Origin of the sequence: Acinetobacter sp. YH12076 (genome assembly GCF_013419525.1) — a bacterium.
GTDB lineage: Bacteria > Pseudomonadota > Gammaproteobacteria > Pseudomonadales > Moraxellaceae > Acinetobacter > Acinetobacter amyesii.
This window is the reverse complement of the sequence record NZ_VOZY01000008.1, coordinates 115,343-173,013: the sequence shown is the minus strand read 5'-3', so window position 1 is coordinate 173,013 and position 57,671 is coordinate 115,343. Positions and strand designations below refer to the sequence as shown.

Genomic DNA, 57,671 nt, shown 5'->3' with positions numbered 1-57,671 from the left:
AAAACCCACAGTTCGTGGGTTTTTAAATTCACAGACATCTTATGTTTGTCACAATATACAATCACTTTGACATCTATTATTTAAAATATAAACGTTGAATTTGTCGTGCCCGCCGGTTTAAACCCAATATTTCTTTTCTTTGCAAAATATCTTCTTCACAAAATCCCAAGCGCTGGATTAACTCAGGCATTGCTAAGTCTGCATGTTCGATCAACTCGGCATCTTGTTCAGTTGACCAAATAACTTTTGAAGCTGTTAATTTTTGCTGACGTTTTGACCTTCTCATTTGCATAGTATAAAAGACTTTTGGCTAATTCACAAAAAAGCCCACCCGATGTGAGCTTTTTGCAAAGACTGTGTATTCATCATCTATTGGATTGAAAAATAGATTTACTGAACGATGATGTTAAAGATTTTCATCCTTCGTGATCATCACTGAGGTTAAAATTGGAACGGCAAAACAAGGTAGTAAGAGTAAGATCCAATATTCCACCATCGGTTTAGCCACAACAAGGTTAATAACGATTGCCCCCAATACCATAACTAACGCAATCAAACCCAAGAAACGACTGAAAAATTTAGCTGGCATAATAATCCCCTTAAAAAATTATGGATTTCAGCTAGTATATACCTTCATTTTTTATAATCTGTTGAAAATGATATTGGAATATTCATCTATTTAGCTCAAAAAGCATTCTTTTTCCAATCATCATGACAGAACTGCTTGTTTTTACACGCGTAGATCTCCATAAATAGATTGACAGTCCCCTATGAGGCATATACATATTTATTCATTACTTATGTATTTTGCATAGTATACTGCTCCTGCTTTGTCGCCCCCATATGGCTGAGTTTATTGGAAAATATGAACAAAACTTTTTCGACCACATTATGCTTTAAATCCCTTTCTGTACTGGCTTTATCCATTGGCTTGGCTGCTTGTGGTAATGGTTCATGGTGGAGCAAAGATGAACCCACTATGGAAGCAGAACAGATTAAAAAAGCCATTCCACCTCGCGTGAATGAACGTCTGTCATGGGCCAATGATATCTACGACATTAGTGATCAGCTCGGTATTCCGACCACGAAAGAAAATGTCTGTACGATTGTTGCTGTGGTCGATCAAGAGTCCAATTTTGTTGCTGACCCACATGTGCCGGGACTCGGTGAAAAAGCCGTCAAAGAAGTTCAAGATCGTCTTGAAGAAAAGTTTAAAGATAAATTGGGTGATGGCATCGGTGGTACAGTCGCTGGCTATTTCCAAGATGTGTTAAAAAATCAACCGAGTCCAGAAGATAACTATCTCAGCCAAATGCGCCGTGTTCAAACTGAACGTGAGCTAGACGAGCTATATCGTGAAATTTTTGACTATATGTCTAAACACTATCACGTGAGTGCGTTAACAGGCGCGGCGAAATTGGTTGGACAAGATATTGGTGAAAAGCTCAACCCCATTACCACTTTAGGTTCGATGCAGGTCCATATAGGCTATGCTAAAGACCATAAGCGCCAAGGTGGAAATATTGCGGCACTACGTACAGATATGTATAGCCAATATGGCGGTTTGTATTATGGCATTCACCGTTTAATGATGTACCCGGCTGAATATGACAAACCGATTTATCGTTTTGCAGATTATAACTCTGGTCGTTATTCGAGTCGTAATGCAGCATTCCAGAGCATGTTGAATGACTTAACCCCTGCTGAGCTCGGCTTAGATGGTGACCTCTTACTTTATAATAAAGATGGTTCTCCACGTTCAGTAAAAAGTCAGTCTGAAACCGCGCTGATTGCAGTTTTTGCAGAAAACAATGTGATCGCGACGCCACGTCAAATTCGTTCAGATCTTAAAAAAGAAAAAGATCAGGACTTTGAAGATACTTTGACGTATAAAGCGGTCAAAAAGTTGTACCAAGAAAAGACCGGAAAAGAACCATTTTATGCCATGATGCCTGAAGTCGTAATTTCTGGGCCGAAATTAAGCCGTGATTACAATACCAATTGGTTTGCCACACGAGTCGATGGACGTTATCAAACATGCATGCGCCGCATCAAAAACCTAAAACTCTAGCCTTATTTGATTTTGACGGAACCCTGTGTAACAAAGACAGTTTTACAGGGTTCATCTTCTATTCCCTGCCTAAAAGGCATATCGTGCGCCAAGGGATTAAAATTCTCCCTTGGATTCAAGGCTATTATCTCAAGCTATATCCTGCACATGCAATGCGTCCTCGCCTATATGCCGCAATGTTTAGCCAAGCCAATCATGAGCAGGTTTTAAATCAAGCAGCGCAATATGCTGAACATTTGATGGCAGAACTCAATCCTTCACTGTATGAACAATTACAGCAACACCAAAAACGCGGTCATGAAGTCGTATTGGTTTCTGCATCCGTCGATTTATATCTTAAACCTGTGGCCAAAAAGCTTGGGGTCAAACTGATTTGTACCGAAACAGCAGCCAATGACCAAATACTAACTGGTTTGTATCAAACCTTAGACTGTAGTGGCGAGCAAAAGAAAATTCGCGTTTTGGAGCAATTTAACCTTCAAGACTATGAGCATGTTTATGCCTATGGAAATAGCGATGAAGACCTCGCTATGTTTGAATTGGCCACCCACCATTTCATGAATGGAAAGGATAAACGCCTACCTGAACTCGACTAAAGTCGAGTGATTTAGTTTGGTTTATTAATCAAAGTTAACAATCACAAACTTAAATTTAAGTCGCTCTAATATATGATTAAATTTTGAAAATTCTGCTTTTATTTTGACTTTATAGTGTGCTATTTTTCTCATTAATTAGAAATAATGCGGTCAAATATTAAAAGCGGGAAAAGAATATGAATCAATTCAATCCACCGAAATATGTCAAAGGCCTCCATATTAAATTTGGCGAAAATCCATTTGTACTCCTTGCTCAATTTGCCTTCTCAGCCACTCGCCAGATGTGGACGAAAGAAGAAATTGAATTGGTCATTCGTATGGCTAAAAAAGGAAATTATATGAATTTGATTAAGATCCTCAAATTACATATCAAAAATTGAAATAAATATTTTCCCCAAAGTTAATATAAAAAAGCCATGCAATTGCATGGCTTTTTTTCCCGTAAATTTAGTGTAGCGTTTATTACTTTTTAAATGGAAACGCATATTTCACAATACGTTTTAGTACACTGCCGTACTGTTTCACTAAACTTGCGTTGTTATAGTTCAAACCATATTTTTCACAGACCGCCTGCACTTTTGGCGCCATTTTACGATAACGACGTGCAGGAACGTCAGGGTATAAATGGTGTTCGATCTGATGGCTTAAATGCCCTGTCAAAATGTGAAATGCTTCTGAACCAGTAAGGTTTGAAGAACCACGAATTTGACGCATGTACCAATGTCCACGGCTTTCATTTTCAAGTACTTTTTTCGGGAAAACTTCAACATCTTTGGTGAAGTGACCACAGAAAATAATGCTAAACGTCCAAATATTACGAAGACCATTCGCAACGAGGTTCCCTGTGAGCACAGGTAATGCTGCAGGCCCTGCAATAAGCGGGAAAAACACATAGTCTTTAAATAATTGCTTGCCGATTTTGGCTTGCATTGGCTTCCATTCTTCTTTGGTCTGCTGTTTTGTTTTGCGACCTTTAAAGTATTTACCCAATTCAAGGTTTTGAATGGCAACACCCCATTGGAACAATAAGCAAAATGGAATGCTATAAATCGGTTGTAATAGATAGCCCGGCTTCCAACGCTGTTCTGGGAATAAACGAACGAGACCATAACCAATATCATCATCCATACCTTTAATGTTGGTATAGGTATGATGTTTAAAATTGTGAGTTTGGCGCCAGTTATCTGCAGTACCCACGATATCCCATTCATAAGTCTGACCATTGAATTTAGGATCATTCATCCAGTCATATTGACCATGCATGACATTATGACCTAATTCCATGTTTTCCATGATTTTGGCAAAACCTAAAAGACCTGTGCCTAAAATCCACGCTGGCGGAAACCAACCTGCAAACAATAATGCACGACCTGCCATAGATGAATATCGAATAGTCGAATACACACGACGAATGTATTTCGCATCCTTTTCACCTAAGTCATCTAAAACTTCTTGCTTAATCGCGTCAAGCTCACGCGCAAGTTCATCTAATTGCGATTGGGTTAACTCACGGTTTTTAGGATTTTTAAAATATTCAATTTTTACAGGCATGTTCATATTTTTTCTACCTTATAAATCAATAACGAGATCTGACTGTGCTGAGTTCACACAAATTTTGAGTAAATTACCCGGTTCTGTATTTTGGCTACCATTGACCATATTTTTAGTCGTACCTTCAACTTTGTTGCAGGCACATTTATTACAAATGCCCATACGGCAACCGTGATTTGGTTTGATATTTTGCTGTTCAAGACTGGCTAAAATTGATTGGCCTTTTGGAATACTGACGGTTTTATTGGATTGCGTAAGCGTGACATTCACAAAGCCAATGTCATCCGTTGCAATTGGACTCATGCTAAATGCTTCACTCATAAAGCATTGTGCATGATCAAATAACGCTTCGGCCTGAGTGACGAAACCCGATGGACCACATGCAAACACAGTACTGTGCTCAATGTCGTCAATTTGAGCAGCGTGAGCGGCATTTAATCGTGGATCAGCAACTTCTTCTTGGGTAAAGAAAATTTGAAATTTAAAGTTTGGATATTCATTTGCCAAAGCTTCGAAGCGTAATTTGAATGCGGCGTCATCGTGATACTTAACCCAATACATTAACTGAATTGGTTGCTCCGCAATTTGCTTGGTTTTGCTCATCGCTTTCAACAAACTCAACATTGGCGTAATACCACTACCCGCAGCCAATAGTAGCAACGGCGCAGAATTTGACACCAAAGTCATATCACCAAAAGGCTGACCAAATTCTAAGATGTCACCCACTTGCGCTTGTTCTACGAGCCAAGTACTCACGATACCCGTATTCACTTTTTTTACGCTAAGTAATACGTGTTGATCATCCAACTGAGTCAAACTATAAGTACGTTCGTAACGGATACCATTTACGCAAGCAAAAACAGGATGATGCTGACCAGCTTCGCCAATTTTAAATAAACGGTTCACCTGTATGGTTAGGCTGACCATCTCATTTGCTGCATTTTCTTTTTGTACAATTTTGCCGAGAGCCTGATTACCAGACCATAACGGATTAAATTTCTGCAACCAGAAATTCACCGCATTGACTTCTACAACACTGTCTTTGAGTGCGTTTAAAGGCTTTTTCGCTTTTTCGAGTACATGCATAATCAAATACAACTCATGGGAGGTTTTTAATTATTATACACATGTATATATATTTGTATATACGATTGTACATTTAATCGACATTTTCACAAAAGCTATTAGCAGACGCTATAATATGTTAATGTTTTTAATCTATTAAAAAATATGACTCAGTCTGCACAGACGAATATGGTTAACATGTACCAGGAAGAATTACATTCTGAAGCTGAAACTCCACTTGCAGTTCGCACTGTAGGTCGTAAAGCAACGATTACCAAGGAAGAACTGTTTCAGGCAGCGCTTAATTTAATTGGTCCACAAAAAAGTATTTCATCACTGAGTTTGCGTGAAGTTGCACGTGAAGCTGGCATTGCTCCAAATAGTTTTTATCGTCACTTCAAAGATATTGATGAATTAGCCATTGAGTTGATTGATCGAGCTGGCGGTGTGTTACGTCAAATTCTGCATGAAGCACGCCTTCAGGCATCACGCCAAAGCAGTATTATTCGTAGTTCAGTTGAAGTATTTATTCAGCAGCTAGATGCCGATGAAGGCAACTTAAGCCTTTTACTTCGTGAAGGCTATACTGGTTCGCATTCCTATAAAAATGCAGTTGAGCGTCAACTTAACTATTTCCAACAAGAATTAAGAGAAGATTTAATCGTGCTTGAACGTTTAAATCAAAGTAAATTGGCTCATCCTGACATCGTGGCACGTGGTATTACCCAATTGGTGTTTAACATGGGTGCGAAAGTCATTGATCTACCGACAGAACAACGCAAAGAAGTTGCCGAACAAACCATGATTATGATTCGCATGATTTTGGAAGGTGCTCGCCATTTAGACGAAGCCCAGATTCGCTAAAAGTTAACGGTCAAAAAAAAGGAGACGTTCAGGTCTCCTTTTTTATGAGCAAAATTTATTTTTCTAATGCTGTAAGTACTGCATGACGTGTAGCGCTGTCTGTTTCGGCTGCTCAAGTGGAAACATGTGCCCACCTTCAACTACACTATAATCTATACCATAGGTTTTCTTCATTCCGTCAGGCAAACCTTGTTTATAAAAATGGCTGTTATCTGCGGTGATAAGGTGTACAGGCATTTGAGGGGCTTTTCGTGGAGTACGCCACCACCATGCAGGTACTGTACGGAAAATTTGCGCTTCCACGGCTTTTGGAATGCTGAGGGTCACGCCACCGCGTTTTTCATCAGTGCGAACACCTTGTGCAAAATAATCCTCAAAACATTGCGGATCAAAACTTTTAAATAAACGATTATTCCGTAGTGCCGTATAGGCTTCATCCAAATTTGGCCAATGGTCATTACGCTTCAATGTAATTGCCGCTGGGGTAATTTTATCGACAGCTTTGAGCTTTAATTTTTGCATACCTTCAAAAATGGCAGACTTAGGACCGATTACGAAAGGTGGATCCATAATAATCAGTTGTGAAAACAAATCTGGACGTTTATAAGCCGCCATAAGAGTGACTAAAGAGCCAAAAGAATGCCCAAGCCCAATCACTTGTTGTTTTGGAAATTGGTGCTCGATATCTGCTATGACTTGATCGACCAAATATCGCCAATCTTTGGTGATCGGATAGCGCTCATCCATACCAATAAGCGGAATCGCCTTCACATCAAATTGCGGTGTAAAGTAAGATAAAAACTTTCGATAACTTGCAGCAGGAATACCATTGGCATGGGTAAAATGGATCGCGCTTTTCATCTAAAACTCATCTAATCAGCTGATGATGACCCATCATAAAGAGATCTATACGATTTAAACAGGACTCAATGAGTTTATCTATATGACCCCAAAGTCAGTTTGCAGATTATTTTTGTGAACCGACCATTGATTGATTCGGTAAAAATGTTGCGCCACAAGTGGTTTTATCTCCAGCAACCACAACACCTCGCCCCTTTACCGTTGTACTTTGATCTGCCGCGATCGCAGCCACAGTCGAATTACATTTCGGACAATAATGTTTCATGCCGTTTAAATGCACCGCAATACCATTAATCACAAATGAAGGTTCACATTCTGAAACCACACCACCGTGTGACGTTTTACTACCTAAGGTAATTAAGGATTTCATATTTTTATTTTCTTCTAACGAACTGCTGAAATTTGAAGCATTTTAACGGAACTACCCACAACTCGCTAGCATCGACGTATAAATTTAACCAAGCCAAAACTTTACTTAACTAAAGCATTAAAACACGACCTTAAGGCAGTTCGTGAACAATCATTTGATTATGATGCTATCGCTATATGTCCGAATACATTTAATCATTTCACTTTCATAATTCAATCGACATCAATAACGACAACTTATGTCGCGATGCCGATTCTTTTATTAATCAAATCTTGTATATTGGGTATAGCAATGAGCATGAAGCGTAGCGCCCTATATTAACAATTTCAGTATTTAACTGAACTTCGAATCAGAACAAGGTGTGTTTCTACGACATGATTAACCTTAGAACGTTCTTAGACTAAACACATTATTCAAAACCATTTTTAGTAAATATTTAGACTCAATACGTAGCACAACTTCATATAAATAGCGCAGATAAATAAAGCATAACCATTCTATTTTCAGGAGGTTTTATGATTTTAATAAATGACTTTGATTTAACCCAACCGCAAAAAGTCATCGTGTTAGACCATACACTTGATGACTCAACCCTATTAACAGAAATACTGGCCTTGTGTAAGACTGCAGACCTAGAGCTCATCGTGGCGGAAAACAAAGAGGCTGATTTAGTCTTACGTTTATTACCTGAAATACATGCTTATTGTGGTGCCATTGCCTTAAAACAGCCGCTATGCATTGGCATTAACTTTGATTTACTTACAGCTCATTATGCAACACGCAGCCAAGCAGAACGAAGTACGATCCAAATTCAGTTAGCAAAAAATCATCCTGACTATACAAAGCTTGATGGCATATTTTATATGTTGGATGAAAATGAAGATTTTAATCAAGCTGTAGAATTGCTGAAGAATAGTTACTTTTTTTATGCCGATTTCGACAATTTAGATTAAAAATAAACAATACAAAACTTTGATTTAGCGTAAATCTGTCGTGATTAATTTTACAGTTATAATTTTAGCCATAAAAAAAAGCACCCTAAGGTGCTTTTTTAAGATTCTTAACTTATGGCTTAACCACTACCATAATTTGAATCGCTTCTGGTGTAACCGCTAGACCATCAAGCAGTGTTAAACCTTCTTTTTGCAGTTTTTGTAAACGTGCAATTTCGTCTTCACGAATACTTGGGTTGAACTGCTTCAAATAAGTTAAACGGTCAATTTCATATTGCCATTTGCTACCGTAGATTTCTTTGGCTTGTTGTTTAAAGCCCGGTAATGCACCACGAGCAATTTCAAGCGCTTGCGTATAACGCTGTTCAATGACATCACGACGCGCCTTAACCACTTGGCGGCAACTGTTGCCATCAAGATGATGTAAATAAGGACGTAAAATTTCAGGTGCAATTTTTTGCGATAAATCCTGACCTTTTTCGCTCAGTAATACACGAACCAACTGTTGTGGCAAACTTGACGGCAAATTCAATGCTTTCGGTGCAACGACATCGACTTTAAACCACACTTCCATTAACACAGAACCTTGCGGTAAAGCGGCCGATTTCAATACAGCAACGTTGGTACTACCAAAGCCTTGCGTATTAATCATTTCCATCACACTTTCAGTGAATGGATGCTCAAGTGTTAAATATTGAGCATCTTCACGGATCTGTGCTTGGTCACGATAGAACGTCGCCGTCATACCTTCTTCGTCCAAAGTCAGACCTTGAACTTGCATTTGATCCGTTGGCTTGATGATCACGGTACCATTACTTTGCTCATCAAAATCAATGTTTGTAGACGCCATGAAGCGCTTCATGAACATTGGTAACGTAGTATTGTCGTCGTAGTCTTCAAGTGCAGTCACAATTTCTTGTGCCACGATTGGACGGCAAGAGTTGTATTCAAGTAAACGGTCACGACCTTCTTGAAGTTCAGCTTCAAGTGCTTCACGTTGTACACTCACCGCTTCGAGCAAATCTTCAAACTCTTGGCCTTTATCTGCCAACAAACAATCTTTCAGATTGACGATAAAGTTTTCTTGTAAGGTTTGCGCAGTCGGCGAGATATTACAGAAAATATTTAATGCTTCGTTATACCAACGGAACATACGCTCTTGAGCAGTACCAACCAGATAAGGCACATGAATTTGAATACGATTTTCTTGACCAATACGGTCTAAACGACCAATACGTTGTTCAAGTACATCTGGGTTGGCTGGTAAGTCGAATAACACTAGGTCAGATGCAAACTGGAAGTTACGACCTTCAGAACCAATTTCTGAACATAGTAAAATTTGCGCACCGTATGACTCTTCAGCAAAGTAAGCTGCTGCTTGATCACGCTCTAATAAGCTCATGCCTTCATGGAACATCGCTGTACGAATACCCGCATGCAAACGAAGTACATTTTCTAAAGACTCAACCACTGGACCACTACGTGCAATCAATAACACTTTTTTGTGTTTCAGGTCTGTACGCAGACGTTCCATCAACCACATCACACGTGGGTCTGTTTCCATCCACGAGCCATCAAGCTGCGCTTCTTCAGGCCACATTTGTTCACGTAGCTTGCCATCTTTAGACCAGTTTTCTGGTGCAGGTAATGGCGCAGGCTGACAGTCACGCCCCGGGAAGCCTTGAATCGCTTCACGAGTATTACGGAATAAAATACGACCAGTACCATGACGGTCTAGTAACTCATGAATAGCACGGAAGCGTTGTTCTGGCTCGTCAGTAATTCGATGACCTAATAGGCTTTCAATCGCTGCCAAATGCCCTTCTTCGAGTGGCAGATCAGACATCAACACTTCAGCAATTTTAGCTGTTTGGTGATACTGCTCTTCTTCATCCAAGAAACGATCAAGCGAACTAAAACGTTGTGGATCGAGCAGACGTAAACGTGCAAAGTGACTTTCCACACCTAATTGTTCAGGCGTTGCGGTTAATAACAAGACACCCGGCGTTTTTTCAGCAAGTTCTTCAACAAGGTCATAACGGTCATTGCCGCCTTCTTCTTCTGACCACATTAAATGATGGGCTTCATCGACTACGAGCAAATCAAAACCAGCTTCAAGGGCTTGTTCACGCAAGTCATCATGGTCGATCATCAAATCGACACTCGCAATGATGCATTGTTCTGTTAAGAATGGGTTTAGATCTGGATCGTGTTCTTTAATTGATGCTGTACGTGTCAGATCAAATAATGAGAACTCAAGATTGAAACGACGACGCATTTCAATCATCCATTGATATTGCAATGAATCAGGTACTAAGACCAAGATACGTTCTGAACGACCCGTTTTGAGTTGCTGATGAATAATCAGACCTGCTTCGATGGTTTTACCTAGACCCACTTCATCAGCAAGTAATACACGTGGAGCAAAACGTTTACCCACTTCATGCGCAATATACAGTTGGTGTGGAATGAGACCCACACGTGAACCTACCAAGCCACGTAGAGGGCTAGACTTCATATTGGCTTGAAGAAGCAGTGCTTCGATACGCAGGTCATACCATTCTTTATAGTCCACTTGGCTTGCAAGCAAACGATCTAATGGTTTTGCTAACTGAATACTTGCACCAATACGTGTTTCATTCAGTGCTTTACGCTCTTCTGTGCCATCGGCAAGTTTACGTACCGCGTTATAACGAACCACACCACCACGGTCTTCAAGAGATTCAACAATCCAAATTTGACCTTCTTGATCTTGGACTTCGTCATTTACATTGAAAACAATACGAGATAAAGGTGCATTGTGACGGGCATAGACACGAGTTTCATCACTTTTAGGGAATAAAATGCTGACCGATCGCTCATCAACATCAATAAGAACACCTAAACCCAGTTCCGTTTCTGTATCTGATAACCAACGTTGACCAATAGCAAACTGCTGCAATTTTTCCACCTTTTTCTCAAGTTCGGTCTGAAAATATTATGCTCAAACTGTGAATGTTATTTGAGCAAAAATCTAGACCATAAAGCAATACATTTTGACATAAAGCCCACTAAATAGTGAGCAGAATTCTTAGGGATTTAAATGATTTTCCTAAAATGGTACAGGACAGTGAAATTCCACTGTTTGCTCAGTTTCAGGATTGTTAAAACTCAAGCGCTCAGCATGTAAACATAAGCGCGGCATCAGCTGCTGTTGCTCAGGTGTTGCATACAAAGTATCACCAACAATAGGATGACCTAAATATTGCATATGAACACGAAGCTGATGTGATCGACCAGTAATAGGAGTTAATACTACGCGTGTTACGGATTGACCCTGAATCTCAAAATGTTCAGTGGCTTTCCAATGCGTAAGTGCAGGCTTATTATGTGCAGGATCGGCAATATGCAGTGGCGGATGTTTTGGGTCATACACGACGGGTACATCGACAGTACCTTCACCTTCAAGCGTACCCGCAACCAATGCCTGATATGTTTTTGAAGTTTGACGTTCTTGGAACTGGCGTGAAATTCGATTTTGCCCTTGACGAGTTAATGCAAAAACCAAAATACCTGAGGTATCACGATCCAAACGATGAATGAGCAAAGTATTCGGCTCAATTTGTAATAATCGATTGATAACACAGTCTTGTAAATCTGCTGTTTTTCCCGGAACTGTGAGTAAACCTGCTGGTTTATGGATCACCATAAAGTCAGTGTCACGATGTATCAGGTGTTCGGTTAGAAAATTACTCAAAGTTCAATCCAGTTCTGATCTCGAAAAACAAGGCGGCAATAATAAAAAGCTTAGCCAACAATTACAATGCACAAAGCCATATTTCCCGACGTATTTTCCGATTTAGAACAAAAATAATTCCAATTGGCTTTGTTTAGTCTGTACTGAGCAATTTTTCTAGCAATGCTTTTAAACTTGCATCATCTAAAAAGTCTTCATAACGGATGTTTGCACCATTGGCACGCCACAAACCAATTAAGCTGACCATGGCAACGGAATCAAGCCCATAACTGCGTAAATCGGTTAAGGGATCTATTTCCAATGCCTCCATATCTAGCTGCTCTGCAATAGCCAATAAAATACCTTTGGTTGACAAAACGAATTCCGTTGGTGCTGACAGATTCCAAAGCCGCATCAAATTATAACTACTCATATGATGTATACCTTGGCCTGACATGGAGTCCACCCACTGAATATGCTGTTCCTGATTACTCAGCACAATTGCGTCATCAACGATACAGATTTGCTCTGTTACACTATATAGATGCGGCAAGATCTGTTTCAGCATAGGCGTGATTTGCCCTGCAAAGATCAGCTGCGGGTGTGTTGTTGCATATTCACCAAGTTGCTGCATGCCTTGAAGTAAATCATCACCATATAAATCGACAATTGGAATCTCTAAAGCTTTGGCTTTATTGGTCAGTTGGATCAAATTTTCCATCAACTGCGTATCTTGTATACCCTGCTGCATGCGTAAATTTTGTAAGCCAACCAGTACCAATACTGACTGTGTTGATGACAGCTGCCATTTTGCTTGAGATGGTGCAAATTGGATTTTTTTAGGCATGGGATAAAGCATACAGACTCAGTACATAACTCAAGTTGGAACAATTGATATGCTAACGCAGAATCATATCTGAAAGTGACTTTCGGCTACTGATAATTTACTTTTTGGTCAACTTTAAACTTATAGATTTTTTTAATTCTATTAAGTTTATTAGATAAACCTAAGTTTTGGTTTTATTCAAATTCGGATAAAAAATAATCTTGTAAATATTCAAGTGATTTACCCTCATACAGCAAAGAAAAATCACCATCGTGCTCTTCTAAACTTGAGCTGCCATCAATAACACCTAATACATTACTAATTGAATCAATCATTACTTGTCGTAAGATTGAGAAAAAAATTCTCTTATGTTCGTCTGGCAAAGTATTAAAAAAACTTATTGCTTCAATAAAATAAGGATCTTTTATTTCTGATGGTGAGCAGTCTGTGAACAATCCTTTATAAATTTCTAGGTTTTCGTTAATAATTCCTTTTTTGAGCAGATGAGCTAATTCTTTTGAGTCCATACCTTCCCCTTTATTTTAATTTGTATAACGTCCATTCTTTTTTAAATGAGCATAAAAAATTTTCAAATATAGATATTTTTCTTCAAATATCATTTTTTTATTTTATGATAATTTCTTTAATATTCTTTTCATCCCCAAACAATATTCGAGATACATCAATACTCATAATTGTAAAATATATGTATCGCTGCAGCTCATCCCTAATATACGCATCAAGAATTACATTATTTAATGTAATTCCTAAATCAGTATATTACATAGCATATAAAACTAGCACTGATAGTACCCTAATAAACCCTGATACTTCAAACGACAAGATTTGCTGGACAAGTTTCTTAAATGTTAATGCTGACAAGAGCAGTACTCCTGTCAGCTTATCGTGTTTATTTCTGAGGTTCGACATTCAGTGCAGTCAAAGGTGGTGACATCGGATGTACCGAAGGTTCACCGCCTGCAACACGAGACAGAGGCAGCCACTGTGCAAGTATTGGATTGGTTCGATCAAATAGTGGAGTTAACTTTAATTCAGAAGGTAACAATTCACTCAAAGAGCTCATGCTTTCAAGTTTAGCCAAAGCCTTGATGCTATCTTCAGCCGCATTACCTGTATCCACTTTGGCAGCCACAGTCACAATACTGACTTGCTTTTCATCTTGATTAAACATCAGCCAAGCACTGGACAAACCTAGCGCCTGCGCTTGCTCTCGCAAAGTCGGCCAAACCTCTTTTAGTAGCTGATCTAACTGATCATGCTGTGTAGAAAACCGTTCAAAACGCACAACATGATGTGATGTTGCTAAGGGTTTAAAATCATGAGCACCAGCAACACGCCAAATATATCGCTGTACATTCAAGAAAAATGGACGGCTCCAAAACTTTACATTCGGCTCAAATTCCAATTCTTCACTGGTGAAACGCTCATAATCTTTTACATTTTCCCAAGTATCAAATAAGTAGCGTCCACCAGTCCAAAGCGCACCACTAAAACGGTCAAAACCAAGTGGCATATATTTGTGGCGCATGCCCGGACGCACATCCATGCTGCGACGTTCAATTTCCTGCATATTCACTAAATCATGCATCTTGATTTCACTTGCAACCGGGAAGTCTGAAGTAAACGCTGCTTCTGCCTGAATCGGGCCTGTTTCGTAGTTGAGAATCGCCATGTGTATCTCCTATATTCGTTGTGGAGTTGTATAAATAATTGCTCTCAGCAAGTGCTGAATCAGCTGTTAAACCCACTTTATCGAAAATAAATTCTTGAAAAAGATCTTCAAATTTAATTTACTTATTACATCATGTAATTAATAAGCAGAAATATTATGTTGCGTCACTATGATGATCTGCAAATCGGCAGTCTTGAATTATTCTGTTTAACCGTGGAAAAGAAAAGTTTCTCTGCTGCAGCAATTGCAGCAGGCATTTCTCCTGCCGCAGTCAGTAGAGCGATATCACGTTTAGAAGCAAAATTTGGGGTAAAGCTATTTGTCCGCACTACACGCCAACTTAAAATTACCGATGCTGGGCAGCATTATTATTATTTTTGTAAACAAGCCCTTAACAGCCTACTCGAAGGTGAAATGCAAATCAGCGGTGAACAGGAACACCCCATCGGCTTACTGAAAATTAGCGTGCCCACAGCTTATGCACATTATCGTCTGCTGCCTAAAATGGCTAAGTTTACCGAACTGTTTCCACATATTAAGCTCGAGATTCATGTCAGCAACCATAATGTAAATTTAGTGACTGATGATTATGACATTGCGATTCGCGGTAATGAGTTAACCGACTCTGGCTTAATTGCACGTAAACTTGAAGATGCTGCATTATGCATTGTTGCTACACCTGAATATTTGAAAAGGCACCCTGCACCTATAAACATCGAAGACTTACAGCATCACGAATGTATTTTGTTTGAATTGCCGAGTTCAGGTAAGTCTGGACCGTGGTCACTCATGGATGCAGGCAAAAAAATTATGGTTGATGTGCAAGGAAAAATTACCTGTAAAGATGATTATCTCTCGACCTTAATCTTAGCTAAATCAGGTGCGGGACTGATGCAGGTCTACCGCTTTTCAGTGGAGCAAGAATTACAAAGCGGCGCGTTGGTGGAAGTTCTCAAATCTTATAGCCAAACAACTCGGCCTTTTTATTTACTCTATCCAAAGTCTAACTATCAGTCTTCTAAACTCAAAGCATTTATCAATTTCATGCTAAATGCTTCGGCTCAATCTTAGAAAATTTCGATTTAATGCTATGGGCGAAGTTCCTAGACATTTAAATCAAAATAAAAAAAAGCCCAACATATCGATTGGGCTGAATTATCTATTTCACTCAAGATCATGCTTAGTTTTGCTGCGCGAAAAACTTCTCAATCGCCACTTGTGCAATTTCTGCATCTTGAAATGACTTTACCCCAGACACGCCCATTGCACCCACCAATTGCCCTTCATACAAAATCGGCTCACCACCTTCCAGCATGCCATTAAACGTCTGCATGGTTAAGAAACCCATCTGCCCACCTTTTATCAAATCTTCAAACAATTTAGATGGGCGCTTACTGATGGCTGAACATTTGGCTTTTTCTAAGCATAGATTTGCTGTCATTGGCGCTGCACCATCCATTCGTTTCATCGCCAATAAATTGCCTGTATCATCCATTACCGCAATGCTGACATTAAAACCTTGTTCAACGGCATAAGCATGTGCTGTGTTTAGTAAAAATTCTGCATCTGCCAAAGTTAAATAATGCTTGGTTTTCATTTAAAAATCCTTTTCTTAAAAAGCCGAATTTAAAACAACAAAAAAGCCCACAGCAGGCTGCGGGCTTTATTCTAAAGCAGAATTTACCGATTTAAATGACAATTACTTCATTTCGGCAAAAACTTCTTTCGCCATTTCAATGGTAAATGCAATATCTTCATCGCTATGCGCGCTTGAGAAGAAACCGGCTTCAAATGCTGAAGGCGCTAAGTTTACACCGCGCTGTAACATGCCGTGGAAGAAGGTACGGAAAGCATCTACATCACATTTCAAAATTGAATCAAAACCTGTGATTTCAGTTTGATCTGTAAAGTAAATACCAAACATACCACCTACTTGCTGAGTAAAGAACGGAATGCCCGCTTCGTCTGCAGCAGCTTGTAAGCCTGCAAGCAAACCTGATAATTTTTCAGTCAAAGTTTCATAGAAGCCTGGCTGACGCAAATGTTTAAACATCTCAATACCGGCACGCATAGCCAATGGGTTACCAGACAATGTACCTGCTTGATAAACTTTGCCAAGAGGTGCAATGCATTCCATCACTTCACGCTTGCCGCCAAATGCACCCACAGGCAGGCCAGCACCAATGATCTTGCCTAAAGTAGTCAAGTCAGGCGTTACGCCATAATGCGCTTGCGCACCGCCAAGACCGACACGGAAACCTGTCATTACTTCGTCAATGATGAAGACAGAACCATGTTCATCACATACATCGCGAATGGCTTGCAAGAAACCGTCAATTGGTTTCACCAAATTCATGTTGCCTGCAACTGGCTCGACAATTACACCAGCAATTTCTGAACCGAACTTTGCAAAGCATTCTTTCAGCATGGGAATATCGTTATATGGCAGGGTTAAAGTGTGTTTGGCAAAATCAGCAGGTACACCGGCCGAAGTTGCTTCGCCTTCACCTTTAGTTAAAAGACCAGAACCTGCTTTCACTAAAAGTGAGTCTGAGTGACCATGGTAGCAGCCTTCAAATTTTACAATCTTGTCACGGCCGGTGTAGCCACGAGCAAGACGAATGGCGGTCATGGTTGCTTCAGTCCCTGAGTTGGTCATACGAACCAATTCAATAGACGGCATAATTTCGCAAATGATGTCCGCCAAAGTGGTTTCATGTACAGTTGGCGCACCAAAACTTAAACCATCTACAGCTGCTTCTTGAACTGCTTTAATAATATCTGGCTGAGCATGGCCTAAAATCATTGGCCCCCAAGAACCGACATAGTCGACATAGCGCTTGCCGTCTACGTCATAGAGATATGCGCCTTGCGCTTTTTCAATAAATACCGGAGTTCCACCTACACCATTAAATGCACGTACAGGAGAGTTTACGCCGCCAGGAATATGCTTGCTGGCTTGTTTAAATAATTGTTCTTGCTTAGCAGATAAGCTCATAAAAATTCTCTACTTATTCAATCTAAAAAATAAAATTAAGCTTGTTCAGCAAAAAGCTCAGACCATTCATAAACACGACTGCTGACAGCAGACATTGAACGACCTAATACATCACTAATAACAGCACAAAGATCAGCACCTGCTTCAATGACTTCTGCTGAATTTTCTACAGTTAAACCACCAATTGCACAAATAGGTACATTTAGTTTCGCTTTGGCTTGTTTTAGCGTTTCTAAGCCAATATTGCCTGCTTCAGGCTTAGTTTCAGTTGCAAAAATGGCACCAAAAGCCACATAGTTTGCACCGTCTGCAATTGCCTGCTCAGCCAGTTCTAAAGAGTTATTGCAGCTTCGACCGATCAAAACATTTTTAGGTAAGCGTGCTACAGCTTCAGCAATTGAACCGTCATCTTGCCCTAAATGGACACCCACACCATATTGAACTGCAGTTTCGAGATCATCATTAATGACAAAAGGCACTTTGTACTGATTACACATATTTTTCATGTATTCAATTTCATAAGCCTGATCTTCCTTTGCCACTTTTTTACGACGATATTGCAAAACAGCAACTTCATAAGTTGCCATCGCGCCTTCAAGCTTGGCTAAAAGCAATTCGATAGGATCATCATTGGTAATGAGGTATAAACCACGCATAGTTCAATCACAACTTAAAACTTTTGAATATTATAACGATTAGGTCTGTGAAATGTTGCTTGGGACATAAAATTTTAATGCTTTGCTGCTGAGAAAGTTATATTCCTTTTCACAGGACTACTTATATAAATGTTTAATTAAATTTTCTGTAGAAAATGGCAAAAAATACCTATTTTCAGGTATAGAACAAAACTGATACAAATTATTTAATAGTGCACCAGAAGAACTCAAAACGCAGCGCATAAAAACACAACACTTTTATAAAAATAAAAATTTGTAACCTATTAGACTTTTTGGTGCTTGGTAAGAAACGTTTTGGGGAGCGTTCAGAGCATCAAAAAGTCTAGCCTATTTTATAAAAGTTTTTATTGTTATATATTTCAAACAATAGACTTTTCTAAGGCCATAAAAAAAGCCTAGAGAAGGTCACTCTAGGCTCGGAAAACTGGGGTTTATCGACTATTCATGTTTTAGATAAGAATTAAATAAACAATATGAACATTATTAGACTAATCACTCTAATTTTGCAAGTCATTTACTCAAAAAAATCACACCCATATCCATAAAAATTAAGCGTTTGATTAATAAACAATTAACTATCAATCTTATCTAAATTGCGGTCTTTTAAGCTTAAGTTCCCCTTCACAATATCAGACAGCATGCGCCAATCGGAAATAAAACTGTACAAAGGTTGCTTGAAACTAGCTGGCTTATTTTTTTCAAAGAAAAAATGTCCGACCCATGCACAGGCATAGCCTGAAACCAGGCCATAAGCAAAATACTTCGGTTGTCTTTTTAAAATTGCTTTTGCAAAGAAATAGAGTCCAATACTGCTGCCTGTGGCATGTAAACGTCGGCTCATGATATTTCGATGTTCAGTCAAATAAAATCGATAAAATTGCGAGTAGTCACGAATAGGTAACTGAAATTCGGGCTTTAAATCTCGATTAAACTCGGGTTGTACTTGTGAATTCATTTTGTGCTCATCCTGAACTTATTTTTAATCAACATAGCTCAAAACTCGCCCACTTTAAAGGCGTAAAATTTTATTTTGTCCCAATGTAACTCAAGCAATAGTGAATTATACAATTGATGGAATATCCATCTTTTAAAACTTTTCTTAGTCCAAAAGCAGAGTTTTCAAATCCGTCAAGTCTTACTTCTCAACTGTTTTTCGCTACAATCGACACGCGTTTAGCTGATAGAAAATTTACGCACATTTTAGTTTTTCATTTTTATAAAAATTTAAAGATCGCTTTATGCCAGATCATGAAGTTGTAACATCAGGACAGAAAACCATGGTTGAAGTTGAATTAAAGTTCCAGATTCCAGAAGCACGTCGAACTGCATTATTAAAGGTACTCGATCCAAAAAAATCGGAACAAATTCAACTTAAAGCTAAATATTTTGATACCCCAGATCGAAAAATGGCACAGCAGCATGCAGCTTTGCGTCAACGTTTAGAAGGAACGCGCTGGATTCAAACCCTGAAAGCTGCAGGTAAAAGTCACATTGAACGGTTTGAACATAACTTAGATTTGGGCGAGCATGAACAAGCCCCTGCCCTAGATTTATCGGTCTATGCCAATGAAGCTGAAGTTCAGTCAGTTTTAAAAACCACTTTAGGCGATCAGCAGGATTCGTTACAACTTCAGTTTGAAACAGATATTCTCAGAACTTATCGCGTCATAGAGTTTGAAGATGCCAAGATCGAAGTTTGCTTAGATGTCGGCTGTATCCGCAGCAACAGCACAGAAACAGAAGTTCATGAAGTTGAATTTGAGCTTAAAAGTGGCTCTATTCAATCACTCCTTGCCTTTAGTTTCGAATGGGTTAAAAAGTATCATTTATGGTTAGATGTTCGCAGTAAAGCGGAAATCGGGAATTTGCTGGCGTTTAATCAAACTGTGAGTCCAGCAGTTGAGGCTAAAGAATTTCAACTCAGTAAAAAAGATACTGCCGCAAAAAACTTACGACTTTTAATTGCACAGGAAATGCAGCACCTTCTGCCTAATATTGCCGCAATTTCTGCAGGCGTTGCTCAGGCAGAGCACATTATACAAGCTCAGAAAGCACTCCATCATCTACAATTAACCATTTCGCTGTTTAAAGATTGGAACAGTGATATCGTTGAAAAATGGGCATTGCAATTAGGCGCATTTAAACAGCAGTTTGAACAATTACATCATTTTGAGCACATGCAAAATACTTTGGGAGGCTTTTTACAAAACCCAACGACTTCAGAAAATTTAACTAAAGATATTTTGTATTGCAAAGAGAAGTTAGGCAATTTGGTTAAATCGACTCAAAATGTACATCATTATCTTGAGCTTTTAATGTTTAGTTTGAAAGTCGATGATGCGCCGCAGCAACATGATTTTAAATGGTATGCTCAAACAACCCTGCAAAACCAATATAAAGCCCTTCAAGAGGCTTTAAATGATGCCGACATTAACAATTTTGAAAGCTTAGATGTGCTTTCTCAGCGCATACAAGAGCTTAAATTTAGCTTCCCAATTTTGACGTCTATTTATGATGTAAAAAACTTGCAGAAATATAGTAAAGCGCTCAATGATGCACAAGTCGCGGCTCAGGAATATCAAGTCCTTTCCTCTTCTGCACAATATATTCAGCAAACAGAGCTGGAAGCTAGTGATTGGTTTGTTCTCGGTTGGTTGACGGCAAAACTAGAGGTTTATGCAGATAAACTTTTAGAAGCGACAGAACAATTCCTTGTCAGCCGAAAACTCATTAAGTAAAATCAAAAAGGGAGATTCAATGAGTCTCCCTTTTTATTTGCATCCCACATTGTCATATAGATATTCATTTGTTGAACATTCAGATTCAAAGTCGGCTAATTTCAATTCATCATTTCTTTAGTTTGACTCAGTTACATTGAAATATTTTGAGAAGCTATTATTTTTGTTTTCTGGATAAAAACTTTTAAAATAAGCTATCTGAAAAATTAGATTCAGGGTGGTTTTATGTTTAATAGTCACATACCTGTAATTCATCCCCTATTTTCATTTTCACTTATATTTATCATTTTCCCATTACTGAGTGCTTGTAGTGAACAACATAAGCCTGTGCAAAGCACCGAATTAAGGCGCACGGCATCCTTACAAGTAGAAAAGCCGCTTTCTCCAACTCAAAATTTTGATCAGATACGACGAACCTTTAAAGTCCTGCGCAATAATAATGAGGACTATGGTGATGAGTCTTACCAAATCAAAACCGATGCTGGCATACTAAGTATTTACAGTATGAACTTGAATCCGCAACAAGGTCAGTTACTATCCAGCGTCAAGTCTGGAGAATGTCTAACTCTATCGAGTCAAAGTGACAATTTAATTGCGGTTGATGGTTATATCAGTGTGATGGAATTGGGTGACATTAAAATTCATCCCTGCAAATAAACATCAAAATAGTATTTGCATAACAGTCATTCAAAAAAACTAAGAAAAGTACGTTAAGACTACGCTGCTATTGGGAGTTTAATTCATGATCCATACTGATTGGACCTTGTGCTAACACCCCCCATGATTTCATCGCATTACTCACCATGCGCTGTAATTGCATCAAGGCCATACCATCACGTGCTTGTATGGTCATCCCTTGTAATAAGGTCATATAAAAATCCGTCAATTGCTCTGCATGAGCCAAACTTTCAATTTCCGCATTGTGTACACCTATAGCGAGCCGATCCATAATTTTAGTTTTGGTATAGGCACGACGTTGTTTGAGCTGTTCTTGTACGGTTTGGTTTTGCTGTGAACAATTCATTGTTGCCACCACCACCATGCAACCTTTAGGTTTATTGGCTTGTACCAAATGCTGAATACTGTCATATAGGTACAATTCCATCGCAATTTTAGCCGTTTGACCTGCTTGTAGAATTTTTTCTGCTGGCTGAACTTCGTGTTCACTATAGTATTCAATACATTTTTCAAAAAGCGCGGCTTTATCGCCAAACGTGCCGTATAGGCTAGGTGCGGTGATATTCAAAGCTTGAGTCAAATCACTGATCGACGTTCCTTCATAGCCAAATTGCCAAAACAACATCATCGCCTTTTCCAAAGCTTGCTGTTCATTAAAACATTTAGGTCGTCCACGCTTCTTGACCAAATCGGCTGAATTAGCATGCTGATTTTCTTGCTTTGAATCATTCATCATAAGCTAACATTTATATTTTATAACATTCACTAATAAAATAATTGACGCTCACAATTTAATCAAATAGTTTATTTTTATAACAGTCACTATTAAATTAAATAATTAAGGTGTAACGCTATGAATACGCATGCTACAGCTTTAAAACCAGATAAACAGTTGACGCAGCAGCCTGATGAATCTTCGCCCAATCAAGGGAATTGGTTTGCAATCCTCACGGTTGCCATTACAGCTTTCGCGCTAGTCACCAGTGAGTTTTTACCCATTGGCGTGTTAAATGCCATTGCTCAAGATTTAAAGATTAGTGTAGGTACCGCAGGTTGGGTGATTACCCTCCCCGGCATTATGGGTGCGATCGCAGCGCCCCTGCTTTCTGTTGCTGTGAAGCAACTTGACCGTCGTATCTTACTGATTGCCTTAACCGTGATTATGGTCATTGCTAATTTTATAACTGGCTTCGCAGAAAGCTTTGTACTGTTGTTGTTTAGCCGTTTTCTACTGGGTATTGCTATCGGTGGATTTTGGGCAACAGCCATAGCCTTAAGTGGACGTGTCGCACCAAGTCATGTCGCCATAGCCAAAGCCACTGCGATCGTCATGGCAGGTGTTACCCTAGCGACGGTATTAGGTGTTCCACTAGGTACATGGCTAAGTGACTGGTTAGGTTGGCGTAGTGCATTTCAAATCATTGCAGCAATCGGAATCATCATCTTAGTTTTAGAAATCAAATTTCTCCCAAAACTTCCACCGACATCGGCTATTCGATTTAGTGATTTACCTGCACTGATTCAACATGATAAAGCACGTAAAGGACTGATTATTATTTTATTAATTGGTTTTGCTCATTTTTCGTCTTATAGCTATCTCGCCCCATTTTTTAAGAATCATGCAGGCTTTGATGCGACCACCATCAGTTCATTATTATTGATCTACGGCATCGCAGGTTTCTTTGGTAATTTATTTGCAGGTTATGGCAGCAACATCAATGTCCGCTATACCCTTGCTTTTGTTGCATTCAGTTTTATCGTGGTATTTTTTAGCTTTCCACACTTTGCAGTTCACCTATTCGGTGCATATCTTTTAACCGCATTATGGGGTTTCGCTTTTGGGGCATTTCCTACAACGGCCAATATCTGGATGTTTGTACATGCCCCTGAAGCAGTTGAAAAAGGCATGCCGCTGTTTATTGGTATTTTCCAACTCATGATCGCGTGTGGCTCTCTGTTTGGCGGCTATATTGTCGATCATTTTAATGCCAATACCTTATTGTATTCGGTGATGATCTTTGTCGCCTTCGCCATAGTGGCTATTTTCACATTAGGGCGTGGATTAAATAATCCAAAGCTTCCTTGTGCAGCGAACTAAGTCCACGCTCTAACTAATGTCGTCAAAACATTTGATTAACGATATTTCCCAAAGATTTTCCACGTATTGTTATCTGCTAAAGGGTCACTATAGCTATCACTACGGGCTTTACGTGGTTTGTCACGGGCATCCACCAATTTAAAGTCGTTTTCGACACTGAGTACAATGCCATTCACATAAAAACGGGTACGGGTATAATCACTTTGCCCATGTTGAAATACATAGGTTCTGAGGTCAATAAATTCACGGTGTGCGACCAAAGCTGCCGTATCATCGCTGTCTAGCCATAGCCGCATCGCTTGAATTTGATCTGCTTCAAATTGCCCACATTTTTCAACTAAGCTGGCAATACTACGAAAGGTTTTAGATTCTTTCGCACGTGTTTTGTTGATTCGAATACGATCCACGTGAAAATAAAAAAGCGGCAGATTCAAATGACTTGGCAAATGAATTGCATCAAGGACTTCATCTTCCATAAAGGGCTGAAATAAGTCTTGAGCACGTTCGATTAAGCCTGTCCACTGCGCATAATATTCAGCCACTTCAGACTGTGTACCATAATAAATGGGCAGCCCTTCTACATTGGCTAAGGTTGAGGGCGGCCAAATATTTTGTCGAAGTAAGGCAATATCACTTTTCAGACTTTGCACTGCGATTGCATCTTGCATGGAGCATTCCATTCTACTTAGGCTATTTTTAGATTAAGTCAAAGGTTTAGTTTCTGCAAGGCTTTGCCTATAATACTGCATTAGATTTTTATGCTAGGACACATTCATGGTTCAAAAGATTGAAGCTACTGATGTAACCGAAGAAGAAGCGTTGAATGCAGCTTTCTTTGAACGTGCGGATGAATTTATTAAACAAGCCAATGAATTTTGTCGTGTTGAAAAAGGTTCTCAAGTCAAACCTGCAGAAATGCGCGGTCAAGTGAGTGCTGCCATGTTATTTGGTACTGCTCGCTTTAATACTTGGGTTGCTGCAAATGGCTTCAAAGATGGCAAAGAAATGCGTGATGCCAAAGATCAAGTGATGTCTTATATTCTTCAACAATTTCAAATGATGCTTGAAGATAATTATGATGAATATTGCGAACAGTTTGAAAACTATCTTCGCTTCCGTCATAACGAAGAATTCCATGCAAATAAGCATGATCACGACCACGATCATCAGCATTAATCAAAAGCCCTTCGGGGCTTTTTTTATACAACTTCTCTTTCACAAAGCTTTGATTTAATATTTAGTCATAACGTTGTATTTTCATCATTCATGCTATTTTCAGTGCCTCGCGTATTCGAAAATACAATGAAATACGCAAGAAATGGACATGGTTTTAAGGACAAGGATAGCAATGCAGACGCTCGATTTTGCCATCGTGGATTCACATATACATCAATGGGATCCATACAATACCCCACATGCCGCTTCACTTGCCGTGAAATTATTGGGTAAACATCCCTACTTGCTCGACAAAATGATGCGCTTAGTTAAGCCGCAAGAATTAATTGACACGGTTGGCTTAACCAAACATGTGACGACACCGTATTTGCCTAAAAATTATAAGCAAGATGCAGGACATTATCAGGTCGATCAAATGGTACATGTAGAAGCGAGCTGGCATGACCATAAAGGCAAAGGGGTGGTTGGTGAAACCAAGTTTATTGAATCCTTAGATTTTAACGCTCAAAAAATTAAACTTGGCGCCATAGTCGGCACTGCAGACCCATGTGACAGTAGTTTTAAGAAAATTCTTAAAATGCATAAACAAGCTTCCCCACATTTTCGTGGCATACGAAAAATGGCAGCTGTACATGAAGACCCAAAAGTTCATGCATGGACCAATGAGCCCCATCTCTATACCAATAAAAAATTTATGAAAGGTTTTGAAGCCCTTGCTCAAATGAATTTAAGTTTTGATGCATGGGTTTATTCAGACCAAATTCGTGATATAACCGCTTTAGCACGTGCTTTCCCTGAAACATCTATCGTTCTGGATCATTTTGGGACACCTGTCGGTGCCTTTGGACCTGTCGGCTCACATACAGGCTTAACCCAAACTTCACGTGACAATATCATGTTTCGTTGGAAAGATGATTTAGCTGAACTGGCAAGTTGCCCAAATGTTTATACCAAAATGTCTGGTTTATTCATGCCTGTGCTGGGTCATCAGTTTCATAAAGAACAACGCCTTGCATCTAAACAAGAGATTTTCGATTGTGCCTTCCCGCTTATTTCGCATGCTCTACAATCCTTTGGGAAATACCGTGTGATGTTTGGCTCAAACTTCCCGATGGATAGTGTGAGTGCATCTTTGGTGAATATTATTGACGCATTTTCAGATGCGGTGGCGAGTTATGATCCTGATGCACTGACTTTAGTCTTCCAACAAAATGCCCGTCAGTTCTACCGCCTATAAGTTCGTTAAGAAAATCTCGCTATCAAGTTATCCATTGTAGCTCAAAAAAATCCTCCATCTGGAGGATTTTTTTATTAAGTTTATTTTTGAGTAGATTTTGCGGCTTGACCATATTGGTCAGCCATCACCTCAACCAAACGCTCAGGTTGAATATATTTTTTGATGACAGCATTAACATCCGCTTTGGTCAAACTAGCAATGCGTTGATCACGCTTTTCACGATAGTTTAAATCACGACCTTTTTCTAACTGTGGAATCAACATACTATGAATGCGACGGTCATCTTCAAGTGCAGTTAAACGCTTTTTCAAAATACTGGCTTTGGCTGCTTCTACTTCCTGTTCCGTCACACCATTTTTCAATAAGTTTTGCAACACTTTATGAACAGACTGAGAAACTTGTGCTGATTTACCCGCAGTGTAGTTTGCATCAATACTCAGTACACCTGAATTCACCCATTCATCAAAATTAATGTCTGCACTAAAACCATAAACCAGTGCATTCTTTTCACGTAACTCTTGAGCTAGACGTGAAGACAACTGTGAATCACCGAGTATGTGGCGTAATACTTGTAACGCAGGAGAATCGGTATGCTCTACACCTACAGGTAGAGTCATAATGGCTTGGTAACTACCAAACTCACGCTGTTCAGACAATGCATGCACTTTCTGTGCAGGATATGCCGTAAACGTAGACTCTAAGCGTTGATAAGGTTCGCTGGTTTTCCAATCTGCAAATTCTTTTTTCAGAATTTTTTCTATTTGCTTGGTATCAAAATCACCTGTTACCGCAATTTGTGCATGCTGTGTTTTAAAGAATTTTTGATGTAACTGCTGCACTTGATCACGTGTAGCTGACTCAATTTGTTTTTTCGCAAGTTCAGGTTCGAAGTGATAACGAATATCCCCCGGCTGATAGATCTCGACAATACGCGACAAAGTCATTGCTGCAACGGTATCTGGCTCTGTATAAGGTCGATCCAAGCTCGACAAACTTTGCGCTTTGATTAAATCAAATTGTGATTGTTCAAATGCTGGCGCTTTAATAACATCAATGACATATTGCAAAAATTCAGCAAATTTTTCTTTACGAGCAACCACTTGAATCATGAGGCCATTATCATTTGCACTGACCGTTGCGCCGCCACCGACATCAATAATTTTATCGGCAATTTGCTGCAAGCTTTGATCTTTAGATGCACGGAACATAAGGTAAGCTGTTAAATCTAGCAACTCCCCTTTATTCATTAAGCTTTGTGCTGTACCAAAATCCAATGCAATTGTTGCATAGGTCTTGTCATCACGAGTTTTGGTTGGGAACAATGCATACTGAATGCCGTTTTTAAATTTAGCCCGCTGAATCTGCTTTTCTTTCTGATTTAAATATTGCTTAGACTCTGCAACATATTGCTTCACTTCAGCACGATAAACACTCGCATCTTTCAACGGCTCTTCTGCAGGCGCTTGCTGATCTAAAGTTTCAGCAGGTTTCGACGCAGCCTGTTGCTGTGCTTTCTTCTGGTCTTCAGGTGTTGGTAGAATATTTCCTGTGACAAGGTATTCAGGCTTTAGAAAATCCTTATACACTTGATTCACGTCGCTTACACTCAGCTTTTGTACTTTATCTAAGTCTCTGAAATATTGAGACCAGTCCCCGTTATAAGCCACAGTATAAGAACTAAGACGCTCGCCAAGTGCTGTTGCGCTATTTTTGACATTGTCAGCCATATTTCGAGTCAAGCTTTTAACACGGTTTAGCTCAACATCATTAAAGGCTTTATTCTGCTCTACACCTTGTGCCAGACTGGTTGCCACTTTGTTTGCATCATGACTTGGGCCATATATCGCCCCCATAAACACCAAATTAAAATCTTTATCTAACCATGTGGTCGATTGAACTGCGGTTGCTGTCCCTGTTTCCACCATGCTTTGATACAAATGCCCACTTGGCTGTAAGGTATACAAAGTTGGAGATACCGCCAAAGCAGTTTTAATCGGTTCGACTGCACCATTTAAATAAATATTAAATTTGCCAAAGTCACTACCCTTATGAACAGTAAATTCGCGTTGCTTTAATTTCGTTCCATCTAATTTAGGGACTTTGGCCTGTTCAGGAATTTGACGTGCGGCAATTGGGCTAAATTGTTGATCAATTTGTTTTAATACAGCCGCTTTATCAAACTTACCAGAAATCACCATCACTGCATTATTTGGCGCATACCAACGGCGATAGAACTGGTTTAATTCGTTCATATTGATCGATTGAAGTTCTTTCAAATCACCAATCGGTAAGCGGCCTAAAGATTGATTGCCATAGGCTTCTTTTAAAACTTGGTCGATTAACACTGAAAATGGCTGATCTAAACGAATTTCACGTTCACGCTTAACGATATCAATTTCTGTCGGTACAAATTTTTCCTGAAGTACCAATTTATCCATCCGTTCTGCTTCCAAATGCAAAACTTGATCGATTGAACTTTGTTCAGGACGAATCACATTGGTGTATTTCGTTGAATAATAATCCGTACTGGCATTGGTCATCAGCGTGAATTGGTCTAAGCGACGCTGAAATTCATCACCTTTGACATTTTCAGTGCCTTTAAAAGCCAAATGTTCAAGCAAATGCGCTAAACCACCTTTGCCCTCAGGGTCATTTAATGAACCCGTGAAATACACCGTATTCATAAACACTTTGCTTTCTTTATCGTTTTGCGCCAAAACCACACGAAAACCGTTGTCTAATTTATATTCTTCAATGGCTTGTTCAGTTTTAACCAATACAGGTTGAGCAAAGAGGCTTGTACTTAAACCTGCAAAAAAAAGTGAAAGCGTTAAATGTTTAATACGCATGTAATTCAAGTGTCCTTTATATTTAGCATCGATCAGCGCAGTGCTGTCGATCAGATTGGTTTTGATTTTATGCTGAGCTTTTCTGGATTAATAGTTACTTTTTATTAAATACATGCTGCAGAATGAGACAGCATGTATTTGATTTATGTTCAGATATAAATGTCAGACTGCATATACAAACACGCATAGCCTGAGATTTCTATACGGTCATTTTCAAGCATTTGACAGTGTAACTCACCACCACGACTCGATGCTTGATACGCCAAGATTTGACGTTTTTCTAGACGTTCTGCCCAAATAGGCACGATTCCAGTATGAATAGAACCTGTAACAGGATCTTCATTGATGCCATTGCCCGGTGCAAAATAGCGTGAAATGCAGTCATATTGCTGGGCTGCCGCAGTGATTGCAACATCAGTGATCGTACCCGGCGCTGTGATGGCGGTGCGGATTTTGCCAAGACGTTTTAAAATTTCAAAATTCGGTTGTTCGTCCAAAACTTGTTGAGCCGTTTCGTATTCCACGATATACGCCTGCGTATTCAGATAAACCTGCTTAAAAGGTTGACTCAACCCTAGACGTAGCTCTTCAGGATATTCACTCACGACCTGTGCCCGACGCACAGGGAAATTCATCAGAATTTTTCCATCTTCAGCTTTATTTACGCTAAAAATACCGAGATTTTTGACATGAAATTGGATATTTTTTTCAGCCGTATAAAACTCAAAAAGCACATAACTACTGGCCAATGTCGCATGTCCACAAAAGTCCACTTCAGTGGTCGGTGTAAACCAACGAATTTCATAATTACTGCTGTCAATTTTTTTCACAAATGCAGTTTCAGACAGATTATTTTCCAAAGCAATCTGTTGCATCAAGTGTTCATCTAACCATTCATCCAACACCAAAACCGCCGCTGGGTTGCCTTTAAATAACACTTGGGTAAATGCGTCTACTTGATACATTTTCATTGATTGAACTCCTGATTTAGTGATTTATATTAAAGGCTTTTGAAAATATTTCATGCGTTATATGCTATGTAGCAACACTTTTTAATAAAACATCTAAGTTTTAGATGAACTTAAATATAGGCACAATTTTGAAAACGCATATTCACCCTGTTCCTTTAGAAAAATCATACCGACTTTTAAATCATGGGCCGACTGTGCTCGTCTCTGCTAAAGACCAAACCCATACTGGTGTCATGACTGCAGCATGGGCATGCGCCTTAGAGTTCAATCCTGCAAAAGTGACAGTAGTACTGGATAAATCAACTAAAACCCGTGAGATTATTGAGAATTCAGGCTATTTCGCCTTACAAGTTCCGACACTAAAACAACTCAAACTGGTCTATGCACTTGGCATGATGAGCCAACGTGATGCGCCAGAAAAATTACGCCAATGTGGCGTGGAATTATTTCAATTTAATGCCTCAGATATTCCTGTAGTTGAAGGTTGTGCTGCTTGGCTACTGTGCAAACTTATTCCTGAGCCGCACAATCAACAAGCGCACGATCTGTTTATTGGCGAAGTCATTGCTGCCTATGCTGATGACCGCGTCTTCCGTAACGGACATTGGTATTATCATGAAGTAGAAGATGAATGGAAAAGCCTACACCATGTTGCTGGCGGGCACTTTTATACCATTGGTAATCCTGTATCTGTAGACGAGGCATCAGACTAAAATAGCGCTGTGAGATATGTCGTTTATCTAGGGCTAAAAATGGATAATCATCCGTTTTGAGCATTTTCATGCTAACTTTAACTTAATTTTAAATATTGAATGAATGGATATGGCGTTTAAAATACATACATTGGATGTCAAAAATTCACTGCAAAATTATATTTGGCTGCTTGAACACACCGAAAGCCATGATGTCATTGTGGTAGATCCTACTGAAGCTGCCTTAGTCGAGCGCTATTGTCAGGAACATCAACTCAATCTTACACAAATTTGGTTAACGCATTGGCATAAAGATCACGTCGGTGGCGTACCGGAACTTATTCAGGATAAAAACATTGCCGTTTACGGTCCCCGTGCAGAATTAAGCCGTATTCCATGGGTGAATTATCCTCTCGATCATAATGACCGTTTTGAATTTCATGGGCTTGAAGTTGAAATAACAGCAACGCCCGGCCACACCCTCGGTCATATCGTATATTTTATCGATGACATTCATACGCTTTTCTGTGGCGATGTATTATTTGCTATGGGCTGTGGACGTGTTTTTGAAGGCACCTTTCAACAAATGTACGATTCATTGAACCGTATAGCCGCATTCCCTGCTGAAACTCAAGTGTATTGTACTCACGAATACACCCTATCGAATGCGCAGTTTGCGCGGCATGTTGAACCTGACAACCTTGCCATACAACAGCGGTTTGATGAGGTTGAATCCCTACGCATGCTCGGACAATGTACTTTGCCAAGCAGCATTGAATTAGAACTAGAAACCAATCCATTTTTACGCGCAGAAAGTGTTGAAGCATTTCAACGCTTAAGAGAACTCAAAGACAATTTTTAATTGGATTGCGAGTTATAAGCATTTTAGATTTCATCACGAATATACTGTTTTATTTGTGATGAATATTTCGGGACGATTTATCATTCTATATTTATAAAATTTGATTAGTTGCAGCAAACTCATCCAATTCAGCTTGAGTCACAACTCGAACGGCTTGCATTTCATCGATACGTACCATCAATAAACCACCTAATGCAGGCTGATAACGTCTTACACTACCAAATGGTGTATATGCCACTTTAGATTGCTCCGAAAAGACCAACCAATCTTCATGTCCAAGCATCACCGCAACAGGCGTCTGTCCCACTTGTTGCATCTGTTAAATTTTTGCTTTTACAGCGTGCTCAATGTTCTGCATGCGTTCAATCTACTTATACCAATAGATCATAGTATAAAAGCTTTTCGATAAATCTTGATGAGAAATAGCATTGCAAGCTCACCTACCCAGCGAATTAGGCTTTGAACAAGCTGTTATTTGCAATCCACAACTGCATACCCAAACAGCTGTGCATTCTAAACCAAGCAATCGTTTATTTTGCGCACAGCTTCTCTATGTACATAGGATATATTTTAATCCAACTGCCAAAAACCTAATTTTTAAATACGTTATATTTACTTACATTAAGTTTAGCTTTTTATAAAACAGCAAGTTAAATGAGTTTATACCGTTTACAAGCCGATAATCTGTTTATTTATCCATCAAAATTTCATATTTTAAATAAAAGTTTTCCATTTCCCCTTTAAAAAATATTTTGACACCCCTATTTAATATTTTAATGATTGATAAGGAGTTCGCTCGTGAAAAAAGTGGTTAAAGCAAAAAATTTAGTTGCCTTCCGTCTTTGGTTAGAAAAGTTAGGATATTCTGTTCGTACACTGGCAGATAATCGTGGATTTACATTCAGTTTTAAAAAAGAATATGGTCTAGTGACTGTAGACTTGTCTGGTAATGCTTTGGCCATGCAGCTCGGTGAAGAGTTTGAAGATCATTTAAAGGCATAATCTTCTTTATAATTTATTCGAACGATTAGAAATAAATGATTTAATTCGATTGATTCGAATCCGCATTTCTAAATTTGCCCGTATATGCGGGCTTTTTTTCACCTTTGTTTTACTGACTCATTTTAACGAGATAAATTTCAGACAATAAAAAAGCAAGATAAGACATCTTGATGTATCTCTTCGTTCATCATTCTTTCATTAGATTTTTTTATTAGAATTAGTCTTCAAAAAAGACCATGTTTAAGACACTTATTTTTTCGCATTTCAAAAACAAAAAAGCAAGGTATAAAACCTTGCTTAATCTAATGGTGGGGACGGAGAGACTCGAACTCTCACACCTCGCGGCGCTGGAACCTAAATCCAGTGCGTCTACCAATTTCGCCACGTCCCCAACTCGGGTGCTGACAATGTCAGACTTAAATTTGTTTTAAAAACCTGTTTATTTGGCAACTTAATAAATTAAGTGGTGGGGACGGAGAGACTCGAACTCTCACACCTCGCGGCGCTGGAACCTAAATCCAGTGCGTCTACCAATTTCGCCACGTCCCCAACAGGGTTGCTGACAATGTCAGACTATTTTTAAAACTTGGCAGAGGATCAAGGATTCGAACCTTGACGAACGGTTTTGGAGACCGTCATGCTACCATTACACCAATCCTCTGTGACCTTCACTACTAAACTCATGTTTAGTAATTCAGTGGTGGGGACGGAGAGACTCGAACTCTCACACCTCGCGGCGCTGGAACCTAAATCCAGTGCGTCTACCAATTTCGCCACGTCCCCGATGGCTGTGTATATTATAGAGATCACCCCTACATGACAAGCCTTTTTTATAAAAAAGCATCTTGTTTGTTTAAATAAAAAACAATAGTGCCTTTTTTGTATTTTTCTTAAGCAAATTCAGCAACTAAGTCGCTTTTTAAGCGATAAAAATCCACCAATCTGTCATTTTTTTGCTTCATCAACATGTGTTGCAATAGCTGATTAAACCCTTGATATTGTATCGGCAGATCAAGCTTTAAGCGTTGGCAATGTAAATAGGCCCAATCTTGATAGTTTTTCGCCTCTAAACGCTGTGATGTCAGCCATTCCAAGAAAATTATCCCCAATGCGTAGATATCACTGTGCAAAGATTTTGCTTGTCCATGGAAAAGTTCTGGAGCCATATAACGTGGTGTCGCAGTTAAGGCATTTTGCTGATCAAAATCTAATGGTAGCGCTTGCTCAAAGTCGATGAGTCTGCACTGCCCTTGCCAATTCACAAAATGCTCTCGTTTTAAATCTGCATGTATCCAACCGTGCAAGCTTAATCGTTCAACAACATCGAGTGCTTGCCATAGCACTTGCCTCACCTGCTCAATGCTCAAATTCGATACAGGCTGTAAGAACCAAGGCTCAGCATTCGGCAGTATTAATAGGCGATCAATAGGCTCTTGCTGAATACTGAGATGCGTCTCTTTTATCACTTGAAAAGGTAGCGTGATGCTGTCTTGTGTAGATGCATGACTAAATAGATGGTACAGCTCAATTTCATGACCAAAACTGGCTGCATGTTCAGGGCTGCTGTCTCTAACTTGCGCCTTGAGCCAATAATGTTGTTGGTTGAATTGAAATTGATATGAACGACGGCCAAAAACCAAACTTTTGGATTTGGTTTTTGGCTCATAAATGATTTGCGTTAAATCCGCGGACTTAAACTGCAATAAACTCTGCATGTCGTTGACTGGGTTCATTTTGATAATTTAATAATTCCAAACAATGCTGAATGGTCTTACCGATGCGGGCTTGCGTTTCGATTAATGAAATCTTCGGCCAAGTAGCTCTTTCACCTTCACGCTGCAATACCTTAAACAGATAAGGTCGTGGATTTTGCAACATATAACTATAGTGTCTTAAGCCATATTTCCCCACAATATTGACATCACCATAGTAACGCTGATCCACCACGCCATAACCATGATCAAGCAAACGTCTAACAGGTGGAATACTTCCTGCACGCTCACGGGCAAAATCCATCACCCCTTTACTAATCACCTTACCTTGACGACGAACGATCCGCTCAGGCCAACTCAACATACTTTTACGAAAGCGTGATGCATCATCCTGCATAAACGGCACAATATGCGGATTGACCTGACTGGCGATACTATAATTAATATTATATAGACGTGCCATTTTCTCCTGTGGGAAATCACTGCGCACACTACCATCCACCCAACGTGTAGCCGACATATATGGCGTAAATTGCCCGTCATAACGCTTACTGGTCAGTCGTACCGGTGGAAATAGAATGGGCACTGCACATGATGCCAATACTGCACTCCACACCAACAAATCGGGTGATGTATAGGCATTCATAATTCGTGCATCTTGTGATGCATCATAAGGCGCAACTGCCACATTGATATGCAGACCTGATTGCTTATATGCTTCGGCAAAAGTTAAGTCACCTAAGTTTTCAACCAAAAACTTTTTCAGATATTTTACATCTGCCAAACCACCATTGCCCTGCACTAACTCAGTCAATTTACGAAAGTGAAATGCCTCACTAAAGAAATTTTGTCCGTTTAATAAATTGGTAAATTCTGACGGTTTAGATACACCCAACATCCCGGTCATAATTGCGCCAGCACTGGAACCAGACAGAACTTTTGGCATCAAATCTTGTTCCATCAGTGCTTTACACACACCGGTATGAAACAAACCTAAAGTTGAACCGCCTGAAAACATCAAAACAGGTTGACCATAGGCTTTTTGGCTTTGTTCAAAGAATTCAATTTTTTGTGCAGCATCAAGACAAACGCATTCTTCAGATGCGATAAATGCCAAACTTTTACTCACCTCATCAACATAGTCTTCAATAATTTTTTTGGTGCCGACGTAGGCTTCTGTAAACAGTAAAGGATGAGCAATATTGCCAACATCATAAGTTAAACCTTCACTTAAAATGTACATCAAATCTCGAGTACGTTTCTGAGCACGATATCGTCTCAGTAACCCTAAACGATGAGTAATAATTTCTGCATCAAAATACGGTGAACTATTATCGAATTTCCATTCTTGCGCACCCGATTCTTCATCTATTTTAAGTGCGATATCTTTCCATTCTTCATAACATTCAGCACGGTCGAGCTGACGCTTTAATTTTTTTATCCGATATGCCTGATGTGGATTAATACTTTTTGAAAACCCTGTAAACAACATGACTATCCCTCAGCACACTTTAAACTGTTCACTCAGCTAGATTTATAACAACTTTTTGGTTATTCGAATAGCGCTGATCTCCTAGAACAATCATTTAACTTTGACATATTGAGGCAATTATAACTGCATTATTGATGTACACTGCTGTCATATACCAACCAACAACAAGACACGACAAGCTGACTTATCATGGCTACAATTGATTTACCTGACAACATCCTTCAATCGCTATCTACTGTACTCTTACAACTACAGCACAGTTTGCCTGAGCTTAAACAAGCACCCGATTTTTCGAGTATCGCTTTCAAATGGCAAGATAAGCAGCTTAAGGCCATTAAACAGCCCAAAGTCATGTATTTAGAAGACTTAAAAGGAATTGAACGTCAAAAAGAAAAAGTGATTCAAAACACTTTACAGTTTTTAAATGGCTTACCTGCCAATGATGTTTTACTCACTGGCTCTCGTGGTACAGGTAAATCATCCATCGTCCGTGCTCTGCTCACCCATTATGCAGACCAAGGTTTACGTTTAATTGAAATTGAGCGTGATGATTTATCTGATTTGCCAGAAATCCAAAAGTTGATTGAACATCGTCCTGAAAAATTTATCGTGTATTGTGATGATTTGGCATTCAATGCTGAAGATGAAAACTATCGCAGTTTAAAAAGTGTTTTAGATGGTTCATTACAATCAGGTTCGAGTAATTTTATTATTTATGCTACCAGTAACCGTCGTCATTTATTGCCTGAATTCATGCATGAAAACACACCTGTAACCAAGGTAGATGTGCCTCAATATACCGAACTTCACCCTCAAGAAGCGATTGAAGAAAAAATATCTCTTTCTGACCGCTTTGGGATGTGGCTGTCTTTTTATCCAATGGATCAAAATTTATATTTAGAAATTGTTGAACATTATTTGGCTAAAGCCGAGATGCCATGGACAGATGAAGCGCGTGCTGAGGCACTACGTTGGTGTCAAGGTCGTGGGCAACGTTCAGGGCGTGCTGCTTATCAATTTTCAAAGCATTGGATTGGGTCAGAACAACTTAAACAAGCCTAGAGCCAAAAAAACTAAATAAAAAAAGAACCGCTATAGCGGTTCTTTATTATTGAATATGACAAATGATTCTTTAATTCTGACAAATAGGTGGAAGCACAGAACGAATACCTAAACCATTGGCAATTTTCTGCACTGTGTTTACCACATTAACATCATTGGCTTGATATGAAACCAATTGAATACCCATCGGCAGTCCACTTTCACTTTGAGTCATTGGAAAAGCATAACTTGGTGCATCTAAATAGTTAAATGGACGCGTGTATTCACCCACATGACTAAACTCGGTATCCGTTGAGCTTGACACAGCTGCAAGGAATGGGCTCACTGGAAACAGCAAACATTGACCATTTAAAGAAGCTTTAAATGTCTGCTGAAACTCAGTTCGCTCTGCAATCAATGACTCGTATTTTTCCTGTGAAATACTCTTACCGCGTAGCACACGCTGACGAACTAATTCCCACATCTGTGTTTCAGCATTTTCAGCTGTATCACCATGATATAAATAACTTTCATAAGCAATAATGTCAGACGTCCGGTCCGATAAATCATGAAAATCGAAATGTGCAGGTGGTTGCCAGTTTTTAATTTCGATTCCCAATGATTCAATGCGTTTTAGCCCTTCGCGCCAAAGGGTTAATACATCAGGCTCAAGCGGATATGGAAATGCAGATTCATCTAAAGCATAAATTACATTTTGACTTGATGCCGCTCCAACATCTACATCCATCAATACATTGACTAAAGCGCTAATATCATCTGCAAATCGTGCAAAAGGCCCTAGAGTATCTAAAGTTTTGGATAAAGGTACTGCACCCGTGTCGGCAATTTTATGGGCTGAAGGTTTAAAACCAAATATGCCATTTAATGCTGCTGGTGTACGAATCGAACCACCTGTATCACCGCCAAAGGCCATAGGACTAAGACCACTAGCCACAGCAACCGCTGAACCTGAAGATGATCCACCCGGTGCAAATTGCTGCTCTGCCCACGGGTTTTTAGGTGTGCCTTGCATTGGATTTTGACCAGACAAACCAAAAGCCAACTCGGTCATTTTAGTTTTACCTAAAATCACAAAACCTAAATCTTGCAATTGATCAACCAGTTTGCAGTTCGCTTGCGCTTTTTGATCTAAATAAACCGTACCTGCATAGGTGATATGACCCGCTACATCCAGATTATCCTTTAGTAAAATTGGCACACCATGAAATGGACTCAATTGAGTGCCTTGCTGAAGCAACTCATCTAAATGTTGTGCCTGTTGCAAAGCCTCGATTTCGAATAATTCCGAAATACAATCTAGATGTTTAAATGTTTGGTTTCGATCAATATAAAATTGAACTGTCTCTACTGAAGTTATCTTTTTGCAGGCAATCTGGCGACCAAGCTCAAGTGCAGATAAATTCACAATATTCATTTTATATCTTCCAAACCTTTTCCTGCCGTTTCAGGCATTTTCATAAACGTGATTAATGTTAATAATGCGCCAACCAATACCATAAAGTAGAAATAATCTTGTTTACCAATACTTTGTAGCCAAGTTAGCACATACGGTGTTGTGCCGCCGAGTAAAGCCACCATCAAGTTGTAGGGTGCGCCAATGCCAACTGCACGAACTTCTGTCGGAAACTGTTCAGACATGACAGCTGGGCCAATGGCGGTATATAAAGCATATAAAACCAAGCCGAAAAGCTCGACCAATAAAATTGATGCAAACGTGCCATCCATCCATTTAATGATTGGATAAAAGAACACTAAATATCCCACAGCAAATACGATCAACTGTGGTTTACGCCCAATTTTGTCTGATAGCCAGCCAAATACAGGCTGACACAACATAAAGATAATTAAGCCAACAGTATTTGCAGCAAAGGCTGTTTGTGGCTCTGCGCCTAAAACTTTAATGGCATAGGTCGGGACATAGACCACAAAAATATAGAATGCAAATGTTGTTAAGATAGAAATACCCACAATACGAAGCGTTTCTTTCGGATGACGTTTAATCAGTACAACCAAAGGATTTTTTACTGATTCTTTTTTATGGGTCATTTCGCTATCAGGTACTGATTTACGAATCCACATACCCACCAAGCCGCCAATCGCACCCAAAATAAACGGAATACGCCATCCGTATTCGCTCATTTGGGTTTCAGTTAAAGTACTTGTTAAAGCCCAAGCAAGACCTGAGGCCATCAAAATACCAATCGCTGAACTGAAAAACATAAAGCTTGAATAGAATCCGCGTTTATTTTTCGGTGCCATCTCTGAAAGATAAGTTGCCGCTGAAGCGAACTCACCACCCAAAGATAAACCCTGAAGTAATCGCGCTAATACCAAAATAATCGGCGCAAAAATACCAATTGATTCATAGGTTGGTGAAAGACCTATCATCAAAGAACCACCTGCCATCATTATGATGGTTGCGGCCAAAGCTGCTTTTCGACCATAGCGGTCAGAAAAGATACCCAATACGATTCCACCTAGTGGGCGCATGAAGAAACCTACAGCAAAAATTGCGAAGGTCGCAAGCAAGGATGCAGTTGGATCATCTGAAGGGAAAAATTGTTTCGCGAAAAATACTGCAAAAGTTGCATAAATCGTCCAATCGAACCATTCAATAGCATTTCCTACAGTTCCTGCAAGAATAACTTTCTTTTGTGATACATTTCCTTGTGTGGAAATTGAGTTTTGCATTTTTGACTCATCCATAAGCGTCTCATTTAATATTTAGACATAAATACAGGTTGTATTTTATTTTCTAGACTTAAATTTAGATTATAATTAGTTTTTAGACAAGTCAATCATCATGAGTGAATCTTTTAGTTTCGACGAAATCGATACTGCATGCATCAAAGCTCTTATCTCCAATCCGAGAGGATCATGGCGAGAACTGAGCCAGATTAGTGATGTCCCTGAAAAAAAGTTGTCTCGACGTCTAGGTAAGTTGCTAGATGACCAAGTTATACGAACTGCAATTGAATTGAATCCTGTGGTTGCTAATAAGGGTTACACCGTTCATGTCTGGATCAGTGTGAAATTTGGGAAGGAAAAAGAAGTTGCGCAATTTTTTGCAAACCGTCCAGAAGTGCGCATTGTCTTTCTAACTACAGGACTTGCAGATATTTTCCTTGAAATTGGATTAGAAAAGGCCGCCGATCTTTCTGTGTGGATGCACGACTTTGTTACTCAAATTCCGGATATTAAAACCGTAGAAACCCAAGCCGTATTAAAACCATTTACTTGGGCCAGCAAACCCAAAGCTTTAGAAGGTACAAGCGATAAAAACATCAATTTTAGAAGTTTGACTGAAATAGAGTTAAAACTGATTCGTGCTCTGTCTATTGATGGGCGTTCATCTATTAAAAGTTTGGCAGAGCAAATCGAACTCAGTGAACATAAAACTCAGAAATTATTGAATGATTTATTGGAAGAAGGCATTTTCAACATTCGTGTCGATGTAGAACCCAGTTTGATGGGCTATAAGTCCGAAGCGATTATCTTGATTAAAGCTCGTCCAGATGCAGCAAATCAAATTGCCAAAACCTTGACTGAACTTAAAAACACACGCTGCCTATTTGGCATTAGTGGAGATTCACAATTTTTCTGGCATGTCCTATGTAATGATTTAAGTGATTTATGGAAACTCATTACAGAAGATCTTGGTAATTTTGAAGGCATTCAATCTTGCAATACCAACATGGTGACATTGGCATTAAAACGTGCAGGATTTATGCGAAAAATCAGCAGCGCGCAGTTATTTTCAAATTTAGATTAAAAAAAGAACCGCAAATGCGGTTCTTTTTTTAACGATTTTTACGCTTCGTTTGGATTACTTAATTCCGTCATCGGCCAACGCGGTGTAGTTGTAACAGACAAACCATCATGCTGACCCGCTTTAAGACGCTGATAACCTGCAAACGCAATCATTGCACCATTATCTGTACACAGCGCAGGTTCTGCATAAAACACATTTGCACGGATTTTTGCCAAGTCAGCTTCTAAGCGCTCACGTAAACGCTTGTTTGCACTTACACCACCGGCAATAACTAAACGTTTTAAACCAGTTTGTTTTAAGGCCTTCACTGATTTTTTCACCAATGTATCAACCAACGCTTCTTGGAATGATGCAGCGATATCCGCCTCACGACCTTCGCCTTCAACTTTTTTCAATTGAACTGAAACGGCAGTTTTTAAACCACTAAATGAAAAATCTAAACCTTGGTGTAGCATTGGACGTGGAAATTCAAAGGCATTGATGTCGCCATTGATCGCCAATTTTGAAATATTTGGACCACCTGGGTATGGTAGACCCATCATTTTAGCGACTTTATCGAATGCCTCACCTGCTGCATCATCAATCGACTCACCCAATAATTCATATTGACCAATTCCATAAGCAGCCATCAATTGAGTATGTCCGCCAGAGACTAAAAGTGCCACAAATGGAAATTCTGGTGGAGTTTTAGACAACAAAGGCGCCAACATATGACCTTCCATATGATGTACACCAATTGCAGGTTTATTCAGTGCAAATGCCAACGTACGACCAAACAATGCGCCTGTCATTAATGCACCCATCAAGCCCGGCCCGCGAGTATATGCGATGGCATCAATTTCAGATTTATCAACTTTACTTTCTTCAAGCAATTGTTTTAATAACGGAATTAACTTACGCACATGGTCACGTGAAGCTAATTCAGGTACCACACCACCATATTCTGCATGCAGTTTGATTTGGCTATACAATACTTGTCCGCGTAATCCTTGCTCACTATCGTAGAGTGCGAGTCCTGTTTCATCACACGAAGTTTCCAAGCCTAAAACGATCATTAAACTGCCTTTTGCCCATTTCAAAATATTGCGAAACCTATTATAGACTTGTGATATGAGATGTAAATGAGTAAAATACTGACCTTCACTTGTGATCAAGGGTAATTCGACCCGAGATCTTATCCATAACTTAATGAGGATTCTTCATGCCACAAGTTAAATTGAAAGAAGGCGAACCAGTAGACGTAGCTATCCGTCGTTTCAAACGTTCATGCGAAAAAGCGGGTGTTCTTGCTGACGTTCGTAAACGTGAATTCTACGAAAAACCAACTCAAGAACGTAAACGTAAAAAAGCTGCTGCTGTTAAACGCTACCAAAAGAAATTGGCTCGCGAATCAGTACGTACTACTCGCCTTTACTAAGATTAATTTGTGATTGATTGACTAACCTGGACAAGATAAATGACTACTTTAAAAAACCAAATAACTGAAGTTTTAAAAGCCGCTATGCGTGCTAAAGAAATGGACAAGTTAACGGTAATACGTAGTCTTCAGGCAGCAATCAAGCAAATCGAAGTCGATGAGCGCATAGAGCTTGACGATAAGCAAGTTCTTGCGGTCATTGAAAAGCAAATCAAACAACGCAAAGAATCGGTTAAAGCCTTTTTAGGTGCAAATCGAGATGATTTAGCTAGTAAGGAACAAGCCGAGATTGAGGTGTTATCTCAATTTCTACCAGAAGCTATGACTGAGGAAGAACTTGATTCCATCATTGCGCAAACAATTACTGCGCAAGAAGCTACTAGCATGAAAGATATGGGTAAGGTGATGAACTCTCTACGTCCGCTCATAGCCGGACGTGCCGATCCTGCACAAGTTTCAGCTAAAATTAAAGCGAAACTCTCTTAATCTTTCATCTATATTGTTTGATTTGGTCTATTTAAGTACGCTGATGACTTAAATAGCCAAATTATCCAAATTCAAAAATAATTCAAATTCATTCATCATTTATAATTATCTTTCTTATTTAACGATTTCATACTTACAAATATCTCGCCAACTTCCGTCTACTGGATTTTGAATTGCAGCTTGTTCGATTTCAATCAATTTAAAATTTGCTCGTTCACATAGACGTCGCGCTCGCTTGTTTTCCACATCTACAAAAGCGTTTAATTGCTGAAATCCTAGACCATTTAATAATTGATCCACAAATAACTGCAAAGCTTCTATCATCAAACCCTGCCCTTTAAATTCAACATTTCCCCAAAATCCAACGTTAGCTTGGTTTTCCATCCAATTGATTTGATGAATATCCATGACACCTAAAAAGTTATGCGACTGTTGCTCACGAATCACATAAACAAAATTTTCCTGATTTAACGCAGCCAACACTCTCGAATCACAAAATGCCAATGAAGCATCTAAATTAGGTTCTTGTAAGGACCAAGCCAAACTTGCAGGAAACATTCGTAAGGTTTCTATACTTTGACAAATCGCCTCATAAAGTGCTTTTGCATCGTGACGCTGAATCAACTGAAGCGTGATTCTGCCATGACTCATACCAAAATCATCGAGTTTCATTTTTATTCAGTTTCTCGTGATGATTTAAAATGCTTATAAATTTATTTTTAATTTAGGGCACATTGCACATTATATTTTTTTAATAATTGCATCTCTTTTGATGCGATCACCTGCTGAATCACATCCTGCTTATTCATATTACGGTACTCACGATCTAAAAATGCACGATTTTCGTCTGCAGCACGATATAGATCATTTACATAAGTCTGAACAATACCGCAGTATTTCACTTGCTGGTCTGCTTTAAATCCCTGTTGCTGTGGGTCTAACTGACTAAAAAATTGGCGTACATCAGTTTTATATTTTTCGTTAATATCATTCACAGCAATCACATATTGTTCTGCGCTCGCTGCTGCAATATTCGTTGCTAAGCCCAACAGACAGGCCGCCAAAATCATATTTTTCATTTGTCAGTTCTTAATCATAAAAATTTTACATCCAGCTAGTTTACACTGATTTATCTAAGCCACTAAAACTACAATTTGCACTTTATAATCGACATAGATAAGTGCATCACAGTTGAAATCTTTATATTTTTAATTTCCGTTCATTTTGCATTTCGTCTACACGCTGCTTAATTTTTGCAGCAAGACTTTTCGAGTCTTTGGCGATGCGCTGCGCCTGTAGCAAAGATTTAATCGCCCGTTCTTCATCCCCGCCCCAATACTCTACTTCAGCTCGATATCGCAGCACATTGACCGAACGGAAGCTTGCATCTTTGTCTGCATCAGCCATTTGCAACATCAGTCGCCAACCACTCAAGTCGCGTGGATTTGCTTGTAAAAATCGCTGTAGAATCAGTTGTGCTTGCGCATATTCTTTGTTTCGAATCAAAGCCTCTGCATATTTATAATTTAATGCACGATTTTCAGGCATGATGATTGCCGAACTTTTTACAGCGTTCACGGCTTCAGCCGCTTTATTTTGGCCCAACAGCACATCTGTCTGTAAAATAGTAAAAAGTGCATGCGATGCATTTTGTTTTGCTGCTTCATTTAATAACTTTTGAGCAGCAGTAAAGTCACCTTGCTTAATATGCAAGCTCACCAAAGCCAACTCAGCTGCGAAGTTCTTTTGTGCCACCATCGCATTTAATTGCAATTCAGTCGCCTGACCTGACAATACCCGACTATACCAACGTAGAATTTCAAAATCTTGATCAACCAAACTGGTTTTAACTTGAGGTAACTGATTGGCACGTAAGCGCGCTTCGCTCATACGCTCCGTGGTTAAAGGATGCGTCAACCAAAAATCAGGCAGAAAGCTCACTCGACTCGTAGAGCGATGCATCACTTCAAAGAAGTCAGCCATGCTCTGCGGATTGTATCCAGCACGGTACATATACTGCATCCCAATACGGTCTGCTTCACGTTCTTGGTTTCGGCTATAGGTTAGTTGCTTATCCATCAAAGCGGCTTGTGAACCCATCATTACAGCCGCACCCACATCACCATCTGCCTGTGAGGCCACCAAGGCTCCGACCAAGATACCGGCTAGGGACAATAAACCTTGCCCTTTAAAAGCTTCTTGTGAACGACTGTAATGACGTTGTGAGACATGTGCAATTTCATGCGCCATCACCCCTGCCACTTCATCCATGTTGCGAGCTGAATTAATTAATCCAGCATTTAATGCAAATAAACCACCAGGCACAGCAAAAGCGTTAATTTGTGGATCATTAATTAATAACAAACCGACCGGTTGATTAAGTTGAGTTTGGCTCAAAATATGCGTAAAGACAGATAAAAGACGATCTTCCATCCACGGATTTTCAGTCACAGGAAGTTGACGATGCACCTCACGATACACTTTCTCACCAATGGCACGTTCTTTTTGTTGATCCAACAAGCCGACGCCACTACCTATTTCAGGCACAGAAAATTGTGGGGATGAACTAAAATCTACGGACTGCGTCTGCGCCAATGTCGAACAAAGCCCGAGACCACATGCCAGTAAAATCTTTTTCAAAGTCTATTCTCTAAATTTCATATTCGTACTTCATCGAATATAGCATTGAATTTTGGTGAATTATGGAGAAAACTGTTGTGATTGTTTATTCAAATTTTGGATTGACCACATAGCGTGGCGCGCGCTCATGTACCAAAACATCCACTAGATTTTGATAAGCCAATTCCGCCATACGTTTACGAGTTGCCGCTGTAGCTGAACCCACATGGGGTAATGTCACGACATTGGCTAATGTAAATAATGGCGATTCTTGAAGTGGCTCTTGCTCATACACATCTAAGCCTGCTGCAAAAATTTGACCATGACTTAATGCATCGATTAAAGCGGCTTCATCAATTACTGAACCGCGTGAAATATTCACCAATACCGCATGCGATTGCATCAAGGCCAACTCACGTTCACCAATTAAAGCTTTCGATTCTGCATTTAAATCCACTGCAACGACCACAAAGTCAGCACGTTGCAACAAATCATCCAAATCGCAATATTGCGCTGATAACGATTCAGCCAATTCAATTTTTTCTCGGCGATTATGATAGAGTACATTCATATTAAAGCCGTAGCGAGCACGACGCCCAATGGCTGCGCCAATATGTCCTAAGCCAATAATACCAATAGTTTTAGCAAAGACATCCATGCCAAATTGCTCAGGGCCCACTGTACGCTTCCACTGCCCTTGTTTGGTCCATTGATCCAATACAGGCACTTTACGTGCTGCACTCATCAATAAGGTAAATGCTAAATCTGCTGTAGTTTCCGTCAATACATGCGGAGTATGGCTCAACCAGATATTTTTTTGATTTAAAAATGCTAAATCATAGTTGTCATAACCGACACTTACACTTGAGATGACTTTTAATTGTGATGCATGCGCTAAATTTGAGGCATTCAACAAACGTCCCGCACCAATCATGGCGTCAGCATCTTTTGAATGCTCAAGAATTTGCTGATTCACATCGCCCAATTTAGGACTAATTTGGAAAACTTTAAATTGCTGTTCTAAACGTTGGATTATTTCTTGATCTATTTGACTAAAAACCACTACTTTTTTTTGCATAAATTTTCCATTTACGTAATTTAAGTATTTTGTCCTGCCTTATTTTGCATAAATTGCCATAGGCGTTTTTTCAATAAAGGCTGTTCAATCATTTGCTGTAAAGATGCCAATGGATACACCTTCGCATGCTCTAAATGCGGAATATCTCCTAGACAAATGACATTTTTATCCAAGCTCATCGCATCGATAAAACCCTGTACATAAGATGCTGCACCACGACCATCTTGCAAATTCACCCAGCCAAAAGGCCACTGTAAAGCAAAGAAATCGGCACTGACTGCGCGCTGAATATTGCTCCACAAAACTTGCTGCTCTGCCGTTAATTCTGTGGCATCAATGACAATGACACAGTGCATTAAACAGATGGCTTCTAAGTTAAACGAAGGGATTTGAACAATTGGACGAACTTCAACAGGCTCAACAACCTTTGGTTCATCTTTAGGTGCTTCTACAGGTTGATTTACAACAATATCAACGTTTTTTTTAAGCTCAGTCTGTGATGGAACAGGCGTTGGCTGAGGCGCATTTTTGAGTAGGATTTCAGAGACTATTTCAGGAGCCGCCTGATCTCGCCAAATATTTGAGCTAAATTGCTGACACGGAGCCGCCTGAGGAATCCATATATCAATTCCCATTGCCGCCATTATGCTTCGCTGATGCCCAATCATGCTTTCATTTTCACCTATTCAAGGCTTGATATTCTAACGGGATTCACTCTGTTTTGCTGAACTTTTATAAATCAATTAGATCATACTATTTCTTTAAAGATTCTGTAGACTTGCTCAGACTAATTTTGACTTAAAATTAAACAATTTATTCATAAATCAAGCCGCTATAAATAATTATACGATCATCAAACTATTTTTCTTTTGCATCAGTTCAACTATCTCAGCTGATTCAAATCCAATACGCCAATATAGTAGCTGCAAAACATCCAACTCATCTTGCGTGATAATTCGATCATTCCATAAACATATTTCAGCAACCCCAAGAATGCTTAGACGCTCACGCAGCAGCAGCCCAGAAATATCATTTAGGATTTCAGCCAAATCAATTGGCTCATCAGATATATCGCGATAGAACTCTAGTTCTTCTTTCGTTAAGATTCGATTGAGGATTTTTTCACGCACTTCGAGTTGGTTATCACTGTTAATTTGTTGCACATGCAACAAGGCATCAATCAAACGCACAATACTCGGTTTTACATCTTCTAAAGACGTAGGTGTATGTGCAGGCAACAGATTTAACTCATATTTCACTGTTTCAAGTAGTAAGGCGTCGAGTAATCCAATTTCACCATCTTCTTGAATAATCTTGGCAAGCTTGGTTAAGAACTGCCGTGAAATCGTCGCAGGCATAGTGCCAATATTTTTACATGCCTCATGAAAAATGGAGATATGCACACGACCATCAAGATTCAATAAGGCATCCACAATCGCACGACTCACTTCAGCTTCAGTCGGAATAAACTCTCGATACTGACGAATCATTAAAATAGCAACCATCACCTCACGCGAACCCGTTGCTGTTTGCAAGGCACGTTGGATCAATTCAGGCCGCTGCCAATTTTCACGAATCTCGGGGTTCAACGGTTTAATTGCATCTCGTATCGCAAAACTAATCGGTGACAAGCGCAGTAAAGGTAATGGTTGTGGCGAGTTCCATGGTGTTGCAACATCTGGACTAGCTTCTTCTAGTGAACGGAATAAATAAAATAGCGGCTGGTTTCGCAGTTTTTTTAAATTTTCTAGTTGCAGGTCATGAATGAGCGCCGGATTTAATTCAAAAATACGCTGTTCAATACTTGGGTGAATATTCATCCAGTTTTGCGGACTGAGTGAGTTTGCAAAACACATATGAGAAATCGATTCCGCATATTCACTATGAATTTGCGAACCTGAATGATGCACATAAATCCTTAATAAGGTTTGAATATTGGCATCATTTTGAATCAGACGTTTGGTTTTCTGATCATTACGATAGGTTCGAGAACCCAAAGAGATATATTTAATAAAGCGGGAAATCAAAACACCTAAGCTTCCGATCAACCAAATGACCGCGCCAATCGCAACAAAAAGGGTTTCAAACTTATTGTCCCGTGCTTGTCCATTTTTATAGAAGCCACGTTTTGCAATTTTACTGCCCCACTGACTAAAGGTCGTCAACCCGCTATATAAGATTTTCAAACGGGTATTTTCCGCAGCTTCCCCCGACAAGATTTTATTAAATTCATGGCTCAGCAAACCATACATTTCCATCTCATCTAGGGTTTGTAAGGCTCCCCAAGTTAAAATGATCGATGTATCTCGAGGGCTAAAACCAGCGGTGAGCGCATTCACACCCACTTCATCAGGTAGGACATAAAGTGCGGGAGTATCGATTAAAAAGGTATCTGCCAGTTGCTCTGTCATACGCAGTGCAACACTTTCTTCAGGAATACTTTCAATCAGACTCAGACGTCGCGCACCTAACTGTTTGGCAAGTGAATAACCACCTAAACGAAAGGTGTAAAAATCATAGAGAACAGAAACCAACATAATCAGCAGCACAGCCGCCACTAAAAATGGGCTAAGGACATGCCAATAGATAGACTGTGTGGAATCATAATAATCCACAATTAAACCGACAATTACATTAATAATTGCGACGGTCAAAAACACTGCCGCCATACACATGGTGACAGGCCAAAACATATTTTTGTTTTTTATAAAATCATAACCCACACGTCTCAATGTAATACCCTTAAGCTACATTGTCTTTTGTTTGCTCATCATAAATGAAAAAAGCGGGAAATTCCCGCTTTTTCAGTATGTTTTCAGCAGATTATTCTTCGCGAACACCTGTTAAATCCACAGAAGCTGCATCAATATTAACATCGATATAAGCTGGCTTTTCATTTTTTGCAGAGTCATTACGCTTACGCTCTAATGCTGCTAAATATTCAGCATCAATACCACCTGCCACATATTTACCATCAAATACCGAGCAATCAAAGTCTTGTAACTCAGGGACTTTCTTGGTGCGTACTGCAGATTTCAGATCTTCCAAGTCTTGGAAAATTAGGCGATCAGCACCAATAATTTCACGAATTTCTTCAACGCTACGTTCAGACGCAATCAGTTCAGATTTGGCTGGCATGTCAATACCGTACACGTTTGGATATTTCACCATCGGTGCAGCAGATGCAAAGAATACTTTTTTCGCACCCGCATCACGCGCCATTTGAATGATTTCATTACAAGTCGTACCACGTACAATCGAGTCATCGACCAAAAGTACGTTTTTGCCTTGGAACTCTAGCTCTACAGGGTTAAGCTTTTGACGCACAGATTTCTTACGAAGTTGCTGACCCGGCATAATGAAGGTACGACCGATATAACGGTTCTTCATGAAGCCTTCACGGAATTTCACACCTAAAGTATTTGCAAGCTCTAGCGCTGAAGTACGTGAAGTATCAGGAATTGGGATCACGACATCGATATCGTGCTCATCACCCCATTCACGTAGAATTTTCTGAGCAAGTTTTTCGCCCATTTTCAAACGTGCTTTGTAAACTGAAATACCGTCAATGGTTGCGTCTGGACGCGCAAAATATACGTATTCAAAGATACAAGGACGATATTCAGGGGCTACTGCACACTGCTTGGTCGACATCACGCCATCAGCAGTAATATAAATTGCTTCACCCGGTGCAATATCACGCTCAACCTTAAAGCCGAGCGCTGTAATTGCGACAGATTCAGACGCAATGATATATTCCATACCATTTTCAGTCTCACGCGAACCGTAGATCAATGGGCGAATACCATTTGGATCACGGAAACCCACAAGGCCCTGACCGGTGATCATAGCAACAACCGCATAACCACCTTTGCAACGTTCATGCACACGTGAAACCACGTGGAATACATCTTCAGCGCTTGGTGTAAGTTTTGCGCGTTTTTGCAATTCGTGAGCAAATACGTTTAATAATACTTCTGAGTCTGAATCGGTGTTCATATGACGTAAGTCAGTCTTGAACAAGTCATCATGAATTTCAGCAGCATTAGTTAAGTTACCATTATGTGCAAGCGTGATGCCATAAGGTGAGTTTACATAGAATGGCTGAGCTTCAGCACTGCTTGAAGAACCAGCAGTTGGGTAACGAACATGGCCAATACCATAATTACCCTGTAATGCACGCATATGACGTGTGTGGAACACATCACGCACCATACCCGTATCTTTACGCAGGAATAAACGACCATCCTGACAAGTTACGATCCCGGCTGCATCCTGTCCACGATGTTGTAACATCGTTAACGCATCAAACAACATTTGGTTAACAGGTGATTTACCAGCTATACCAACTACTCCACACATAGCAACCTCGCAGACAAGCTAGGGTTAATAAAAAGGATTATTTGTTGACTCACCCGATCCAGAACGTCCGTGCTTGTTCTGCGACTCAGATGGTAGGTCTGAAGATTTCTGAGCATCTTCAGACTGAATATGATGAAGTGCTTGATTTGCAGCATCTTTGGACAATTCGGTTGCCCAAGGCGCATATGGCAATAATGACTGAACCATTTTAGATTGTTTCCAATGTGGTGAACTTTCTACCCAAGGACCTAGTCCCTGCATAGTGATCAGCACCACCAACAATCCTTTCAAGCTTCCGAAAACACCACCTGCCAGTCGATTTAGAGGACCAAGCTTTAATGTTTTCAAAATACTGTTCAATAACCATGTTGCGACCCAAGTCATGACTACAATCAACAATACAATAAATGCGAACGCGGCAATCTTCTGTACCACTGGATCTGTACTTAAAGATGTCATCGAAGGTGCAAGGACGGTTGCATACTTTGCCGCAATGACAAGTGCAAGAATCCATCCAATGAAGTTCGCAAAGGCTTTTACAAATCCTTGACGCAAACCGTTAAGCCCTCCAATGAGCAAAATAATCAGTATAAAGATATCAATGGTATTCATGATATTTACAATGCGTCTACGCAGTCTTTTACAAGTGTCGGACCTGTATATATGAGGCCACTATACACTTGTACAAGGCTTGCTCCTGCTTTTTGTTTCGCAACAGCATCCGCGCCCGACAAAATACCACCTACACCGATCAATGGAATTTGACCGTTTAATACTTTAGCAAAAGCCGCCAAACATGCCGTACTTTTTTCAAAGACTGGTGCACCGGATAGACCACCAGCTTCATCACCAAATGGAAGGCCTTCAACACCTTCACGTGACAAAGTCGTATTGGTGACAATCAGACCATCAATTTTAAATTTTAACAATTGTTGTGCAATAAAATTAATGTCTTCAGGTTCTAGATCTGGTGCAACTTTAAGTACTAAGGGTACATAATGTTGATTTTCATCCGCCAACTCGAGTTGACGTTTCTTGAGTGTCTCTAACAGTTCAGTCAAAGCATCACCGCTTTGTAAGCTGCGAAGATTTTTTGTGTTAGGAGATGAAATATTAACCGTAATATAAGAAGCGTAGTTATAAACTTTTTCTAGACAAATCAGATAATCGTCAACTGCTTTTTCAACAGGTGTGACTGCATTTTTACCGATATTGATCCCAAGTACACCCTTAAATTTTGCAGCTTTGACATTTTCGATCAGCTGATCCACACCATCGTTGTTAAAACCCATACGGTTAATAATGGCTTTTGCTTTCGGTAAACGAAATAAACGAGGTTCAGGGTTACCTGATTGTGGAAGTGGTGTAATTGTACCAATTTCAATAAAGCCGAAGCCCTGGCTCGCCAGCGCATCGATATAAGCACCGTTTTTATCAAGACCGGCTGCTAAACCAACAGGATTAGGAAATTCGATTCCCATACATGTTACTGGTTTAGACGCCACGTTTTGACGCATCATTCCCATCTTGTGAGAAGATTTCAACAGCGATAATGTCAGCTCATGTGCACGCTCTGGTGCTAAAGTAAACAACAAAGGGCGGGCTAGAGAATACAACATATCTATAAAAGTCTACTGCTTTTTAAGTCGGCATATTATAGGCACAGCACAGATAAAACACCATGCTTAGCAGATCTTTATTTTTACCGATTATTGTACACTCGCTGTTAATTTAACCTGTCCTGCTTCAGAACTTAATTCCATCTTTTCAATACTTAAGCCCATTTGAACCAATTGAGTCAAAAAATTGGCCAGAATTGCATAATTTTCATGCATCACTGCAATCTGTATTTGCTCACCGACTTGTTGAGATGCCACGGATAAACCCTGTAGTTGCGATACACGCTGAACTTTTTCCAACGCGCTCAGTTGTGTATCACCTGCTGGTTTCATCGTGACGGCATTACTTTGCATCCAAACAACAGTATCCTTGAGTTCATTCACGCGCTTTTGTTGAAAATTTGCAGCTTTGTTCATATAAAACAGTGCCGAACCAATCGCTGCCACTACAACAAAAATCGTGGTAAAAATTACCATGACTCGTTCACGTGTTGACAGTTGGTCTAAATAATCAGTGATGCGCTCAATTTGCCCATCTATACGTTGCTGTAGGTTTTCCATTTTTATCATTATTGTATTTTCACCAATCCAATCGCGCCGTTGGCACTTGGTTGAATATTCCCTAATTCTACTTTAAAACCTTGTTGTTTTAATTGATTAGTTAGGGTTTGTAGTACTTCTGCCGAATTAGCTTTTAGCTCCATATTTAACATCGAGGCTTCATAGCTGACACGATTTGCAGAAATTTGGTTTTGCATTAAAACTGGCCCGACACGGCTCAGTAAAGACAAAGCCAGTGCATTGCCCGTTTGACTCTGACGCAATTGTGATTCGAACTGGCTTTTCAGCGTTTGTTCGGTCACAGGATAGCTTTGACCAAACCAATATTTAAACTGATCAATCGCTTGTGCCGCAGTGATGTTGGCCACTTTTTTGTATTGATACCAGCGAACTGCATCATAACTAAACTGAGTAATTAGAGCCGCAATCAAAACAGCTGCACATGCTTTCCAATAGCCACTCACACCCGTATTGGCTTTGGCTTTCGGCAAAACATTCAGTGGATGTTGTTTCGGTTTTTTTATATTGGGTAATTCATAATGAAAAGATTCAATGTGATCATGCGTTACGGCAGCTTCAAGACTATGCGTCTGATCTGAACTTAAATTTGAAATCTTATAGTTCGGCTGACCAATTTGATAATCTAAATACAAAGCCAAATCATCAACAGACTGACCGACATATTCACTATTTCGAACCAATAAATGACCGCTGACATTTGCCAAAACATGTTGCCCTGCTTCTGGACTTGGCAAGACCAAAAAGTCAGGTAATAACGAAATGACTTTTACAGGAATTAGCGTCAAAGCATGCTGCATCGTTTCAAGTGTACTATGCGCAATCCCCATGACCGTTAATTCATCCGGACTTTGAAAATGATGCAATACTTTCATTGCATCTAAAGGCAAAATGACATATTCCTCAAGTAAATATTTTACGCCGTCTGGGCCAAGTTTTTTATATTGGTTTTTTGGAAAATTTTGCTGAATGATTTGTACATCACGACTTGGAAAGAAAACAACCGCTTCCTTTCCCGCATGTGGCTGAATTTCCTGAATCAATTGTTCAAGTGTCGATGACTGCTTCCAGAAATCCCCTTCTGACCATTGCCAAACCCCATTGGCTTCGGGCATCCATAAATACAACATTAATTTTTCTGCCGTTTTAATTGGTTTTTATGTTGATGGTATAAACATTTTAATTTGTGTTGATAACCCTGGAGCAATGACCGCTTGTTCATAAATGCGCGCTTCTGCCAAAGCATAGGGATTAAAATATTCTGAGACCAAAACACTGGCCATATGTGCCACAACGTTCATATGGCATACCACTACAATAGACTCATACGGTAAATGTGACAACCATTCCACTGCAACTTTGGCATCATCTTCCGGTTTGATGGCATTACAAATAACCACAGGCACATGTGGAAAATGTTTTTGCAAAGATGAAAGTGTTTGCTGCGCCCGCAGTAGCGGACTCACCACAAAAACGTCTGGTTGAATTATATCTTTCAAATATGCTGCAGTTTCTGCCGCTTGAGTTTGTCCGCGCGCTGTTAAAGGACGCTTTTCATCATTCCCCATTACTGGCGGAGCAGCTTCGCCATGCCTAACCAATGTCAGTTGCATAAAATTTCCTTATTCTATTCCGCACATTATATACAGCCAGTATGACAAAGCTATGTGTATTGCATATTAATCAGCAAACTTAAACTTGCTGATGTGGCAAGACAAATTCAACATCACTGCGATGGCCATTTTTCATCAGTGACAATGCAATATTCAGTGCCGGTGCACCTTCAAAAATCACTTCGTACAAGGCACTGGTAATTGGCATATACACACCGAGCTCTTCAGAGCGTGCGCGTACTTGCACAATGGTATTAATCCCTTCCGCAGTTTGTCCCAGTTCTTTGGTGGCTTGTTCTAAGCTTTTACCACTACCGAGTGCAAAGCCGACTTGGTAATTGCGGCTGAGTGGACTACTACAAGTTGCAAATAAGTCACCGACACCAGATAAACCTAGGAATGTTAATGGGTTTGCGCCTAATTTCACTGCAAAGCGGCTCATTTCTGCCAAAGCACGTGTCAAAATCATACTCTTGGTATTTTCACCGACACCATAAGCCGCAGCTAGACCCATCGCGACTGCATAGATATTTTTCAGAGCACCGCCCAATTCCACGCCATGCACATCATCACTTGCAAATACACGAAACAAAGCACTGTGTAGCGCTTGTTGAACTGCATAACGAACCAGTTCAGATTGGCTTGCAATCACAGTCCCTGCAGGTTGTCCAGCAACAATTTCCTTCGCCAAGTTTGGCCCTGAAAGCACACCATAAGGGACTTCAGGAAGTTCTTCACGAATAATATCGCTCATAAAGCTAAAGGTATTGGCTTCAATACCTTTGGTTAAAGACACCACTGCTTGTGAGGTTATAAAAGGCTTGATCTGCTGTAAAACACTACGGAAAGAATGGCTCGGAATGGCTACCAAAATAATGTCACGATTACGTACTGCTTTTTCTAAATCTGAAACAGCAAGCAAACTTGCTTCTAATTGAAAATCTGGCAAGTAACGTTTATTAATATGTGTTGCATTAATGTCCGCAGCTACCGCCTCATCACGAATCCATATCATGGTGTCACAGCCATTACGTACTGCAGTATTGGCCATCGCAGTACCAAAACTCCCACCACCCAACACCGTAACACGTAGTGCAGTTTTTTGGTCAACTGACACAGGGCTAACAAGACTTGCAAAATCAAGTTCTGACATTGTTCTTTTATCCTAATTTCTTTACTGATCGAACTTCATCAATCGATCTATTTTTCACTTTTATTGCTTTGCTTTATGCCAATGGCTTACAAAGTCAGCAGACTGTATTTCAGCACGAGGTGGAATTGCTTTCACAGCTGTACCGATATAAATAATGCCTGAAATCAAATCGTTTTCCGTTAAGCCTAAGGCTTGTTTAAACAATTTAGATTCAACCACCGCCCCACTACGCCACATGGTTGAAAAGCCCTGTGCTTGTAAAGAGAGCAAAAAGTTTTGTACTGCTGCGCCTGAACTTAAAATTTGTTCGAAATGCGGAACTTTGGGATGATCTTGTAATTGAGTTAAAGCCAAAACCAATAGTGGCGCACGAAATGGATGGTGTTTCACACGTTCCAACTGCGCTTCTTCTGTTTGTCCAGTATCGGCTAAAGCATGTGAAAGCAACTCACCAAATGCTTCACGTTCAGTTTCAGGAATAATCACGAAACGCGTAGGCTTAAGACGATGATGATCTGGCGCCGTTAAAGCGGCTTGAAACGCATTTTCCAATTGCTCAGCATTCGGCGCAGGTTCAATTAAATGACCAATCGACTGACGCTGATGAATATTTTGATGAACTGTATCAACTGCTGATTTTAGAATTGACATCTATACACTGTACTTTAAAACGTTTGCTCAAGATTAGCATATTCTCAATAACTTACTCTAGAATGTTTACATCTGACTCGGTGCTTATTTGTTAAGTCAGCTTTATTCACAGATTTACTATAAAAAAACCGCATAACTTGTACAGCAGTTCCCTGTTCTATAAAAAATTTTATGTTCAAATAAATCAAATTATTTCTAACTCGGGGCACCGCATGAAAAAATTCAACAAAACTGTTGCCATTGTTAGCACGCTAAGCGCAACTGTGTTTTTAGCTGCATGTACATCTACACCAACAAAATCCTTAGCGATTCAAAAACCAAATAATCAATATGAAGTGACTGCCGTAGGTAAAACCAGTTTAGCGGCAAAAAATAATGCAATTGCAGCTGCAAATAGTACCTGTGGTAAAAATGCGACCCCTGTCGTCGTGGATGAAAAGCAAGAATACAACGGTGTGTTAAAAGGCGTGGTCGATGAAAAGACAGGTCAAATGATTCAGGCGGCGGCTGGCGTACTTGGCACCATTACTGGAAATAGCGGTAGCATCAGCAAAGATGATGATTACCAAAACGTACTAACCTTTAGTTGCCGTGCAAACTAAAACGCTAGTCTGTGATTTTGTTTTGTCATTAACTCAAAATGAAATAGTCGACATGAAATAAAAAAGCCTGCAAATCTGCAGGCTTTTTAGAAGCAAAATTAGCAATAACCGTCTAAACGGGTTAAAGGTAATTTTTGACCAATGGCTTTTTCAATTTCAGGCAGTGAAAAAGCATCATCTTCAGACAAGAAACTAATACTCACACCACGAGTACCTGCACGACCTGTACGACCGATACGGTGTACATAATCATCAGACTGTTCAGGAAGTGTGAAGTTCACTACATGAGAAACACCATCGACATGGATGCCACGACCCGCAACGTCTGTTGCAATCATGATATTATGTTGACCATTTTTGAACTGATCAAGCATTTTCAAACGTTTATCTTGAGCGATTTCACCTGACAACATCACCACTTTATAACCATCTTTTTTGAGGTGATCATAAAGTTTACGCACTTGATCACGACGGTTGGCAAAGATCATGACCTTTTCAATTGGTTCATCACGTAAGATGTCTTCCAATAATTTATATTTATCAGACTTCGCCACCATGTAGACACGTTGCTCTACATCTGCATTAGTTTTTTTCTCAGGTTCAATTTCAACAGTTACTGGTTCAAACAACCATTGCTGTGCCAAATTTAAAACGTCATAACTAAATGTTGCAGAGAACATCAAAGTTTGTCGTTGTTCTTTACGTGGTGAAAAGCGCACGATACGTTTTACAGAAGGGATAAAGCCCATATCTAATAAACGGTCAGCTTCATCAATCACTAAAAATTCTATTTGATCGAGCCAAACTTCTTTTTGTTCAACAAAGTCAATTAAGCGACCCGGTGTCGCCACCATAATGTCGACAAAATTACGATTTAATAGATTTTTTTGCTTATCAAAATCTACCCCACC

59 protein-coding genes and 4 tRNA genes (1 of these 63 cut by a window edge) are annotated in these 57,671 nt (G+C 39.7%); 19 read left to right on the top strand and 44 right to left on the bottom strand.

The window, feature by feature from the left end; translation table 11 throughout:
• Positions 1–76: 76 nt before the first annotated feature.
• Complete coding sequence (locus FTU22_RS10105) at positions 77–292, bottom strand: acyl-CoA thioesterase (RefSeq protein WP_249748744.1); 216 nt, start codon at positions 290–292, stop codon at positions 77–79.
• A gap of 114 nt (positions 293–406) precedes the next feature.
• Positions 407–589, bottom strand: a complete 183-nt coding sequence (locus tag FTU22_RS10100; RefSeq protein ID WP_180094263.1) for a hypothetical protein — start codon at positions 587–589, stop codon at positions 407–409.
• Between the two features lie 276 nt (positions 590–865).
• Between FTU22_RS10100 and FTU22_RS10095 the strand changes: the two genes are divergently transcribed.
• From FTU22_RS10095 to FTU22_RS10085, 3 genes are all read left to right on the top strand, one after another.
• A complete protein-coding gene (locus FTU22_RS10095; RefSeq protein WP_180007933.1) occupies positions 866–2,071 on the top strand; it encodes a DUF1615 family protein in 1,206 nt (401 codons plus the stop codon).
• A complete protein-coding gene (locus FTU22_RS10090) occupies positions 2,038–2,667 on the top strand; it encodes an HAD-IB family hydrolase (protein WP_180064243.1) in 630 nt (209 codons plus the stop codon). The genes FTU22_RS10095 and FTU22_RS10090 overlap by 34 nt, the downstream gene beginning before the upstream one ends.
• 176 nt (positions 2,668–2,843) lie before the next feature.
• Positions 2,844–3,047, top strand: coding sequence for a hypothetical protein (locus FTU22_RS10085; RefSeq protein ID WP_180003812.1), 204 nt, complete (start codon positions 2,844–2,846; stop codon positions 3,045–3,047).
• A gap of 82 nt (positions 3,048–3,129) precedes the next feature.
• On the opposite strand, the gene FTU22_RS10080 is transcribed toward FTU22_RS10085, so the two are convergent.
• Together FTU22_RS10080 and FTU22_RS10075 are read right to left on the bottom strand one after the other, a co-directional pair.
• Positions 3,130–4,224 (bottom strand): acyl-CoA desaturase, encoded by a 1,095-nt coding sequence (locus FTU22_RS10080; RefSeq protein WP_078193588.1) that lies wholly within the window; start codon positions 4,222–4,224, stop codon positions 3,130–3,132.
• Positions 4,225–4,236: 12 nt separating this feature from the next.
• On the bottom strand, positions 4,237–5,304 hold the full coding sequence (locus FTU22_RS10075) for a ferredoxin reductase (RefSeq protein ID WP_180094261.1): 1,068 nt from the start codon (positions 5,302–5,304) through the stop codon (positions 4,237–4,239).
• A 168-nt stretch (positions 5,305–5,472) separates the two neighbouring features.
• Here FTU22_RS10075 and fabR point away from each other — a divergent pair, with 168 nt between their 5' ends.
• Positions 5,473–6,147 (top strand): HTH-type transcriptional repressor FabR, encoded by a 675-nt coding sequence (gene fabR / locus FTU22_RS10070; RefSeq protein ID WP_372491111.1) that lies wholly within the window; start codon positions 5,473–5,475, stop codon positions 6,145–6,147.
• A gap of 63 nt (positions 6,148–6,210) precedes the next feature.
• Here fabR and FTU22_RS10065 read toward each other — a convergent pair whose 3' ends face one another.
• Both FTU22_RS10065 and FTU22_RS10060 read right to left on the bottom strand, forming a co-directional pair.
• A complete protein-coding gene (locus FTU22_RS10065; protein ID WP_180094259.1) occupies positions 6,211–7,008 on the bottom strand; it encodes an alpha/beta fold hydrolase in 798 nt (265 codons plus the stop codon).
• Between the two features lie 106 nt (positions 7,009–7,114).
• Positions 7,115–7,378, bottom strand: a complete 264-nt coding sequence (locus FTU22_RS10060) for a PAAR domain-containing protein (protein ID WP_078193592.1) — start codon at positions 7,376–7,378, stop codon at positions 7,115–7,117.
• A 515-nt stretch (positions 7,379–7,893) separates the two neighbouring features.
• Between FTU22_RS10060 and FTU22_RS10055 the strand changes: the two genes are divergently transcribed.
• Positions 7,894–8,331: a hypothetical protein gene (locus FTU22_RS10055; protein ID WP_180094257.1), complete on the top strand. Its 438-nt coding sequence runs from the start codon at positions 7,894–7,896 to the stop codon at positions 8,329–8,331.
• A 112-nt stretch (positions 8,332–8,443) separates the two neighbouring features.
• On the opposite strand, the gene rapA is transcribed toward FTU22_RS10055, so the two are convergent.
• The 5 genes from rapA to FTU22_RS10030 form a co-directional block, all read right to left on the bottom strand.
• Entirely contained in the window at positions 8,444–11,281 is a 2,838-nt protein-coding gene (rapA, locus tag FTU22_RS10050) for an RNA polymerase-associated protein RapA (protein ID WP_180023849.1), read from the bottom strand.
• A gap of 141 nt (positions 11,282–11,422) precedes the next feature.
• Positions 11,423–12,067 (bottom strand): RluA family pseudouridine synthase, encoded by a 645-nt coding sequence (locus FTU22_RS10045; RefSeq protein ID WP_180094255.1) that lies wholly within the window; start codon positions 12,065–12,067, stop codon positions 11,423–11,425.
• 133 nt (positions 12,068–12,200) lie between these two features.
• On the bottom strand, positions 12,201–12,905 hold the full coding sequence (locus FTU22_RS10040; protein WP_180094253.1) for a phosphopantetheine-binding protein: 705 nt from the start codon (positions 12,903–12,905) through the stop codon (positions 12,201–12,203).
• Positions 12,906–13,066: 161 nt separating this feature from the next.
• A complete protein-coding gene (locus FTU22_RS10035) occupies positions 13,067–13,399 on the bottom strand; it encodes a hypothetical protein (RefSeq protein WP_078193595.1) in 333 nt (110 codons plus the stop codon).
• A gap of 383 nt (positions 13,400–13,782) precedes the next feature.
• A complete protein-coding gene (locus tag FTU22_RS10030; RefSeq protein ID WP_180094252.1) occupies positions 13,783–14,565 on the bottom strand; it encodes a hypothetical protein in 783 nt (260 codons plus the stop codon).
• A gap of 156 nt (positions 14,566–14,721) precedes the next feature.
• Between FTU22_RS10030 and FTU22_RS10025 the strand changes: the two genes are divergently transcribed.
• Positions 14,722–15,636, top strand: coding sequence for a LysR family transcriptional regulator (locus tag FTU22_RS10025; protein ID WP_180094249.1), 915 nt, complete (start codon positions 14,722–14,724; stop codon positions 15,634–15,636).
• A gap of 109 nt (positions 15,637–15,745) precedes the next feature.
• On the opposite strand, the gene FTU22_RS10020 is transcribed toward FTU22_RS10025, so the two are convergent.
• From FTU22_RS10020 to FTU22_RS10005, 4 genes are all read right to left on the bottom strand, one after another.
• A complete protein-coding gene (locus FTU22_RS10020) occupies positions 15,746–16,162 on the bottom strand; it encodes a heme-binding protein (protein ID WP_180023855.1) in 417 nt (138 codons plus the stop codon).
• Between the two features lie 102 nt (positions 16,163–16,264).
• Positions 16,265–17,563: a glutamate-1-semialdehyde 2,1-aminomutase gene (hemL, locus tag FTU22_RS10015; protein WP_180094248.1), complete on the bottom strand. Its 1,299-nt coding sequence runs from the start codon at positions 17,561–17,563 to the stop codon at positions 16,265–16,267.
• Positions 17,564–17,598: 35 nt separating this feature from the next.
• Positions 17,599–18,219, bottom strand: coding sequence for a thiamine phosphate synthase (gene thiE, locus FTU22_RS10010; protein WP_078188828.1), 621 nt, complete (start codon positions 18,217–18,219; stop codon positions 17,599–17,601).
• Positions 18,220–18,811: 592 nt separating this feature from the next.
• Positions 18,812–19,195, bottom strand: a complete 384-nt coding sequence (locus FTU22_RS10005; RefSeq protein ID WP_180094246.1) for a DUF962 domain-containing protein — start codon at positions 19,193–19,195, stop codon at positions 18,812–18,814.
• A gap of 322 nt (positions 19,196–19,517) precedes the next feature.
• On the opposite strand from FTU22_RS10005, the gene FTU22_RS10000 reads away from it, so the two are divergent.
• Together FTU22_RS10000 and FTU22_RS09995 are read left to right on the top strand one after the other, a co-directional pair.
• Entirely contained in the window at positions 19,518–20,978 is a 1,461-nt protein-coding gene (locus FTU22_RS10000; RefSeq protein ID WP_180094310.1) for an inorganic triphosphatase, read from the top strand.
• Positions 20,979–21,203: 225 nt separating this feature from the next.
• A complete protein-coding gene (locus tag FTU22_RS09995; RefSeq protein ID WP_180094244.1) occupies positions 21,204–21,635 on the top strand; it encodes a hypothetical protein in 432 nt (143 codons plus the stop codon).
• Between the two features lie 67 nt (positions 21,636–21,702).
• Here the strand turns inward: FTU22_RS09995 and FTU22_RS09990 are convergent, their stop codons facing one another.
• Positions 21,703–22,389 carry a TetR/AcrR family transcriptional regulator gene (locus tag FTU22_RS09990; RefSeq protein ID WP_180094308.1) on the bottom strand — a complete coding sequence of 229 codons (687 nt, stop codon included), beginning with the start codon at positions 22,387–22,389 and terminating at the stop codon, positions 21,703–21,705.
• 120 nt (positions 22,390–22,509) lie between these two features.
• Between FTU22_RS09990 and FTU22_RS09985 the strand changes: the two genes are divergently transcribed.
• Complete coding sequence (locus FTU22_RS09985; RefSeq protein WP_180094242.1) at positions 22,510–23,754, top strand: MFS transporter; 1,245 nt, start codon at positions 22,510–22,512, stop codon at positions 23,752–23,754.
• A 35-nt stretch (positions 23,755–23,789) separates the two neighbouring features.
• Here the strand turns inward: FTU22_RS09985 and FTU22_RS09980 are convergent, their stop codons facing one another.
• Positions 23,790–24,422: a hypothetical protein gene (locus FTU22_RS09980; protein WP_180094240.1), complete on the bottom strand. Its 633-nt coding sequence runs from the start codon at positions 24,420–24,422 to the stop codon at positions 23,790–23,792.
• A 106-nt stretch (positions 24,423–24,528) separates the two neighbouring features.
• On the opposite strand from FTU22_RS09980, the gene FTU22_RS09975 reads away from it, so the two are divergent.
• Together FTU22_RS09975 and FTU22_RS09970 are read left to right on the top strand one after the other, a co-directional pair.
• Positions 24,529–24,930, top strand: coding sequence for a DUF3144 domain-containing protein (locus FTU22_RS09975; protein ID WP_078188837.1), 402 nt, complete (start codon positions 24,529–24,531; stop codon positions 24,928–24,930).
• Positions 24,931–25,102: 172 nt separating this feature from the next.
• The gene (locus tag FTU22_RS09970) at positions 25,103–26,167 is read left to right on the top strand and encodes an amidohydrolase (protein ID WP_180094238.1); all 1,065 of its coding nucleotides are present in this window, start codon (positions 25,103–25,105) and stop codon (positions 26,165–26,167) included.
• 80 nt (positions 26,168–26,247) lie between these two features.
• Here the strand turns inward: FTU22_RS09970 and FTU22_RS09965 are convergent, their stop codons facing one another.
• Together FTU22_RS09965 and FTU22_RS09960 are read right to left on the bottom strand one after the other, a co-directional pair.
• Positions 26,248–29,016: a pitrilysin family protein gene (locus tag FTU22_RS09965; RefSeq protein WP_180094236.1), complete on the bottom strand. Its 2,769-nt coding sequence runs from the start codon at positions 29,014–29,016 to the stop codon at positions 26,248–26,250.
• A gap of 149 nt (positions 29,017–29,165) precedes the next feature.
• Positions 29,166–29,987, bottom strand: coding sequence for a PhzF family phenazine biosynthesis protein (locus FTU22_RS09960; RefSeq protein WP_078193606.1), 822 nt, complete (start codon positions 29,985–29,987; stop codon positions 29,166–29,168).
• Positions 29,988–30,091: 104 nt separating this feature from the next.
• Between FTU22_RS09960 and FTU22_RS09955 the strand changes: the two genes are divergently transcribed.
• Both FTU22_RS09955 and gloB read left to right on the top strand, forming a co-directional pair.
• On the top strand, positions 30,092–30,700 hold the full coding sequence (locus FTU22_RS09955) for a flavin reductase family protein (protein ID WP_180094234.1): 609 nt from the start codon (positions 30,092–30,094) through the stop codon (positions 30,698–30,700).
• Between the two features lie 109 nt (positions 30,701–30,809).
• On the top strand, positions 30,810–31,541 hold the full coding sequence (gene gloB / locus FTU22_RS09950; protein WP_180094232.1) for a hydroxyacylglutathione hydrolase: 732 nt from the start codon (positions 30,810–30,812) through the stop codon (positions 31,539–31,541).
• Positions 31,542–31,632: 91 nt separating this feature from the next.
• Here the strand turns inward: gloB and FTU22_RS09945 are convergent, their stop codons facing one another.
• Entirely contained in the window at positions 31,633–31,857 is a 225-nt protein-coding gene (locus FTU22_RS09945; RefSeq protein WP_180094230.1) for a hypothetical protein, read from the bottom strand.
• Between the two features lie 482 nt (positions 31,858–32,339).
• Between FTU22_RS09945 and FTU22_RS09940 the strand changes: the two genes are divergently transcribed.
• A complete protein-coding gene (locus FTU22_RS09940) occupies positions 32,340–32,543 on the top strand; it encodes a hypothetical protein (RefSeq protein WP_078188846.1) in 204 nt (67 codons plus the stop codon).
• Positions 32,544–32,849: 306 nt separating this feature from the next.
• Here FTU22_RS09940 and FTU22_RS09935 read toward each other — a convergent pair.
• The 6 genes from FTU22_RS09935 to FTU22_RS09910 form a co-directional block, all read right to left on the bottom strand.
• A tRNA-Leu gene (locus FTU22_RS09935) sits at positions 32,850–32,934 on the bottom strand.
• A 73-nt stretch (positions 32,935–33,007) separates the two neighbouring features.
• Positions 33,008–33,092 (bottom strand) — tRNA-Leu (locus tag FTU22_RS09930).
• A gap of 38 nt (positions 33,093–33,130) precedes the next feature.
• A tRNA-Trp gene (locus FTU22_RS09925) sits at positions 33,131–33,204 on the bottom strand.
• A gap of 37 nt (positions 33,205–33,241) precedes the next feature.
• Positions 33,242–33,326, bottom strand: a tRNA-Leu gene (locus FTU22_RS09920).
• Between the two features lie 107 nt (positions 33,327–33,433).
• Entirely contained in the window at positions 33,434–34,258 is an 825-nt protein-coding gene (locus FTU22_RS09915) for a protein kinase (protein ID WP_257225914.1), read from the bottom strand.
• The gene (locus FTU22_RS09910) at positions 34,236–35,747 is read right to left on the bottom strand and encodes a DUF3336 domain-containing protein (RefSeq protein ID WP_180002994.1); all 1,512 of its coding nucleotides are present in this window, start codon (positions 35,745–35,747) and stop codon (positions 34,236–34,238) included. Before FTU22_RS09910 ends, FTU22_RS09915 begins: the two co-directional genes overlap by 23 nt.
• Before the next feature lie 189 nt (positions 35,748–35,936).
• Between FTU22_RS09910 and FTU22_RS09905 the strand changes: the two genes are divergently transcribed.
• Positions 35,937–36,809, top strand: coding sequence for an ATP-binding protein (locus FTU22_RS09905; RefSeq protein WP_180034728.1), 873 nt, complete (start codon positions 35,937–35,939; stop codon positions 36,807–36,809).
• 70 nt (positions 36,810–36,879) lie between these two features.
• Here the strand turns inward: FTU22_RS09905 and FTU22_RS09900 are convergent, their stop codons facing one another.
• Positions 36,880–38,223 (bottom strand): amidase, encoded by a 1,344-nt coding sequence (locus FTU22_RS09900; RefSeq protein WP_180094226.1) that lies wholly within the window; start codon positions 38,221–38,223, stop codon positions 36,880–36,882.
• On the bottom strand, positions 38,220–39,515 hold the full coding sequence (locus tag FTU22_RS09895; RefSeq protein ID WP_180094224.1) for an MFS transporter: 1,296 nt from the start codon (positions 39,513–39,515) through the stop codon (positions 38,220–38,222). The genes FTU22_RS09900 and FTU22_RS09895 overlap by 4 nt, the downstream gene beginning before the upstream one ends.
• A 97-nt stretch (positions 39,516–39,612) precedes the next feature.
• Between FTU22_RS09895 and FTU22_RS09890 the strand changes: the two genes are divergently transcribed.
• Positions 39,613–40,581, top strand: coding sequence for an Lrp/AsnC family transcriptional regulator (locus FTU22_RS09890; protein WP_180094222.1), 969 nt, complete (start codon positions 39,613–39,615; stop codon positions 40,579–40,581).
• A 38-nt stretch (positions 40,582–40,619) separates the two neighbouring features.
• On the opposite strand, the gene tsaD is transcribed toward FTU22_RS09890, so the two are convergent.
• Complete coding sequence (gene tsaD, locus FTU22_RS09885) at positions 40,620–41,636, bottom strand: tRNA (adenosine(37)-N6)-threonylcarbamoyltransferase complex transferase subunit TsaD (protein ID WP_078193616.1); 1,017 nt, start codon at positions 41,634–41,636, stop codon at positions 40,620–40,622.
• A gap of 146 nt (positions 41,637–41,782) precedes the next feature.
• Between tsaD and rpsU the strand changes: the two genes are divergently transcribed.
• Together rpsU and FTU22_RS09875 are read left to right on the top strand one after the other, a co-directional pair.
• Positions 41,783–41,998: a 30S ribosomal protein S21 gene (gene rpsU / locus FTU22_RS09880; RefSeq protein WP_001136722.1), complete on the top strand. Its 216-nt coding sequence runs from the start codon at positions 41,783–41,785 to the stop codon at positions 41,996–41,998.
• Positions 41,999–42,037: 39 nt separating this feature from the next.
• Complete coding sequence (locus tag FTU22_RS09875) at positions 42,038–42,484, top strand: GatB/YqeY domain-containing protein (protein ID WP_078193617.1); 447 nt, start codon at positions 42,038–42,040, stop codon at positions 42,482–42,484.
• A gap of 114 nt (positions 42,485–42,598) precedes the next feature.
• On the opposite strand, the gene FTU22_RS09870 is transcribed toward FTU22_RS09875, so the two are convergent.
• From FTU22_RS09870 to FTU22_RS09805, 14 genes are all read right to left on the bottom strand, one after another.
• Positions 42,599–43,156, bottom strand: a complete 558-nt coding sequence (locus FTU22_RS09870; protein WP_180094220.1) for a GNAT family N-acetyltransferase — start codon at positions 43,154–43,156, stop codon at positions 42,599–42,601.
• Positions 43,157–43,203: 47 nt separating this feature from the next.
• A complete protein-coding gene (locus FTU22_RS09865; protein ID WP_111885700.1) occupies positions 43,204–43,563 on the bottom strand; it encodes a hypothetical protein in 360 nt (119 codons plus the stop codon).
• Positions 43,564–43,684: 121 nt separating this feature from the next.
• Positions 43,685–45,124 (bottom strand): M48 family metalloprotease, encoded by a 1,440-nt coding sequence (locus tag FTU22_RS09860; protein ID WP_180094219.1) that lies wholly within the window; start codon positions 45,122–45,124, stop codon positions 43,685–43,687.
• 85 nt (positions 45,125–45,209) lie between these two features.
• Positions 45,210–46,181, bottom strand: coding sequence for a D-glycerate dehydrogenase (locus tag FTU22_RS09855; RefSeq protein WP_180094218.1), 972 nt, complete (start codon positions 46,179–46,181; stop codon positions 45,210–45,212).
• 20 nt (positions 46,182–46,201) lie between these two features.
• Entirely contained in the window at positions 46,202–46,849 is a 648-nt protein-coding gene (locus tag FTU22_RS09850) for a hypothetical protein (protein ID WP_180094217.1), read from the bottom strand.
• Positions 46,850–47,023: 174 nt separating this feature from the next.
• Complete coding sequence (locus FTU22_RS09845) at positions 47,024–48,913, bottom strand: M48 family metalloprotease (protein WP_180007308.1); 1,890 nt, start codon at positions 48,911–48,913, stop codon at positions 47,024–47,026.
• A gap of 91 nt (positions 48,914–49,004) precedes the next feature.
• Positions 49,005–50,543, bottom strand: coding sequence for an amidophosphoribosyltransferase (purF, locus tag FTU22_RS09840; RefSeq protein ID WP_078193623.1), 1,539 nt, complete (start codon positions 50,541–50,543; stop codon positions 49,005–49,007).
• A 24-nt stretch (positions 50,544–50,567) separates the two neighbouring features.
• Positions 50,568–51,155: a CvpA family protein gene (locus FTU22_RS09835; RefSeq protein WP_078188866.1), complete on the bottom strand. Its 588-nt coding sequence runs from the start codon at positions 51,153–51,155 to the stop codon at positions 50,568–50,570.
• 5 nt (positions 51,156–51,160) lie between these two features.
• Complete coding sequence (locus FTU22_RS09830) at positions 51,161–52,162, bottom strand: quinone-dependent dihydroorotate dehydrogenase (protein ID WP_078188867.1); 1,002 nt, start codon at positions 52,160–52,162, stop codon at positions 51,161–51,163.
• A 90-nt stretch (positions 52,163–52,252) separates the two neighbouring features.
• A complete protein-coding gene (gene gspM, locus FTU22_RS09825) occupies positions 52,253–52,732 on the bottom strand; it encodes a type II secretion system protein GspM (protein ID WP_180094216.1) in 480 nt (159 codons plus the stop codon).
• Positions 52,732–53,871 (bottom strand): type II secretion system protein GspL, encoded by a 1,140-nt coding sequence (gene gspL / locus FTU22_RS09820; protein ID WP_180094215.1) that lies wholly within the window; start codon positions 53,869–53,871, stop codon positions 52,732–52,734. Before gspL ends, gspM begins: the two co-directional genes overlap by 1 nt.
• Positions 53,872–53,898: 27 nt before the next feature.
• Positions 53,899–54,354 carry a histidine phosphatase family protein gene (locus FTU22_RS09815; RefSeq protein ID WP_180094213.1) on the bottom strand — a complete coding sequence of 152 codons (456 nt, stop codon included), beginning with the start codon at positions 54,352–54,354 and terminating at the stop codon, positions 53,899–53,901.
• Between the two features lie 79 nt (positions 54,355–54,433).
• Entirely contained in the window at positions 54,434–55,507 is a 1,074-nt protein-coding gene (locus FTU22_RS09810; RefSeq protein WP_180094212.1) for an NAD(P)H-dependent glycerol-3-phosphate dehydrogenase, read from the bottom strand.
• Positions 55,508–55,567: 60 nt separating this feature from the next.
• Positions 55,568–56,158 (bottom strand): nitroreductase family protein, encoded by a 591-nt coding sequence (locus tag FTU22_RS09805; protein ID WP_218955020.1) that lies wholly within the window; start codon positions 56,156–56,158, stop codon positions 55,568–55,570.
• 212 nt (positions 56,159–56,370) lie between these two features.
• On the opposite strand from FTU22_RS09805, the gene FTU22_RS09800 reads away from it, so the two are divergent.
• Positions 56,371–56,760: a hypothetical protein gene (locus FTU22_RS09800; RefSeq protein ID WP_180094211.1), complete on the top strand. Its 390-nt coding sequence runs from the start codon at positions 56,371–56,373 to the stop codon at positions 56,758–56,760.
• A 98-nt stretch (positions 56,761–56,858) separates the two neighbouring features.
• Here FTU22_RS09800 and rhlB read toward each other — a convergent pair whose 3' ends face one another.
• Positions 56,859–57,671, bottom strand: the 3' portion of a protein-coding gene (rhlB, locus tag FTU22_RS09795) for an ATP-dependent RNA helicase RhlB (RefSeq protein ID WP_180003018.1). Its footprint extends 339 nt past the window's final position; only the last 813 of its 1,152 coding nucleotides appear in the window; its start codon lies beyond the right edge, outside the window; its stop codon occupies positions 56,859–56,861.

Bases quoted from the DNA above. Each gene is read 5' to 3' on its own strand.
- FTU22_RS09975 (WP_078188837.1), top strand. From the start codon at position 24,529: ATGGTTCAAAAGATTGAAGCTACTGATGTAACCGAAGAAGAAGCGTTG.
- FTU22_RS10020 (WP_180023855.1), bottom strand. From the start codon at position 16,162: ATGAAAACCAAGCATTATTTAACTTTGGCAGATGCAGAATTTTTACTA.
- FTU22_RS10090 (WP_180064243.1), top strand. From the start codon at position 2,038: ATGCATGCGCCGCATCAAAAACCTAAAACTCTAGCCTTATTTGATTTT.
- FTU22_RS10060 (WP_078193592.1), bottom strand. From the start codon at position 7,378: ATGAAATCCTTAATTACCTTAGGTAGTAAAACGTCACACGGTGGTGTG.
- FTU22_RS09985 (WP_180094242.1), top strand. From the start codon at position 22,510: ATGAATACGCATGCTACAGCTTTAAAACCAGATAAACAGTTGACGCAG.
- FTU22_RS09855 (WP_180094218.1), bottom strand. From the start codon at position 46,181: ATGCAAAAAAAAGTAGTGGTTTTTAGTCAAATAGATCAAGAAATAATC.
- gspM (WP_180094216.1), bottom strand. From the start codon at position 52,732: ATGATAAAAATGGAAAACCTACAGCAACGTATAGATGGGCAAATTGAG.
- FTU22_RS10080 (WP_078193588.1), bottom strand. From the start codon at position 4,224: ATGAACATGCCTGTAAAAATTGAATATTTTAAAAATCCTAAAAACCGT.
- FTU22_RS09870 (WP_180094220.1), bottom strand. From the start codon at position 43,156: ATGAAACTCGATGATTTTGGTATGAGTCATGGCAGAATCACGCTTCAG.
- thiE (WP_078188828.1), bottom strand. From the start codon at position 18,219: ATGCGTGGTTTATACCTCATTACCAATGATGATCCTATCGAATTGCTT.
- FTU22_RS10025 (WP_180094249.1), top strand. From the start codon at position 14,722: ATGTTGCGTCACTATGATGATCTGCAAATCGGCAGTCTTGAATTATTC.
- FTU22_RS09970 (WP_180094238.1), top strand. From the start codon at position 25,103: ATGCAGACGCTCGATTTTGCCATCGTGGATTCACATATACATCAATGG.
- FTU22_RS09980 (WP_180094240.1), bottom strand. From the start codon at position 24,422: ATGCAAGATGCAATCGCAGTGCAAAGTCTGAAAAGTGATATTGCCTTA.
- FTU22_RS09805 (WP_218955020.1), bottom strand. From the start codon at position 56,158: ATGTCAATTCTAAAATCAGCAGTTGATACAGTTCATCAAAATATTCAT.
- FTU22_RS09835 (WP_078188866.1), bottom strand. From the start codon at position 51,155: ATGAATACCATTGATATCTTTATACTGATTATTTTGCTCATTGGAGGG.
- FTU22_RS09815 (WP_180094213.1), bottom strand. From the start codon at position 54,354: ATGCAACTGACATTGGTTAGGCATGGCGAAGCTGCTCCGCCAGTAATG.
- FTU22_RS09895 (WP_180094224.1), bottom strand. From the start codon at position 39,515: ATGGATGAGTCAAAAATGCAAAACTCAATTTCCACACAAGGAAATGTA.
- FTU22_RS10030 (WP_180094252.1), bottom strand. From the start codon at position 14,565: ATGGCGATTCTCAACTACGAAACAGGCCCGATTCAGGCAGAAGCAGCG.
- FTU22_RS09905 (WP_180034728.1), top strand. From the start codon at position 35,937: ATGGCTACAATTGATTTACCTGACAACATCCTTCAATCGCTATCTACT.
- FTU22_RS09900 (WP_180094226.1), bottom strand. From the start codon at position 38,223: ATGAATATTGTGAATTTATCTGCACTTGAGCTTGGTCGCCAGATTGCC.
- FTU22_RS10040 (WP_180094253.1), bottom strand. From the start codon at position 12,905: ATGCTTTATCCCATGCCTAAAAAAATCCAATTTGCACCATCTCAAGCA.
- FTU22_RS09865 (WP_111885700.1), bottom strand. From the start codon at position 43,563: ATGAAAAATATGATTTTGGCGGCCTGTCTGTTGGGCTTAGCAACGAAT.
- FTU22_RS09910 (WP_180002994.1), bottom strand. From the start codon at position 35,747: ATGTTGTTTACAGGGTTTTCAAAAAGTATTAATCCACATCAGGCATAT.
- tsaD (WP_078193616.1), bottom strand. From the start codon at position 41,636: ATGATCGTTTTAGGCTTGGAAACTTCGTGTGATGAAACAGGACTCGCA.
- FTU22_RS10055 (WP_180094257.1), top strand. From the start codon at position 7,894: ATGATTTTAATAAATGACTTTGATTTAACCCAACCGCAAAAAGTCATC.
- FTU22_RS09965 (WP_180094236.1), bottom strand. From the start codon at position 29,016: ATGCGTATTAAACATTTAACGCTTTCACTTTTTTTTGCAGGTTTAAGT.
- FTU22_RS10005 (WP_180094246.1), bottom strand. From the start codon at position 19,195: ATGAATTCACAAGTACAACCCGAGTTTAATCGAGATTTAAAGCCCGAA.
- FTU22_RS10100 (WP_180094263.1), bottom strand. From the start codon at position 589: ATGCCAGCTAAATTTTTCAGTCGTTTCTTGGGTTTGATTGCGTTAGTT.
- hemL (WP_180094248.1), bottom strand. From the start codon at position 17,563: ATGAGCTTATCTGCTAAGCAAGAACAATTATTTAAACAAGCCAGCAAG.
- FTU22_RS10075 (WP_180094261.1), bottom strand. From the start codon at position 5,304: ATGCATGTACTCGAAAAAGCGAAAAAGCCTTTAAACGCACTCAAAGAC.
- purF (WP_078193623.1), bottom strand. From the start codon at position 50,543: ATGTGTGGAGTAGTTGGTATAGCTGGTAAATCACCTGTTAACCAAATG.
- FTU22_RS09890 (WP_180094222.1), top strand. From the start codon at position 39,613: ATGAGTGAATCTTTTAGTTTCGACGAAATCGATACTGCATGCATCAAA.
- fabR (WP_372491111.1), top strand. From the start codon at position 5,473: ATGGTTAACATGTACCAGGAAGAATTACATTCTGAAGCTGAAACTCCA.
- FTU22_RS09960 (WP_078193606.1), bottom strand. From the start codon at position 29,987: ATGAAAATGTATCAAGTAGACGCATTTACCCAAGTGTTATTTAAAGGC.
- FTU22_RS10065 (WP_180094259.1), bottom strand. From the start codon at position 7,008: ATGAAAAGCGCGATCCATTTTACCCATGCCAATGGTATTCCTGCTGCA.
- FTU22_RS09875 (WP_078193617.1), top strand. From the start codon at position 42,038: ATGACTACTTTAAAAAACCAAATAACTGAAGTTTTAAAAGCCGCTATG.
- FTU22_RS09995 (WP_180094244.1), top strand. From the start codon at position 21,204: ATGTTTAATAGTCACATACCTGTAATTCATCCCCTATTTTCATTTTCA.
- FTU22_RS09955 (WP_180094234.1), top strand. From the start codon at position 30,092: ATGAACTTAAATATAGGCACAATTTTGAAAACGCATATTCACCCTGTT.
- FTU22_RS10105 (WP_249748744.1), bottom strand. From the start codon at position 292: ATGCAAATGAGAAGGTCAAAACGTCAGCAAAAATTAACAGCTTCAAAA.
- gloB (WP_180094232.1), top strand. From the start codon at position 30,810: ATGGCGTTTAAAATACATACATTGGATGTCAAAAATTCACTGCAAAAT.
- rpsU (WP_001136722.1), top strand. From the start codon at position 41,783: ATGCCACAAGTTAAATTGAAAGAAGGCGAACCAGTAGACGTAGCTATC.
- FTU22_RS09800 (WP_180094211.1), top strand. From the start codon at position 56,371: ATGAAAAAATTCAACAAAACTGTTGCCATTGTTAGCACGCTAAGCGCA.
- FTU22_RS09850 (WP_180094217.1), bottom strand. From the start codon at position 46,849: ATGATTGGGCATCAGCGAAGCATAATGGCGGCAATGGGAATTGATATA.
- FTU22_RS09830 (WP_078188867.1), bottom strand. From the start codon at position 52,162: ATGTTGTATTCTCTAGCCCGCCCTTTGTTGTTTACTTTAGCACCAGAG.
- FTU22_RS09915 (WP_257225914.1), bottom strand. From the start codon at position 34,258: ATGCAGAGTTTATTGCAGTTTAAGTCCGCGGATTTAACGCAAATCATT.
- gspL (WP_180094215.1), bottom strand. From the start codon at position 53,871: ATGTTGTATTTATGGATGCCCGAAGCCAATGGGGTTTGGCAATGGTCA.
- FTU22_RS09990 (WP_180094308.1), bottom strand. From the start codon at position 22,389: ATGAATGATTCAAAGCAAGAAAATCAGCATGCTAATTCAGCCGATTTG.
- FTU22_RS10085 (WP_180003812.1), top strand. From the start codon at position 2,844: ATGAATCAATTCAATCCACCGAAATATGTCAAAGGCCTCCATATTAAA.
- FTU22_RS10035 (WP_078193595.1), bottom strand. From the start codon at position 13,399: ATGGACTCAAAAGAATTAGCTCATCTGCTCAAAAAAGGAATTATTAAC.
- FTU22_RS09945 (WP_180094230.1), bottom strand. From the start codon at position 31,857: ATGCAACAAGTGGGACAGACGCCTGTTGCGGTGATGCTTGGACATGAA.
- FTU22_RS10095 (WP_180007933.1), top strand. From the start codon at position 866: ATGAACAAAACTTTTTCGACCACATTATGCTTTAAATCCCTTTCTGTA.
- FTU22_RS10000 (WP_180094310.1), top strand. From the start codon at position 19,518: ATGGTTGAAGTTGAATTAAAGTTCCAGATTCCAGAAGCACGTCGAACT.
- FTU22_RS09810 (WP_180094212.1), bottom strand. From the start codon at position 55,507: ATGTCAGAACTTGATTTTGCAAGTCTTGTTAGCCCTGTGTCAGTTGAC.